The sequence below is a fragment of the Streptomyces sp. NPDC096048 genome, from assembly GCF_044763415.1.
Taxonomy (GTDB): domain Bacteria; phylum Actinomycetota; class Actinomycetes; order Streptomycetales; family Streptomycetaceae; genus Streptomyces.
Map to the genome: position 1 here is coordinate 110,547 of NZ_JBIWGG010000001.1, position 57,032 is coordinate 167,578.

The window sequence follows — 57,032 nt, forward strand, 5'->3', positions numbered from 1 at the left end:
TCGCCCACTCCGAGGGGGAGGTCGTCCAGGAGGGCGACTCGACCTTCGGCGGGACCGAACCCGCGTCGGAGGAGGTGATCCGCCGATGACCGAGCAGCTGGCCGCCGCGGCGACTCTCGCCGCCGGCACCTCCACCGGAGAGGCCGTCCAGTTCTGGATCCTCGGCACGGTCGCGGTGATCGGCGCCCTGTGCACCGTCTTCATGAAGAAGGCCGTGCACAGCGCGCTCTGCCTCGCCGGGACCATGATCATCTTGGCGGTGTTCTACCTCGCCAACGGTGCCTACTTCCTCGGTGTTGTGCAGATCATCGTCTACACCGGCGCGATCATGATGCTCTTCCTCTTCGTGGTGATGCTCGTAGGTGTCACCGCGGCGGACTCCCTGAAGGAGACCATCAAGGGCCAGCGCTGGCTGGCCCTGCTGTCCGGGCTCGGCTTCGGCATCCTGCTGATCGCCGGCATCGGAAACGCCTCCGTCACGGAGTTCACCGGCCTGGCCCAGGCGAACGCGAACGGCAACGTGGAGGGCATCGCGTCCCTCATCTTCACCAAGTACGTCTTCGCCTTCGAGATCACCGGCGCCCTGCTAATCACGGCCGCCGTCGGCGCCATGGTGCTCACCCACCGGGAGCGCACCGAGCGGGCGGCGACCCAGCGCGAACTGGCCGAGCGGCGCGTCCGCGAGGGCAAGCAGCTGCCGCCGCTCCCGGCGCCCGGCGTGTACGCCCGGCACAACGCGGTCGACATCGCGGGCCTGCTCCCCGACGGGACCCCCTCCGAGCTCACCGTCAGCAAGACGCTGCGCGAGCGGGGCCAGATCCGCGACGTGTCGATGGGGGCCCTCAATGATCTGAAGGCGCTGGAGCAGCGGGCCGAGGAGCGTCTCGAACGCAAGGCGGTCGAGCCGGGCAGCTCCCAGCGGTCCGAGGAGGCGTCGAAGTGAACCCCGTCAACTACCTCTACCTCGCGGCCCTGTTGTTCACGATCGGCGCCACCGGCGTGCTGATCAGGCGCAACGCGATCGTGGTCTTCATGTGCATCGAGCTGATGCTCAACGCCTGCAACCTCGCGTTCGTCGCCTTCTCCCGGATGCACGGCAACCTCGACGGCCAGATCATCGCCTTCTTCACGATGGTCGTCGCCGCCGCGGAGGTCGTGGTCGGGCTCGCGATCATCGTGTCCCTGTTCCGTTCCCGCCACTCGGCCTCGGTCGACGACGCCAGCCTGATGAAGCTGTGAGGGGTCGCTGAATCGTGGAGAATCTGATTGCGCTGCTGGTGGCGGCGCCCCTGCTCGGAGCGGCGGTCCTGCTGTGCGGCGGACGCCGGCTGGACGCCGTAGGCCATTGGATCGGCACGCTGCTGGCCGCCGCGTCCTTCGTGATCGGCGTCGTCCTCTTCACCGACATGCTCGGCATGGGCGCCGAGGACCGCACCCTGACGCAGCACCTGTTCAGCTGGATCCCCGTGGAGGGATTCCAGGCCGACGTCGCCTTCCGGCTCGACCAGTTGTCGATGACGTTCGTCCTGCTGATCACCGGCGTCGGCTCGCTCATCCATCTGTACTCGGTCGCGTACATGGAGCACGACGAGCGCCGCCGCCGCTTCTTCGGTTATCTGAACCTGTTCCTCGCGGCGATGCTGCTGCTCGTCCTCGCCGACAACTACCTGCTGCTGTACGTCGGCTGGGAAGGCGTCGGTCTCGCCTCCTACCTGCTGATCGGCTTCTGGCAGCACAAGCCCAGCGCCGCCACCGCCGCGAAGAAGGCCTTCCTGGTCAACCGCGTCGGAGACATGGGCCTGTCCATCGCGATCATGCTGATGTTCCTGTGGTTCGGCACCTTCGCCTTCGGGCCGGTGCTCGGCGGCCACGGGGAGGCCGGACTCGCGGGCTCGGCGGACGAGGGCAAGCTCACCGCGATCGCCCTGATGCTGCTCCTGGCCGCCTGCGGCAAGTCCGCCCAGGTGCCGCTGCAGTCCTGGCTCGGGGACGCGATGGAGGGTCCGACTCCGGTCTCCGCCCTCATCCACGCCGCGACCATGGTGACGGCGGGCGTGTACCTGATCGTCCGCTCCGGCGCTATCTTCAACGGCGCGCCCGACGCGCAGCTGGTGGTCACCATCGTCGGCGCGGTCACGCTGCTGTTCGGTGCGATCGTCGGTTGCGCCAAGGACGACATCAAGAAGGCGCTGGCCGGTTCGACGATGTCGCAGATCGGCTACATGGTGCTGGCGGCCGGCCTCGGCCCGATCGGCTACGTCTTCGCGATCATGCACCTGGTGACGCACGGCTTCTTCAAGGCCGGGCTGTTCCTCGGTGCCGGCTCGGTCATGCACGGCATGAACGACGAGGTCGACATGCGCCGCTACGGCGGACTGCGCAAGTACATGCCGGTCACGTTCATCACCTTCGGCCTCGGGTATCTCGCCATCATCGGCTTCCCGGGTCTGTCCGGCTTCTTCTCCAAGGACAAGATCATCGAGTCGGCGTTCGCCAAGGGCGGCACCGAGGGCTGGATCCTCGGCGCCTGTGCTCTGCTGGGCGCGGCCATCACGGCGTACTACATGACGCGCGTGATGCTGATGACGTTCTTCGGCGAGGAGCGCTGGCGGAACGCCCCGACGCCGTCGCCCGCGAAGCCCGACGTGGAGCCCGCTGCCGAGACGCGCGGCGAGTACACGCCTCCGCACCCGCACGAGTCGCCGAAGGCCATGACGATCCCGATGATCGTGCTGGCCGTCGGCTCGGTGTTCGGCGGCGCGTTCTTCAGCATCGGTGACCGCTTCGTGCACTGGCTGGAGCCCATCACCGGGCACGACCACGGGCACGCGCCGATCAGCGCCCTGACGGTCACGATCTCCACGGTCGCCGTGATGGTGATCGGCGTGGCGGCTGCCTGGGCGCAGTACGGCCGTCGTCCCGTCCCGGCCGTCGCCCCGCGCGGGTCGCTGCTCACCCGGGCCGCCCGGCGCGACCTGCTCCAGGACGACTTCAACCACGTCGTCCTGGTCCGCGGCGGGGAGCACCTCACGCGCTCCCTGGTCTACGTCGACCACACCCTGGTCGACGGGGTCGTCAACGGCACGGCGGCCTCGGTCGGCGGCCTGTCCGGGCGGATGCGCAAGCTGCAGAACGGGTTCGCGCGCAGTTACGCGGTCTCGATGTTCGGCGGTGCGGCGGTCCTCGTCGCCGCGACCCTGCTGATGAGGGCGGTCTGATACCGATGTCCTTTCCCCTGCTGACAGTCACGGCGGTCCTTCCGGCCGCCGGGGCGATCGCCACGGCAGCCGTGCCGGCCGCGAAACGCACCGTGGCCAAGTGGCTGGCGCTGCTGGTCTCGCTGGCCACGCTCGCGCTGGCGATCGCGGTCCTGGTCCGATTCGACCCCGGCGGCGACCGCTACCAGCTCACCGAGTCCCACTCCTGGATCGCGGACTTCGGCGTCCGGTACGAGCTGGGCGTGGACGGCATCGCGGTGGCGCTGATCGCGCTGACCGCCCTGCTGATCCCGTTCATCATCCTGGCGGGCTGGCACGACGCCGACCCGCTGGAGACCGGCAGCACCAGGTGGCGGCCGACGCAGGGCTTCTTCGCCCTGATCCTGCTGGTCGAGGCGATGGTGATCATCTCCTTCGAGGCCACCGACGTCTTCCTCTTCTACATCTTCTTCGAAGCCATGCTCATCCCGATGTACTTCCTCATCGGCGGCTTCGGGGACCGGGCCCACGAGCACGGCGAGAAGACCGCGGCGACACAGCGGTCGTACGCCGCCGTGAAGTTCCTCCTCTACAACCTGGCCGGCGGCCTGATCATGCTGGCCGCGGTGATCGGGCTCTACGTGGCCGCCGGGAACTTCTCGCTCACCGAGATCGCCGAGGCCCGGGCGAGCGGCGAGCTGACCATGTCGACCAGCACGGAGCGCTGGCTGTTCCTCGGCTTCTTCTTCGCCTTCGCGGTGAAGGCGCCGCTGTGGCCGCTGCACACCTGGCTGCCCAACGCCATGCAGGAGTCCACCGCTCCGGTCGCCGTGCTCATCACCGCGGTCGTCGACAAGGTCGGCACCTTCGCGATGCTGCGCTTCTGCCTCCAGCTCTTCCCGGAGGCGAGCAAGTGGGCGACGCCGGTCGTCCTCGTCCTGGCGGTCATCAGCATCATCTACGGGGCGCTGCTCGCGGTCGGCCAGCGCGACATCAAGCGGCTGATCGCCTACGCGTCGATCTCGCACTTCGGCTTCATCATCATGGGCATCTTCGCGATGACCAGCCAGGGCCAGTCCGGCGCGACGCTCTACATGGTCAACCACGGGATCTCGACCGCCGTACTGATGCTGATCGCCGGTTTCCTGATCTCGCGGCGCGGTTCGCGGCTCATCGCCGACTACGGCGGAGTGCAGAAGGTCGCCCCGGTGCTCGCCGGCACCTTCCTGATCGGCGGCCTGGCGACCCTGTCGCTGCCCGGCCTGGCACCGTTCATCAGCGAGTTCCTGGTGCTGGTCGGCACGTTCACGCGCTATCCGGTGATCGGCATCATCGCCACCTTCGGCATCGTTCTCGCCGCGCTCTACACCCTGGTCCTCTACCAGCGGACGATGACGGGCCCGGTGAAGCCGGAGGTGTCCGCGATGCCCGACCTGCGGGTGCGCGAGCTGGTGGTCGTGGCGCCGCTGGTGGCGCTGCTGATCTTCCTGGGCGTCTTCCCGAAGCCCCTCACGGACATCGTCAACCCCGCGGTGGAGCAGACCATGTCCGACGTACACATGAAGGACCCCCAGCCTGAGGTGGAGGCGGCCAAGTGAGCGCAACAGCCGTCCACAGCCTGTGGACAACGGCGGCCACGGCGGCCGACCCCATCGGGAAGATCGACGCGCCGAAGATCGAGTACGGGCAGCTGTCGCCCGTCCTCATCGTCCTCGGCGCGGCGATCATCGGAATCCTGATCGAGGCCTTCGTGCCGCGCAGGTCCCGCTACTACGTACAGACCTTCGTGTCCGCCGTCGCACTCGTCGCCGCCTTCGCCGCGGTCGTCGCGCTCGCGGCGGGCGGGTACGGCACGACGAAGGCGGGCATCGCGGCGATGGGCGCCATCGCCGTCGACGGACCGGCCCTGTTCCTGCAAGGCACGATCCTGCTGGCGAGCCTGGTCGGCCTGTTCACCTTCGCCGAGCGGCGGCTCGACCCGGAGGCGCACGGCAACCGCGTCGACTCCTTCGCCGCGCAGGCCGCGTCCGTACCGGGCAGCGAGAGCGAGCAGAAGGCGGTCAAGGCCGGCTTCACCACCACGGAGGTGTTCCCGCTCCTCCTCTTCGCCGTCGCCGGCATGCTGGTCTTCCCGGCGGCCAACGACCTGCTGACGCTCTTCGTGGCGCTGGAGGTCTTCTCCCTCCCGCTGTACCTGCTGTGCGCGCTGGCCCGCCGCAAGCGGCTGATGTCGCAGGAGGCGGCGGTCAAGTACTTCCTGCTCGGCGCCTTCGCCTCCGCCTTCACCCTGTTCGGCATCGCCCTGCTCTACGGCTACGCGGGCTCGATGTCGTACGGCACGATCGCGCAGGTCGTCGACGGCACCGTCCAGAACGTCACCCCGGCGCTCGCCGACACCATGGGCAACGACGCGCTGCTCCTGGTCGGGGCCGCGCTGATCGTCATGGGTCTGCTGTTCAAGGTGGGCGCGGTGCCGTTCCACATGTGGACGCCGGACGTGTACCAGGGCGCGCCGACGCCGGTGACCGGCTTCATGGCGGCGGCCACCAAGGTCGCGGCCTTCGGTGCCCTGCTCCGCATCCTCTACGTCGTCCTGCCCGGCCTGCGCTGGGACTGGCGGCCGGTGATGTGGGCCGTGGCGATCGTCACCATGCTGGCCGGCGCGATCGTCGCGATCACTCAGACCGACATCAAGCGGTTGCTGGCGTACTCGTCGATCGCGCACGCAGGCTTCATCCTCGCCGGTGTCATCGCGACCACGCCGGACGGCATCTCGTCCGTCCTCTTCTACCTGGCCGCGTACTCCTTCGTCACGATCGGCGCCTTCGCGGTGGTGACGCTGGTGCGCGACGCGGGCGGTGAGGCGACGCACCTGGCGAAGTGGGCCGGGCTCGGGCGCAGGTCGCCACTGGTGGCGGCCGTGTTCGCGGTGTTCCTGCTGGCCTTCGCGGGCATCCCGCTCACCTCCGGCTTCTCGGGGAAGTTCGCCGTGTTCAAGGCGGCGGCGGAGGGCGGCGCGGCCCCACTGGTCGTGATCGGTGTGATCTCGTCGGCGATCGCGGCGTTCTTCTACATCCGCGTGATCGTGCTGATGTTCTTCAGCGAGCCGAGGCCGGAGGGCCCGACCGTCGCGGTGCCGTCACCGCTGACGATGACGGCGATCGGCGTCGGAGTGGCGGTCACGGTGGTGCTCGGTGTGGCGCCGCAGTACTTCCTGGACCTGGCGGGACAGGCGGGGGTGTTCGTGCGCTGACGCGGCGCTCGCGTCTTCGCGGCTGTGGTCCGGCACCTCTTTCGAGGAGGTGCCGGACCACAGCTCCGTGCGCTGGGCTACTCGCCGCCGCGGCGCGGTTTGATGGCCGTCAGGTCCAGGTCCATCGGGAAGGGCGCGCTCACCTTCATGCGCTCGCGGAAGATGCCGACACTGGTGTAGGCGCCTGTGGTGGGTTCCAGTTCGAAGGCGTGGACGACGGCGAGTCCCTTCTCGTTCTCGACCCGCCAGTAATGGGTGATGCCGGCCCGGGAGTACTTCAGGGGCTTGGTCTCGCGGTCGCGGGAGACCGATTCGGGGGAGACGACCTCGACGGCCAGAGTGACGGCCTCGGCGGGGTAGCGGGTTTGCTCCGGGTCGTCCACCACATCGCCTCGCACGACGATCACGTCCGGCTCGGGCCGGTTCTGCCGGTCGATGTCGATGGTGAACTCGCGGATGACCTCGAACTCCGCGGGGGCGAGGGACTGTAGTCGCCATTCGAAGAAGCTCACTGCGCGTGAGTGAAAGAGGGTCTGCGGACTCACGAAGACGAGGCTCCCGTCGATCAGCTCCGTGTGCGGAGGCAGGTTGGGAAGCCGGTCCAGGTCGTCCGCTGTCCAACCGCCTTCCGGCGGGATCGGCCAGTCGGATGTGGACGCCCTCGGTGCGACGCTCATCAGTGCTCCCATGGGACGGAGTCTCGCGGGTGCAATCAGACTATCGGCCGGAAACGGATGGGTCTCCCGCGAACGTGTGAACGACTGTCGTGTCCTTGACGCGGGTGATGGTGGCTACCGTGGGTGCCTGTGGATAACTCCGGGGCTGTCGGCGCGGACCCCTATCGTTGAGGCAGTGGTCGGGACAGGGCGGACCAGACAGACCAGACGGACGAGGCAGGACGTACGGGGGACGGGACGATGGGCGGGACGGGCGTGATCGGCGAGATGGCAGAGACAGCACAGGCGACCGGCGTGGGCGGCGAGGCGCTGGCCACGCTGCACCGGGTCTTCGGATACGAGGCCTTCCGCGGCGAGCAGGAGGCGGTCGTCGACCACGTGGTGGCGGGCGGCGACGCCGTCGTGCTGATGCCGACCGGTGGCGGCAAGTCGCTGTGCTACCAGATCCCGTCCCTGGTCCGGCCCGGCACGGGCATCGTGGTCTCGCCGCTGATCGCGCTGATGCAGGACCAGGTGGACGCGCTGCGGGCGCTCGGTGTGCGGGCCGGGTTCATGAACTCCACGCAGGACTTCGACGAGCGGCGCGTCGTGGAGGCCGAGTTCCTCGCCGGCGAGCTGGACCTGCTGTACCTGGCCCCCGAGCGGCTGCGGCTGGAGGGCACCCTCGACCTGCTCTCCCGGGGCAAGATCTCCCTCTTCGCGATCGACGAGGCGCACTGCGTCTCGCAGTGGGGCCACGACTTCCGGCCCGACTACCTCGCCCTGTCCCTGCTCGGCGAGCGCTGGCCGGACGTACCCCGGCTCGCACTGACGGCGACGGCCACCCACGCGACGCACCGCGAGATCACCGAGCGTTTGAACATGCCGGCGGCGCGGCACTTCGTGGCGAGCTTCGACCGGCCCAACATCCAGTACCGGGTCGTGCCGAAGTCCGACCCGAAGAAGCAGCTGCTGAGCTTCCTGCGCGAGGAGCACCCCGGCGACGCGGGCATCGTGTACTGCCTCTCGCGCAACTCCGTCGACAAGACCGCCGAGTTCCTGTCGAGCAACGGCATCGAGGCCGTGCCGTACCACGCGGGACTGGACGCGGGCACCCGAGCCGCGCACCAGTCCCGGTTCCTGCGGGAGGAGGGCCTGGTCGTGGTGGCGACCATCGCCTTCGGCATGGGCATCGACAAGCCGGACGTGCGCTTCGTCGCCCACCTGGACCTTCCCAAGTCGGTCGAGGGCTACTACCAGGAGACCGGCCGCGCCGGGCGGGACGGCCTGCCGTCGACCGCCTGGATGGCGTACGGCCTCAACGACGTCATACAGCAGCGCAAACTGATCCAGTCCGGCGAGGGCGACGAGGCGTTCCGCCGCCGGGCCCAGTCCCACCTGGACGCGATGCTCGCCCTGTGCGAGACCGCCCAGTGCCGCCGCGGCCAGCTCCTCGCCTACTTCGGGCAGGACCCGGACCCGGCCGGCTGCGGCAACTGCGACACCTGCCTCACACCCCCGGAGACCTGGGACGGCACGGTCCCGGCACAGAAGCTGCTGTCGACGGTGGTGCGCCTGAAGCGGGAGCGCGGGCAGAAGTTCGGCGCGGGGCAGATCATCGACATCCTGCTGGGCAAGCGCACCGCCAAGGTGATCCAGTTCGACCACGACCAGCTCTCCGTGTTCGGCATCGGCGAGGAGCTGACCGAGGGCGAGTGGCGGGGCGTCGCCCGGCAGCTGCTGGCCCAGGGACTGCTCGCGGTCGAGGGCGAGTACGGCACGCTGGTGCTGACCGAGACCAGCGGGTCGGTCCTGCGCCGGGAGCGGGAGGTGCCGCTGCGCAAGGAGCCCAAGAAGCCGGCCACGGCCCGGTCGACAGGCGGCGGACGGGGAGACCGCAAGCCCAAGGCCGCCGCGGCCGAACTGCCCGAGGAACTGCTCCCCGCCTTCGAGGCGCTGCGCGCCTGGCGCGCGGAACAGGCCCGCGAGCAGGGCGTTCCGGCATACGTCATCTTCCACGACGCCACGCTCCGGGAGATCGCCACCGCCTGGCCCACCTCGATCGGGCAGCTCGGAGGCATCAGCGGGGTCGGCGAGAAGAAGCTGGCCACGTACGGGGAGGGTGTGCTCGCGGTGCTGGCGGGGCTGAACGGGCCGGCCGCGGCCACGGCGCCCGTGCCGGGCGGCCCGTCGGCCGGATCGGGCGCGGGTTCCGGTTCCGGCGCGGACGACTGGCCCGAGAGCGAGCCGGAGCCCGAGCCCGACGACTGGATATAGGCGACGGGCGCGCGGCTTCCTACGCCAGCGCCGTCAGGCCCGGAGCGAAGGTGATCAGCAGCGGGAGGAGGGGGACCAGAGCGGCCGTCGCCGTGGTCAGGGCCCTGTGCCGGGGGAGCAGGCGGGGGGAGGGTTCCAGGAGGCGGTCGACCCGTTCGCCGAGGAGTCGGTGGCTGGAGGAGCAGGACAGGACGCCGCGGTGCTGGTTCAGCTCGATCAGGGCCAGGGCCGTGGTCAAGTGGCCGCAGCGGCGGGAGGCGGTGTCGTCGGCGGAGAGTTCGACCAGGCGGTGGGTCTGGTCGCAGAAGTGGGCGAACAGCGGGACCCGCGGAAAGCCGGTGGCCAGGGCGGTGGACAGGTGCAGCAGCCAGTCGTGGTGGGCCCGGGCGTGGCCCCGCTCGTGGGTGAGGACGGCGTCGAGCTGATGGTCGGTGAGGCGCTGCAGAGCACCGGTGGTGACGATCAGCTGGGGCGGGTTGCCGGGCATCCACCAGGCGTCCGGGTACTCGTCCTCCAGGACCAGCAGGGGGCCGCGGGCGGCGGGGAGTCCGGCGGGCAGGTCAGGGGCGCGCTCGCGCAGGGTGGCGCGTGAGCGGGCGCGCCTTCGACGGGCCTCGACGAGTTCGCGGGCGAGCATGGCGGTCGTCCAGGCGGCACCGCCGGCCAGCAGGAGGGTGAGGGCGGCCGCCCAGGGCGGGCCCGCGGAGAGGTTGTAGGCCGCGGTCACCGCCGGCGGCGCCGGCGCGAAGAGCTGGGCGCGCACGGTGCCGAAGACGGCGGCGGCGCCGAGGGCGAGGGCCGTCAGACAGCACAGCAGGACGGTGGCGACCAGGCACTGCCACACCCAGAGCGCGACCACGGGGTCCCGCTCGGGCCACGCGGACCGGGTCAGCGCGCGCGGCACCGGTACCGCGGCGGTCACGGCGACGACGAACAGCAGGAGCAGGCAGAGGGTCATGCCACGGGCTCCGGATCCTGGTCGGAAGGGCGGCTCTGGCTGTGAGGGGCGATGGCGCGAACAGTGGTGCGACTGGGGTGCGGCTGTGGTCGGACCGGCGGGACGGTGCTCGTAGCGCGGGTGCGAGCAGGCCGCGCACACCGCCCGACGCCAGTATGACGGTGACGGGCGGTGTGAGTCAGCTCCAGACGGACAACGGATCCGAGCGCGGGGCAGTCGCGGGAGCCGCGGGAGTCCTGTGGTTACCGTCCGGCCCGCGCCGCGGTCACCCGGCCGGTCACCTCGCCCAGCCCCACCCGGGTGCCGCCCGGCCCCGGGGCCCAGGCCGACAGGGTCACCACGTCCCCGTCCTCCAGGAACGTCCGCTTGCCGTCGGGGAGTTCGAGGGGATCGCGTCCGTTCCAGGTCAGCTCCAGCAGGGACCCGCGCTCCCGTTCGGTCGGTCCGCTCACCGTGCCGGAGCCGTAGAGGTCGCCGGTACGCAGCGAGGCGCCGTTGACGGTCATGTGGGCCAGTTGCTGGGCGGCCGTCCAGTACATGGTGGAGAACGGCGGCTCGGAGACGACGTGGCCGTTGACGGCGACGGAGATCCGCAGGTCGTAGCCTCCGGGTTCGTCGAGATCCCCGTCCGTGTCGTCGAGGTAGGGCAGCAGTTCGTGGGTGCGCTCCGGCGGGGCCACCCGTGCCTCCTCCAGGGCGTCCAGCGGCGTGATCCACGCCGACACCGACGTGGCGAAGGACTTGCCGAGGAACGGGCCGAGGGGGACGTACTCCCAGGCCTGGACGTCCCGCGCGGACCAGTCGTTGAGCAGGCAGAGTCCGAAGACGTGCTCGCGGAAGTCCCCGAGCGCCACCGGGCTGCCCAGCTCGGACGGCACGCCCACCACGAAGCCGACCTCGGCCTCGATGTCGAGGCGGACGGACGGGCCGAAGACGGGAGCGGTGTCGGTGGGGGCCTTGCGCTGCCCAAACGGCCGTACGACGTCCGTGCCCGACACGACGACCGTGCCGGAGCGGCCGTGGTAGCCGATGGGGAGGTGCTTCCAGTTCGGGGTGAGGGAGTCGGCGGCGTCGGGACGGAAGATCTGGCCGACGTTCCGGGCGTGGTTCTCGGAGGCGTAGAAGTCGACGTAGTCCGCGACCTCGAAGGGCAGGTGCAGGGTCACCGACGACAGCGGGTGGAACAGGGGTTCCAGGGCCTCGCGGTGGGAGGGGACCGTCACCCATGCCGTGAGCGCGCGCCGTACGTCGGACCAGGCGGTGCGGCCGGCCGCCAGCAGCGGGTTCAGGGTGGGCCGCGCGAGCAGGGAGGCGTACGGCGATCCGAGTGCGTGGGCCGCCGCGCCGGCGTCGAGGACGTGGTCGCCGAGCCGGACGCCCACCGTCCGCTCCTGCCTGCCGGGGATCGAGAACACGCCGTACGGAAGGTTGTGCGGGCCGAAGGGGTCGCCCTCGGGGACATCGAAGGGGGGCATCGGGTGCTGCCTCGCTTTCGTGCTCGCCATGCGCCGTGCGCGCCGTGTGCGCCACGTGGTTCGTGGCCGGGCCACACGTTACGGGTGACATACCCGTCTTGGGCAGTGCGTCGGGAGGTGGCGGCGCGTGGCGGGGGACGCGCGTTCAGGCGTGCTGACGTGCGGGGAGTGGTCCGGGCGACCGTGGGTGGGGACGGGGGAGTGACCGGTGGGACGGCGTCTTCGGGGCCCGCGTACGCCCGCGCGGACGGCCGGAGATGTGGCTCTCCGCTTCCGCTTGTGCGCGGGAAGTTGTCCACAGGCCGGTACGCAATCTTGACGGAGCGGTGCGAACGGGGCGACTCTGGGCGGGTGCCGGAAGGCCTCGGGGAGGGGGCTTTCGATGGCACATCAGGGGGGCGGATGGCCACAGGGGAGGCCGGTCCGGAGTCGGTGCGGGACGGTTCGCAGCCGAGGAAGCGGCTGGAAGCGACCATGCGCGGCCGACTCGGCCGGGAATGCGTGTACGTACCGTCATGCCGTTTCGGGCTCTACGCGGCACTGCGTCACTGGTGCCCGCCGGGCGGCCGGGTGCTGATGTCGCCGGTCAACGACGACGTCATCTTCTTCGTCGTGCTCGCGGCCGGACTGCGGCCGGTGCAGGCGCCGTTGAATCCGTCGGACGCGTCCATCGACATCGATGCCGTGCCCGAGGCGCTGTGGGGCTCGCTTTCCGCCGTAGTGACGACCAACCTGTACGGCAACCCGGACCCGGCGCCCGGACTGCGGGCCCGCTGCGACGCGTTGGGCATCCCGCTGTTCGAGGACGCGGCGCACGCCATCGGCAGCGAGGTGGGCGGGCGACCGGTCGGCGCCTGGGGCGACGCCTCCGTTTTCAGCCTGTCCAAGCACGTCGGCGCCAAGGCCGGAGGAATCCTCGCGGTCGCCGACCCGAGGCTGCGGGACACTCTGGAGAAAGCCTGCGACGACCTGCTGCTGCCGCGCCGTGCGACGGCGGAACTCGCCTACGCCGTACGGCCGTACGCGGAGGCCGCCGTGCGGGGGCTGCGGCTGCGGCGGGCCGCCTGGGCCGCGATGCGGCTGCTGGGGCTGCTGGAGCGCGAGGAGATCCGGATGCCGCTGCGTCCGGAGGAGCTGGCCCGCGCGGTCGCCGCGGCCCCGGACCTCGGTGCCCAGGACTCCCTCGATGCCCACGACCCCTGGGTCCGTGTCGACATGCACGACTACCGGCTGCGCGCCGGCCGGTTCCGGCTCGGGCGCATCGGACGCGGGCTCGACCGGCTGGACGATGTACTCGCCGGCTGCCGTGCGGGTACGGAGCTGCTGCTGTCGACGCGTTGGGCGACGCCGGCCGGGTGGGAGGGCCCGAGGGGCCGATCACCGGGCGCGGCGCAGCCGTTGTTCCGCGTGCCGTTGCTCGTGGCGGACCGGGACGCGGCGGTGCGGGCGCTGGCCCGGCGCGGCATCGTCGTCGGCTACCTCTACGATCCGCCGCTGGACGACTACGCGGGCGCCGCCTTCACCGACCCGTCGCCCTCTCCGGAGGGGGCGCGCTGGTTCGCGCGGCACGCGCTGCCGGTGGATCCGCTGCGCGCCCGCGCGGCCGTCGCCGCGCTGGAGGAGTCCGGAGCACGACCGGCCGAGGCACCCGAAGGGCTGGTCCCGACCGGTGGCTGAGACGCAGGTGCACGAGACCGCGTCGGCACCCGCGGGCGGCGGCCCGACGCCGTCCGGGAGCGGGCACGGAGGCGACTCGCTCTTCAAGAACGCCTACTTCCTGATGCTCAGCACCGGCGTCTCCGCCGTACTCGGCCTCGGCTTCTGGCTCGTGGCCGCCCGCTACTACTCGGAGGAGGCCGTCGGGCAGGGCTCCGCCGCCATCGCCGCCATGCGGCTGCTCGCCAGCATCACGGCGACCACGATGATCGGCGCCGTGGTCCGTTTCGTACCGCGGGCCGGCCGCGCGACCGGGCCGCTGGTGTGGCGGGCGTACGCGGCCAGTTCGGTGGTCGTCGCCGTGGCCGCCGTCGTCTTCCTGCTCACCCTCGACCTGTGGGGCGCCTCGTACGCCCCACTGGGCACCGCCGAGGCGGGGGCGCTGTTCGTCGCGGCGTGCGTGGCCTGGGCGCTGCTCACCCTCCAGGACGGCGTGCTGACCGGGCTGCGCAAGGCGGAGTGGGTGCCCGCCGGGAACGCGGTGTTCTCGGTCGGGAAGCTGATCCTGCTGGCCCTCTTCGCCGGCACGGTGCCGGTGCTCGGCATCTTCGTGTCCTGGGCCGTGGCCATCGCCTTCTCCACCCTGCCGCTCGGCTGGCTGATCTTCCGCAGACTCATCCCGCGCCAGGCCGCCGCCGACCACGACGTGGAGCCGCCCAAGGCCCGCGAGATGGGGCGGTTCCTGGCCGGGGACTCGCTGGGCGCGCTGTTCAGCCTGGCGATGATCAACCTGCTGCCGGTGATGGTCGCGGTCAACTTCAGCGCCGCGGAGAACGGCTACTTCTACGTGGCGTACACCGTCGGCGGCACGATGGAGTTCATGGCCATCAACATGGCCTCCTCCCTCACCGCGCACGCCTCGCACGACCCGCGCCGCCTCGCCGACGGCGTCCGGGGAGCGCTGCGCCGCATGACGCTGCTGCTGGTGCCGGTGGTGCTCTTCCTGGTCGTCTTCGCGCCGCAGATCCTCGCGCCCTTCGACGAGGACTACGCCGAGCACGGATCCACGGTGCTGCGGCTGCTGGCGATCGGGGCGCTGCCGAGGATCGTGGTCGAGCTGTACATCGGCGTGCTGCGCGTCCAGGGACGTACCGGCGTGCTCGCCGCCGTGCAGGGCACCATGTGCGTCCTCGTGCTGGGCAGCGCGGCGATGCTGTTCAGCCCGGCCGGGATCGCGGGCGCCGGCTGGGCGGTGCTGGGAGGCATGACGGTGGTCGCCGTCGGCTGCGTGCCCGGCCTGCGGGCCACCCTGCGCGGCGGTGACGGAGCCGGTCGTCCCGGCGGGCCCCGGGGCTCGGACGGCTCCGGTGGCATCGAGCTGGGGGACGGGCGGGAGCCGGGTCCCGGCAACTCCTACGGCACCCACTGGGCCCGGCTGAACGCCACCGCCGGGTACGGCACGAACTGGGCGCGCCGGGCGGCGTACGAGCACGGGCAGTCCGACGGGGCACCACGGGACGACACCGTCGCCCTGTTCATAGGGCGCCCGGGGTACGAACGGGAGGCCCTGGAGGCGGATACCCTCGCGGTGATCGTCCGGCGGCCCCGGAACCCGGACGCCGAGGCCGAAGCCCCGTCCGGCCAGGGCCCGGCGCCGACGCCGGACTTGACCGGTGCGTCTGATGCGTCCGCTGTCTCCGCTGCGACTGCTGCGGCTGCTGCGACCGAGGCGCCCACTGCGACCGCCGCGTCCGCCGCGTCCGCCGCGCCCCACGCGCCCGGTGCGCCGGACGCGAACTCCGGCCTCGGCTACGGAGAAGGTGACGACGGCGGGATAGGGGCGATCCCCGAGCGGCGTCTGAGGCCTGCCCTGTGGCTGCTGCTCGGCGTCGCCACCTTCGGCTTCCTGGTGGCGTCGCGCGACTTGCCGTGGCTGGGCGGCGCCTCCGAGGTCGGGGCCGAACTCACCGGGCAGGAACTGTTGCGGGGGCTTCCGCTGTCGGCGCTGGTCGCGGGGGCCCTGCTGCTCGTGGTGTTCGTGGCGTCCGTGACGTTGTGCGCCTCGCCCGACCCGTGGCTGCCCGGCGGCGCACTGGGTGCCGCCGTACTGGCCCTGCACGCGGCGCCCGTGGCACTCGGCCGGGAACCGGAGGCGGTCGGTGGGGCGTTATACACCGAGACAGCCGGATTTATCGCGGAAGCGGCAGGGCTCGACGGGCCCGGCCCACTACTGCGCTGGGCTCCGCTCGTCCTGCATCTGCTGTGTCTCCTACCGCTGTGGCTGCTGCTCGGGAAGACGGGCGGCCGGCTGCCGTGGCAGGGACGCTGGGGGGTTCTGTATCTCGTCGCGGTGGGGGGCTGGGTCTGGCGTCAGGAGGTCGCGCCGATCGCGCCGCCTCTTCTCCTGCTGCTCGTCCTCGTCGTCCTGCTCCTGTCCCTGCGCCGCCCGGCCTTCATGACGGGCACGACGGACACGGCGGACATGACGGACCCCCCGCACCGCGCCAGACCGAACGGCATGTCCAGGGACTGATCGAGCACAGAGCCGAATCGCCAGGGGGGAAACCGTCGTGCGTCCGCCAGCAACTCCACGGGAGAGATCCGCACCAGAGCCCGCGCCCGGGCAGGGAACCCGGGACGCGACGAACGAGGACGCGACGAACCGGGACGCGGCGAGCCGGGACGCGCCGGACGCCGGGGAGCCCCGCGCCTCGCAGGAGCGGTCCCGTACCTCGCCGGAGCCGTCCCCCCGTACCTCGCAGGAGTCGGCCACCACGACCTCGGACGAAGCATCAGCCCGGCCGGGCCGGAGGATCACCGCACGCGCCCACCGTCCCTCTACTCCGGAGTCCTCCGGCTCCTCCGCCGAGCTGCCCGTGACGGATCTGTCCGACCTTGCTCCGGCCGCCTGGCCGGCCCGGGTGGCCGCCGCCTGGCCGGCCGTGCCCCTACTCGTCGCACTCGCCCTGTGGGTCTACGCGATGCGGCACACCGACGTGTCCGCCCTGGACGACTACGGCCTGGTCAGCGCCCTGCACCCCACTTTCTGGGCCGGCCTCGCCGTGCTCACCGCGGGTTTCTGGTCCACGGTCCGCGACCCGCGCCGTCGTAACGGCTGGTCGCTCGCGTACGTCCTGGGCCTGCTGGTGATGGAGCGGGCCACCCAGGCCGTTCTCTACCCGACCCCGCTCTACGCGTGGGCGTGGAAGCACGACGCGGTCATCGACCACCTGCTGACGTCCGGCGGTCTCCAGAGCGCGGACCAGCTCGGCGACATGGCCGTATACGACCAGTGGCCCGGCTTCTTCGCCGCCCAGGCGGCGCTGGTGCGGCTGCTCGGTGTGGACAACGCCGCGATGTACATGGCCTGGTGGCCGTTGGTCTCCAGTGTGCTGCTGCTCCTCCCGCTGCTGCTGATCTACCGGACCTTCACCGAGGACCGGCGGCTGATCTGGACCGGCGTGTGGCTGTTCTGCGTCGGCAACTGGGTGGGTCAGGACTACTTCTCCCCGCAGTCCGTCGCCTTCGTCCTGCACCTGGGCGTCATCGCGGTCGTACTGCGCCGCTACGGCCGCTCCGGCGGGCGGGGCGGCCGGCCGGGGCAGGCCGTGTGGACCGTCCTGCTCAGCGTGCTGGTCACCGCCATCGTCGTCTCGCACCAGCTGACACCCGGCATGCTCGTCGTCACGCTCGTCGCGCTGGCCTTCACACGTCGCTACCGCCACTGGGTCCCCGCGGTCACGACGGTTGTGATCTTCCTGGCCTGGTGCCTCACGGCCGCGCTGCCCTTCCTGTCCGCCGCCATGCCGGACATGATTCGCTCCATCGGCGACGTCGGCGCCAACGTCGAGACCGGGTACGGGGCCACCCCCACCGGCGCCGGAGCGGTGGCGACCTCCTGGGCGGCCCGGCTGCTGTCGGGTTCCGTGCTCCTGCTCGCGCTGGTGGGTGTACTGCGCCAGCGGGTGCTGCGGCACCGGGCGCTGCCGCTGCTGCTGGTCGCCGCGGCGCCGCTGCCGATGTTCGTGGCGAGCAGTTACGGCAGCGAGATGATCTTCCGGGTCCTGATGTTCACGCTGCCCGGCGCGGCCTTCTTCGCCGCCGCCGCGCTGCTGCCCAAGGTCCGCACGCTGGCCGCCGACGCCGCCTCGCGGGAGAAGGGCGGACACTCGCCGGCCACCACCGCCCGGCGCCGCCGCCTCCCACTTCCCTCCCTGCCGCCGTTGCGCTACGGCGCGTGGGGGCCGCCGCTCGTGCTGCTCGCCGGGACCCTCGCCTTCGTACCCAGCTACTCGGGCAAGGACCGCATCAACTACTTCCCGCCCAGGGAAGTGGCCCTCGTCCAGCAGCTCTTCGACCAGGCGCCCGACGACTCCTTGGTCGTAGCCGCCAACCGCAACTACCCGCTCGCCTACGAGCAGTACTGGAGAGTCGACCACTACTGGTTCCTCGACGACGAGCGACGCCACGTCGACGAGATAGTCCGGGACCCGGCCGCCGTCCTGGCCCGCGACATGGCCGCCGTGGAAGAGCCGGCCCGCGCCTACTTCCTGCTCACCCAGGGGCAGACGGCCAACTCGGAGATGAACGGCCAGTTGGACAAGGTGCAGTTGAAGCGCGTTCGGGAGTCCGTGGCGACGTCACCGAGGTTCGAGCTGGTCGCCGAGAACAGCGCCGGCGTGCTCTACGTCCTGAAACCGGCGAGCTGAGAAGGGAGCGAGTCAGACCATGACATCGCAGGACGCCAGGACATCGCAGGACGCCACGACATCGCAGGACGCCAGGACACCGCAGGACCTCGTGATCCGTATGCTGCCCCCGTTCGCCGGCTGGCTGGCGCTCGCCGCGCTCGCCCTGCCCGGCGGCTCACCACTGCGCGGCGCGGCCGTCGCCGCGTTCCTGGCCGTCGGCCCGGGCGCCGCCCTGGTCGGGATCTGCGGCCCCGCGCTGCGGGCCCGCCGTGCCGAAGTCCCCGTCGAGCGCCGGGACGCGGACTTCGAACGCCACTCCGACCTGCTGGAACGGCTGATGCTGGCCGTCCTGCTGAGCGTGAGCGCCGCGGTGCTCGTCGCCACGGTGCTGATAGCCGCGCACGCCTTCAGCGGGGACCGCGTCCTGCTGACGCTCACCCTGCTGACCACGCTCGCCGCGTTCTGCCCGCGCCTGCGTGCCTCCCCGCCGACACCCAGCACGGCGCCGGGGGCGGCGCCGAGGACACGGAAGGGTTCCGCTCTGTGAGGTTCGCCCGTCCCGCTCGCCGTACGGCCGGAGACTCGACGACGACCGGACAGCACCGCCGGCCCAAGACCCCCGGAGACCGCGGGGGACCGGGTCGGCGGCGACTGCTGATCACCTCCATCACGGCCACGTGCGCGGTCCTGGTCGCGGTGCTCGCCCTGCGCGACGCCTCCGGCCCCGCTGATCCGGCCGACGACCCGAGGTGCCGCCCGACCGCGCTCCTCGAACCGCCCTGTGGCGCCTGGTTCGGTGCCTTCGTGCCGCACGACAAGTCCGACCTGGCCGAGAAGGTGCGCGCGTACGAGAAGAACGTCGGGCGCGGGCTCGACATCGTGTACACGTACCACGACATGTCCGCGGTCACGGACACCCGCCTGGAAGGCCAGCTCCTCACCGAGCAGGAGCAGCGCGTCGGCGAGGACCGCATGCTGCTGCTGTCCTGGGAGAGCAAGTGGTGGGGCGGCACGAAGCGGCAGCAGCCCACCTGGAAGCAGATAGCCGCCGGCGACCTGGACGACTCCGTCATCGATGTGCAGGCGCGGCGCGTCAAGGACTACGGGCAGCGCACGGGGAAGAAGGTGTTCCTCTCCTTCGACCTGGAGATGGACACCCGCACCCCGGACAACGGCACTCCGGCCGACTACGTGCGGGCCTACCGGCACATCCACGACCGGTTCCGCGAACTGGGCGTCGACAACGTCGTGTGGACCTGGATCATCACCGGCTACCTGGACCACGCCGACCTGTTCGAGCGGATGTACCCGGGGGACGAGTACGTCGACTGGATCGGCTACAACCAGTACAACTACTACCTCTGCCACAAGACAGACTGGCTCAGCTTCGCGCAGACGCAGCACCCCACCCACGACTGGATCCGCGCCAACCTCTCCGACGACAAGCCCCTGATGCTCTCGGAGTTCGGCAGCGCCTCCGACCCGAAGCGGCCGGACCGGCAGGCGGAGTGGTACGCGCGGGTGCCCGGCGTGCTCAAGGAACTGGAGGGCGTCAAGGCCGCCCTCCAGTGGAACTACCGGGACCCGGGGCCGCACTGCGACCTGGCCGTGGCCAATGACCGGGCGTGGGCCAGCCTGCGCAAGGCGGTCGCCGCCCCGCACCTCAACCAGCCCCTCGAGTGACCGCGGTCAGCCGGCGAACTCGGGCCCCCGGACCATGGCACGCCCCCGCCGGTACCACCGCCACGCGACCGTCTTCGGCCCGTCGCGGTAGGGGGCGACGCGGACGCCCCCGCCCGCCAGCCACGCCTCGACGTCGGCCACCGTGTGGCTCCGCCGCACGATGAGCCGGGCGATGCGGTACCGCTCGTCGCGGTCCGAGCTGAGCGCGTGCCGCACGGCGGTCGCCGTCTCGTACCCGGCGCGGGCCGACAGCGACCGCACCTTCGCGCTGTTGTAGCCGTGCGGGTAGGCGAGGTGGCGGACCGGATGCCCGAGGGCGTCCTCCAGCACGGCCTTGGACGTGCGCAGTTCGTACCCCAGGCCCTTGGCGGACAGGGTGTCGAGCTGGGCGTGGGTGACGGTGTGGCTGCCGATCTCCATGCCGGAACGTTCCAGCTCCACCGCCGCGTCCAGGGCCATCATCGGGGCCGGGGGCAACAGACTGCGGCCGCCCGGGGTGATGGCCCCGGTGGTGAGATAGGCGGTGGCGGGCAGCGCGCGCTCGGCCAGCGCCTCGGCCGTGGGACCGGGCAGGTCGGCGAAGCCGTCGTCGAAGGTGAGCAGCACCGGCCGGGGCGGCAGGGGCGCCCGCCCGGCGAGGTGGTCGGCGAGCACGCTGATCGTGACCGGCGTCATGCCGCTGTCCACGATCGCGTCCAGATGAGCGGCGAACTCCTTCGGGGTGACGGTGAACTCGGCGATCCACGAGGGCGGATCGTCCATCACCGCGTGGTAGAGGAAGACGGGTATGTGCCCGCCCGCCCCGCCCGCCCCGCCCGCTGAGGGCACGCCCTTTCGCGCCCCGGCCGCCTCGCTCATCGCGTCTCCAGCCCGACCGTGCGCAGGGCGCGACGGGCGCGCAGATAGCCGACGGGGCCGTACAGCATGCCCCGGCGCTGCAACCGGGACAGGCGCCGCGGCCAGGGATGCGTTCGGGAGTCGTGCCCGCCCGGTCCCTCCGCCGCCGCCGGGTCCGCGTCGTCGCCGGTCGCGCGTACGGCGGTCAGCCCTCGCGCGTGCGCCAGCCCGCCCGGCACCCGGGCGAGGAAGGCCGGCAGCAGCGCCGGCCGGTTCACCAGGATCGCCGTGAGATACGCGGTGAGGCCCGCCCCGTAGCCGTAGGCCTGGGTCTCCAGGTCCCGCCAGGTCTCCCGGTGGTGGTGCCACACCAGCGCATGCGGGGTGTAGCGCAGCCGCTGCCCCTGGGCGAGGACGCGGACGAAGCCGTAGAGGTCGTCGCCGCCCCGTGCGCGCGTGCCCGCGCCGGTCGCGGGGTCGAAGCCGCCGACCGCCCGCAGCACGGCCGTACGGAAGGCCATGTTGGCGCCGGAGCCGAACCGGCCCGCGGTGAACGGGAACAGCGGCTCGTCGGCGGGCGGGTGCGCGGGGTCGTACGTCCGGGGGGTGAACCCCTTCGCGAAGCCGCCGTGGCTCTCCAGGAGCACCTGGGCGGGGGTGCGCAGCCGCGCGGGCAGGATCAGCCCCGTGGCGCAGCCCAGGCGCGGGTCGGCGGCGAAGGGCGCGGTCAGCTCGCTGAGCCAGCGGGGGTCGGCGACCACGTCGTCGTCGGTGAAGGCGACCACCTCGGCCCGTACGACCGCGAGACCCCGGTTGTGGGCGATGGCGAGGCCGGGCACCGGTTCGCACACGTACCGCACCCGCTCGCCGTACTTGCGCTCGACCAGCTCCCGGGTCTCGCCGGTCACGGGCGCGTTGTCGACGACGACGATCTCGAAGTCCGGGTGGTCCTGCGCGAGCAGCGAGTCCAGCGCGCGGCCGAGCTGGTCCGCGCGTTCCCGGGTGGCGACCACGACGCCGGCGGACGGCGGCCGGGGCGACGGCCCGGGCGGCGCCCCTTGCGGCAGCTTCCGGGCGAGCCCGGACAGCACCTCCGTGGGATCCGCGCCCTCGGGGACCTGTCCGAGCACGGTACCGACGGGACGGCCCGCCCGTCTCACCAGGAGGAACACCGTGCCGGACGTCACCGGCGGGCTGCCCGGCCCGGGTCTCAGCTCCGCCCCCTCGTCGCCGGCGGCCCGTCCGTCTCCCTCGGGGCCGAGATCCAGCTCGGCGACCTGCACCGGCCCGATGCCCAGGAACCCCTCTATCTCCCGCCGTGTCCGTGCCTCCTGCCACGCACGCCGCACACCGGCCATGCGCCCACCCCCTCGTGGTTGCCCTCCGTCACGACCGGCGCAGCCGGGCCGCGCCCCTCAACGTCCGTACCGCCAACGACGCCAGCCGGGGCCGGTCGCGCACGAAGCCGTGCGCGCGGCGGGCCGGCTCGCGGCCGAGCCAGTGCAGCGTGGCGCCCGCCCCCACGCGCGTCGCCGCGCCCTCGTACACGGGCAGTTCCCCGGTCTTCAGCGCGTCCTTGTACTCCGCCGGACCCCGTCCCATGTCGAGCATGCCGATGCCCCCGGCGGCGGCTGCCTCGGCCATCCGCAGGTGCAGTACCAGCCCCGGCGAGTACTTGGCGAAAGCCGGGTCGTACGCCGGGAACCAGCACGCCAGGACCGTCGCCGAGCGCAGCCCGAAGTGGGCGGCGACGGGCCGGCCGCCGGCGTAGAGCACGGACAGCGTGCCGGTGCACTCCGGTGCCCGGGTCCCGGCGAGCCGCGCGACGAGCCGGGTGATCCACTCCTGTGCGAACCGGTCCCGGCGTCCCGTCCTGCGGTACTGCGCCGACTTCCACTCCATGAGTGTGCGCAGCGCGGCCGGATCCCGCTCGTCGAACACGAAGCGCACGTCCCCGACCTGACGGCCGAGCCTGCGTTCCTTGGCGAGGGTGGTCTTCAGGAACTTCGGCGACCCGTCGCGCAGCACGCTCTCGTACGCCTCGTAGCCCTTCTCCACGTCGATGACGTAGGTGGTGTGCTCCTCGGCGGCGTGCGGTACGAACAGCTCCTGCTCCGCCTCCAGGTTGTCGAAGGCGAAGCTCGACAGGGAGCAGGCCCGCAGCAGTTCGCGGGTGTCCGGGGCGAGGCCCGGGCGCAGCACCGCGCCCTGGCAGTCCGACACCCCGAGCCCGATCGCCCGGCCCTGGCCCAGCGGCCCGCGCTCGTGCGGCAGGAACCCGGCCGCCTCACCGCCGTCGTACACCACCGCGATCCGCGCCCGCGGCCGCACCCGGGCCACGACGTCGGTGAACTCCGGTTCCATGAACGGATTGCGTGGTGCCGTCGACTTGGCGCGCAGCTCGCGCCAGTGCTCCCGTTCCCCCTCGCCCAGTTCCTCCGGCCTGAGCACACGCACACGTCCGCTGTTCAACCCGACCCCCCGATCAAGTCCCCCCTGGACAGAAGGAAGGTACCCCCGGGGCCGTCCGGCCGGTAGGTAGCGGACCATGTTGTTGCCAACCGGTGCACAGGCCCTTAACCGGCTTTAGCCGATGATGTGCCAGGTTTCGGACACGAACGTGCGTCCTCGTGCGCAGTCGTGCCGTACTCGTGCGGACTCGTGCTGACCTCGCGCCTCCTCGTTCGGAAGCGATCGCGGGTGAGTCGGACAGGTGCGGTGTCCGTATTCTCTGATCATGGACCGCACCGCGTATTCACTCGTCGCCACCGACCTCGACGGCACGCTGCTCCGCGGCGACGACACCGTGTCCGACCGGTCACTGGCCGCGCTGGCGCGGGTGGCCGAGGCCGGTGCGCGGCATCTGGTGGTGACGGGGCGGCCGGCGCCCCGGGTGCGGCCCCTGCTCGACCGCCTCGGCCGCACGGGGCTCGTCGTGTGCGGCCAGGGCGCCCAGGTGTACGACGCCGGCGCGCACCGGATGCTGTGGTCGGTCACCCTGGACCGGGAGCTGGCCGAGACCGCGCTCGGCAAGATCGAGGCCGAGGTCGGACAGGTGCACGCGGCGGTCGACCAGGACGGTGTCGACGGCCTGACGCTCATCGAGCCGGGTTACCTGATGCCGCACCCGACGCTGCCCGCGGTACGGGTCGAGCGGCGCGACGAGCTGTGGAGCGCGCCGATCAGCAAGGTGCTGCTGCGCCATCCCGAACTGTCCGACGACGAGTTGGCGGCGACGGCGCGCGCGGTGGTCGGTTCCCTCGCCACCGTCACGATGTCGGGTCCGGGGACGGTGGAGCTCCAGCCGTGCGGCATCACCAAGGCCACCGGCCTGGCGCTGGCCGCCGAGCGCCTGGGCGTGGGCCGGCGGCGGACGATCGCCTTCGGGGACATGCCCAACGACATCCCCATGTTCGACTGGGCCGCCCACGGTGTCGCCATGGCGGGCGCCCATCCCGAACTCAAGGCGGTGGCCGACGAGGTCACCACGACGAACGAGGACGACGGCGTGGCCGTCGTCCTCGAACGGATCTTCAGAACCTCTTGATACGGCTCAGAGCCTTGTAGCAGGGCTCGGAACCGCGCGATGCGGCTCGGAACCGCGCGATGCGGGCCCAGACCGCGCGATGCGGCTCGGAATCGCGCGATCCGGCCCAGTACCTCCGGTGCGGCTCAGTACGCGCCGAAGACGTTGTCCATCGAGCCGTACCGGTCGGCCGCGTAGTTGCAGGCGGCGGTGATGTTGGCGACCGGGTCGTACGGGTCCCAGGAGGTGCCGGGCACGTGGTACGCCTCGAAGGTCGGGGCGATCACCTGGAGCAGGCCCTTGGACGGGGTGCCGTTGATGGCGTTGATGTCCCAGTTGTTGATGGCCATCGGGTTGCCGGACGACTCCCGCATGATGTTGCGGTGGATGCCCTCGTACGACCCGGGGATGCCGTGCTGCGCCATGATGTCGAGCGACTCCCGGATCCAGCCGTCGAGGTTGTCCGGGTACGTCGTCGCCGCGGTGGTGGCGGTGGCGGCGGTCGTGGTGGCGGCCGGGGTGGCCGCGGAGGCGCTGGTGGCCCCGATGAGCGGCAGGGCGAGCACGGCGGCGCCGGTGGCTGCCACGGCGAGCTTCCGGGCGAGGCGGGCGGTACGGGCGTGACGGTTCTGACCGTTGGCAGACATGCTTGAGTCCCTCTCCTTACGCCTGCGAGGTGAGCTGTCGGGTTCGGGCGGGGAGGTGCCCGGCCGGGCCCTGACGGGCACGGCTTCACCCCGAGCCGTTCCGGTGGTGACCGGCGCGGCGACTTACCTGGGTCCCCCGCTCCTGCCTGCGAGTTTGTTGGCGGATGACTGTGCGTCCGGGCGGTGGCAGGATTCGGCGTCCGCCCGACAGGCCGGGAACGTATGCGAGAGCAGATGTCCGAAACAAGTGCAGGAATCACCCAACGCGCCTGTTGACCTTGGTCTGGGGTGTTTGAGGTGCTTGATCCTTTGCGGCTGCCAAGGCTCAACTGGCTTGCGGGGCAAAGGGAGGGCACAGTCGGCGGCGAGGCTGCCTACAGGTGGGGCGGAGTGAGCCAACTCACGGGCCTCAACAAGGATGGCAAATCAGGCATTAAGGCCAACTCGGAGTCAATCGGCCGCAGGTGGGGAGGGCTTCGGGTCTCGACCGCCGGCCGGCCGGGCTCGCTGCCGTGCGCGTCTCGCGCCCGACCCCGCTCCGGCCGGTGTTTCCGCACACTGTGCGGGCATGCGTTCGGGGCGGATCGGGGTGGGCCGAGCGGGTGACGTAATCGGCGTGCGGGCCGTTGGGAGGGGTGATGTGATCTTCGATGGCGGGTTCCGGCTCCCGGTGATGGCGATCAATATCTGCTCATATCACCTGATCAAAAACATACCGTGCATGATCCGATACCGACCGGCCTGTAACGGTGGGCGCTAGCGGTGATCGAAAGGTGACCGGATACGCTGACTTGAGTGGTGGCAGCGACCTATCGACAAACCAGGTAATCGCCAGTAGACACCAGCAGACAGGAGACCCCTCGTGACCGTCGTCGGGCCGTTCGGGCTGAGCGTGCGGGACCAGGCTCTGGAAGCCGATGTCCAGGCCGGATTGGTTGCTGTCGAGGAAGGGTTGCTTGAGGCAACCAAAAGCGAGGTTCCGTTCATCACGGAGGCCGCCCAGCATCTGGTGCGGGCCGGCGGTAAGCGTTTCCGGCCACTGCTGGTGATGCTCTCCGCCCAGTTCGGCGACCGCTACGCCCCCGGCATCGTGCCCTCGGCCGTCGTCGTGGAGCTGACCCACCTCGCCACCCTGTACCACGACGACGTGATGGACGAGGCCGCGGTACGGCGCGGCGTGCCCAGCGCCAACACCCGCTGGGACAACTCGGTCGCGGTCCTCACCGGCGACTTCCTGTTCGCCCGCGCCTCGCAGATCCTCGCCGACCTCGGTCCCGAGGCGGTCCGCGTGCAGGCCCTGGCGTTCGAGCGGCTCGTCACCGGCCAGATCCTGGAGACGGCGGGGCCGCAGGACGGCCGGGACCCGGTCGACCACTACCTGGACGTGCTGGGCGGCAAGACGGGTTCGCTGGTGGCGGTCTCCTGCCGGTTCGGCGCGATGATGTCCGGCGCCGACGAGACGGTCGTGGACGTGCTCACCCAGTACGGCGAGCGGCTCGGCGTCGCCTTCCAGCTCGCGGACGACGTCCTGGACATCGCCTCCGACTCCCACGAGTCCGGGAAGACGCCCGGGACCGACCTGCGTGAGGGCATCCCGACCCTCCCGGTGCTGCGGCTGCGCGAGCGGGCGGCCCGACTGGGGCTCGCCGAGGACATCGCCCTGTGCGAGCTGCTGGACTCCGACCTGAGCGACGACGCGCGGCACGCGGACGCGCTGCGGCTGCTGCGCGCCCACCCCGCGCTGGAGCAGGCGCGGCGGGACACCGTCCGGTACGCCAACGACGCCCGGGCGGCGCTGGCCCCGCTCAAGGAGTGCGAGGCCAAGTCCGCGCTGGTGGAGCTGTGCGACGCCGTGGTGCACCGGGCCGGCTGAGCGCCCGGCCGGGTACCCCGTCCCCTACGGGCCGGGGGAGTCGCACTCCCTCCGTGTCATCCCGCAGGAGTAGGCGGAGTTGAGCCCGCGGTCTGACGATTCCGCTTGGCCGATTTGGTCAGATGGACACCACGGAAACACCAATCCTCACCGATTCGGGTGAGAATGGCGGCTCACGGGTGAACGAGCGCGAGGTCGTGAGACAGCCGCCGCCGACGACGGAGGTAGGGCACACATGGCACCGATCGATTCCGACGACAACACGACCGCCGGGGAGGGCGAGGACCTGCGCGCCGGACGGCGCAGGGCCGCGCGGTACGTCGTCCCGGTCGCGGTGATGGGAGTGGCGGCCGTGACGATCGGGCTCGTCCCCGCGCTCGCCGACTCCGGGGACCCCGACCTTCCGAAGGTCACCGCGGAGCAGCTCATAGAGAAGATCGCCAAGTCGGACGTCGAGCAGCTGTCCGGCACGGTCAAGATCAGCACGGACCTGGGTCTGCCGGACCTCGGCGGCCTGGAGAGCGGCCTGATGTCCGGTATGTCCGGCGGTCCGGGCTCGGGCGGGGACGAGGACGGCTCCGCCGCCGACCCGTCGGCCAAGCTCACCGAGCTGGTGTCCGGCACCCACACGCTGCGGGTCGCCGCCGACGGCCCCGACCGGCAGAAGCTGTCGCTGCTGGAGAACGCCGCCGAGTACAGCCTGATCCACAACGGCAAGGACGTCTGGGGCTACGACAGCGAGTCGAACGAGGTCTACCACTCCACCACGTCCGGCAGCGCCGAACAGCCGGAGAAGGAGGTGCCGGCCACCCCGAAGGACTTCGCCGACCAGGCACTCAAGGCGGTCGACGGCACCACGTCCGTGACCGTCGACGGCACCGCGCAGGTGGCCGGCCGGGACGCGTACCGGCTGGTGATCAAGCCCAAGCAGGAGGGTTCCACGGTCGGCGCCGTCAGCGTCGCGGTGGACGCCGAGACCGGTATGCCGCTGAAGTTCACGCTGACCCCGTCGAGCGGCGGCGCCGCCGTCGTGGACGCGGGCTTCACCAAGGTCAGCTTCGCGAAGCCGGACGCGTCGACGTTCGACTTCACCCCGCCCAAGGGTGCGAAGGTCACCGAGGGCGACGAGGTGGCCGAGGCGCCGGCGCACGGGCGGGAGGCCGAGCGTGACCTCGCCAGGGAGATGGACGGCCTGAAGGAGGCGGACGGCCTGAAGGGGAAGGACGGCCTGAAGGTCATCGGCGAGGGCTGGAACTCGATCGCCACCTTCGACACCGGAGGCCAGGGCCTGCCCACGGCCTCCGCGGGCGGCGACCTCGGTGGCTTCCTCGGCTCCTTCGGCGACCAGGTCAAGGGCGACTTCGGGTCCGGCACGGTCTTCAAGACCCGCCTGGTCAACGCCCTGATCACGGACGACGGCAAGGTCTACGCCGGTGCGGTCACCAAGGACGCGCTGGTGAAGGCGGCCGACGCGGCCCAGTAGGCGCCAGGCAGGCGTCATGCGTCAGGCGTCAGGCGTGAGGCACGCGCCAGGCGCCAGGCGCCAGGCACGCGTCACGCGTCGGGCGTCACGCGTCGGGCGTCACGCGTCAGATACAAGCACGGAGCAGCTACGACGAAGCGAGGGAGCCGATGGCCGAAGCGTCCGCCACGGAAGCGGAGAGCCCGGACCAGGAGGACGGCACGGACGACGCCGTCATCGCCACCCGGGCGCTCACCAAGCGCTACCGCGGCGGACAGCTCGCCGTCGACGGTCTGGACCTGACCGTCCCGGCGGGCAGCGTCTTCGGCTTCCTCGGCCCCAACGGCTCCGGCAAGACCACCACCATCCGCATGCTGATGGGCCTGATCGAGCCCACCTCGGGCACGGCCCGGGTCCTGGGCCGGCCCATGCCGCGCGCGGCCCGCACCGTCCTGCCCCAGGTCGGCGCCCTCATCGAGGGCCCCGCCCTGTACGGCTTCCTCTCCGGACGCGACAACCTCCTGCGCTACGACGCCGCCGACCCGGCCGCCGACCCGCGCACCCGGCGTGAGCGCGTCGCGGCGGCGCTCGACCGGGTGGGCCTCGCGGCCGCCGCCGGCAAGAAGGCGAAGGCGTACTCGCTCGGCATGAAGCAGCGCCTCGGGCTCGCCGCGGCGCTGCTCCAGCCGCGCTGCCTGCTCGTCCTGGACGAGCCGACCAACGGGCTCGACCCCCAGGGCATGCGCGAGATCCGCGCGCTCGTGCGTGAACTGGCCTCCGACGGCACCACGGTTTTCCTCTCCTCCCACCTGCTGGACGAGATCGAGCAGGTGTGCACGCACGCCGCCGTGATGGCGCAGGGGCGGCTGATCAGCCAGGGCGCGGTCGCCGACCTGGCGGCCGGGGCGCGCGGCCGGCTGGTGGTGACCACGCCGGACGCGGGGGAGGCGGCCAGGGTGCTGAAGGAACAGGGGGCCGGGGACGTGGTCGTCGCCGAGGACCGGGTGACGGCGGAGCCTCCGGACCGCGACCTGGCCGACCTGAACGCCGCCCTGGTCGCGGCCGGTGTCCGGGTCCGCGGCTTCGGAGTGGAGCGCGCCTCCCTGGAGGACGCCTTCGTGGCGCTTACCGGGGAGGGCTTCGATGTCGCGGGCTGACACGTCTCGGGCGGACACTTCACGGGCTGACACGTCTCGGACGGACACGTCACGGGCTGATACGTCACCGGCCGATTCGTCGCGGGCCGAGGCGCGGGATGAGGCACCGCGGGACGGGGTGCCTCCGGCCGGGGTGCCGCGGGCCGAGGCGGCGAGCGCGGGGCGCGTCCCGAGTCCGCTGTGGTCCTTCGGGCTGCTCCGCAGCGAACTGCTGGTCACCTTCCGGCGCTGGCGCACCCTCGCCCTGCTGGGCGTGCTGGCCGCCGTGCCGGTCCTGGTGGGGATCGCCGTGAAGATCGAGACGAGCGACGGCGCGTCGTTCGGCGGAGGTGGCGGAGGCGGTGGTGGCGAAGGCCCAGCGTTCATCTCGCAGATCAGCAACAACGGCCTGTTCCTGGTCTTCACCGCCCTCGCCGCGACCCTCCCGTTCTTCCTGCCCATGGCCGTCGGTGTCGTCGCGGGCGACGCGATCGCGGGCGAGGCGAACGCGGGTACGCTCCGCTACCTCCTGGTCGCCCCGGCCGGCCGCACCCGGCTGCTGCTCACCAAGTACGCCACGGTGATCGCCTTCTGCCTCGCCGCCACCCTGGTGGTCGCGGTCTCGGCGCTCGCGGTCGGGGCGCTGCTGTTCCCGGTCGGTGAACTGACCACCATCTCCGGCACCAGAATCACCTATGCCGAGGGTCTGGGCCGCGCCCTGCTCATCGCCCTGGTCGTGGCCGCCTCGCTCGTCGGTGTCGCGGCCCTCGGCCTGTTCGTCTCGACCCTGACCGGCAGTGGCGTCGCGGCGATGGCGACCACGGTCGGGCTGCTGATCACCGTCCAGATCCTCGACCAGATCCCGCAGCTCGACGCGCTCCAGCCGTACTTCTTCTCGCACTACTGGCTGTCCTTCGCCGACCTGATGCGCGAACCGGTCTACTGGGACGACCTGGTGAAGAACCTCGGCCTCCAGGCCCTCTACGCGGCGGTGTTCGGCTCGGCGGCCTGGGCGAGGTTCACGGCGAAGGACATCACCTCGTAGACACGGCGTCCGTCTGCTCGTACGGGAAACGGGCGAGCGGCGCCTCCTGTGCGAAGAAGGTCTTGGCCCCCGCCAGCGCCTCGGTGTCCTTCAGGACGTCACCGGGCTTGCTGCCGTTGCCCAGCAGTACCCCGCCGAAGCGCATACCCATGTAGGCCGCCGAGTTGTTCAGGGTGCCGATCAGCGGATCGGCGACCTCCTGCTCCTGGTGCGCCAGCGCGGTGACGCCCCACAGGGTGCGGCCGGCCAGGGTCGCCTTGAAGTCGAGGCCGGGGGTGCGCAGCCAGCCGGACCAGTAGTCGAGGTAGCGCTTGACCGGGGCGGACAGCGAGTACCAGTACAGCGGCGAGGCGATCACGATGTCCGTGGCGGCGAGCGTGGCGTCGAGCAGCAGGCCCGTGTTGCCCTCCGTGGGGCGGACGTGGTCGCTGTCGTGCCGCAGGTCCTCGAAGTCGGGCAGCGGATGCTCGGCCAGGTCGATCCACGTCTGCTCGACGTCCGTGGGCAGTTGTTCGGCGGCACGGCGGGCGAGCAGTTCGGTGTTGCCGTCGGGTCGGCTGCTGCCCAGGACGAAGAGGAAGTGGCGGGTCATGAGGTCCCCCTGGATGGTTGGCGGGCACGGATACCAGCACATGCATTATATGCATACGCAAGTACCTGTCCATCTGTTCCCTGTGCGCGAGTGGCTCAGCGCACCAGCCCGGTGAGGCGGACCAGGGAATCGGTGCCCCGTGGCGGACTTCCGTCCGTCTCGCCGAGGCGCCAGGCCGGAACCCACGGGACGCGATGGACGTCCACGGCCGCTTCGAGCAGCCTCACGCGCTGGGCGAGCGGCCGGGGCAGCCGCCCGGGCGCGTCCGCGACGAGGACGACGGAGTCGAGGTCGAGCCCGGCGGGCGCCTGCCCGTGCCGGAAGGCCGCCACGGCCCGGTGGACCGCCGCCAGCCCGGCCGCGTGCGTACGGGCGACGAGCAGTACGGACGGCGGGTCGCCGGGGCCGGGCCAGCCGCGCCCGCAGTCCCGCCCGCCGTACACGGCGGCGAGCGTCGACACGCCGGCGCCACCGTGCGCGCCGACCCAGGAGAAGCGCCGGGCGTCGGTGGGGGAGGGGGCGGGCGGCTCTGAGTACGGTCGCGCCGGGGCGGGCGCCGGTGGGGCGGGTGGTGCCGGGGTGGGCGGCTCTGGGGTGGGCGGTGTCGCGGGCGGCTCGGGTACGGCCACCGGCCCGCGGATCCATATCTCCGGTCCCTGTCGCATGCCGGTCCGCCTGCCCGGTCTCCTCCCGTGTCACGCCCTCGCGCGCCCGTCCTCGTTCGACCCGCCGATACGGGCGTGACCTCCTGGAACGAGCCTGTGACACCCCGGTGACGTGAGAATCGCGAGCGAGCGGAGAGACTCGACAGTAGGTGTACGACAGGCATGACAGGCTCTGGACGGCAGGCAGTCGAAACCGCCGACGGAAGCCGCCGATGAGTGGGGGGACGATGTCTCGACTCGGCCGCGAGAAGCAGCGGGACCACGAGGGCGCCGAGCGCTCGCCCGCCCCTGCGGCGACGCCGATCGACGTCCGTGTGCCGGTGGCCGATTCCGACGCACGCAGCGCTTCGATCGACGGCTCGCTGGTCGTCGCGGCCCCCGGCGAGGAGATCCAGAACGCCGTTCTGAACCGCCTCCACCGCCTCGCCCTCGCCGCCGGCCATCCCGTCCTCGCCACGATCCACGACGAGCGCATCGGCTGTTCCGTCCCGCTCCGCGTCGACCCGGACGGCTCCAGCCATCTCGCCGCGGAGCCGGTTCCGACGGCTCCCGAGGAACCGGCCGTACGGCGCGACCAGCACACTCACGTCCTGCGGACGGTGGAGCCGGTACGGGACAGCGCCCCGGCCTTCTGCCTCCCGAAGGTGCCCGAGTCGCAGCGGACGCCGGCCGGCGAGTCCGCGCCGACGTTCACGCTGCGCGCCCTGCCGGAACCGGGCGAGGGCCCTGCGCCGGGTACGGTGGCGCCGCCCACGGGGGAGTTCGGTCCGCCGCCCCGGATGGACGGCGCTTCCACGACCGGCGCCCGCGAAGGCGCGGCACCGCAGGCCGCACCTGGGCCGATGAATGGTCCTGGGCCGGGTCATGGCGCTGGGCCGGGTCATGGTGCTGAGCCGATCCGTGGTGCTGAGCCGATCCGCGGTCCCGAGCTGATCCATGGTCCCGAGCCGATCCATGGTGCTGAATCGAAGGGCGGTGCTGAGTCGATCGCCGCCCCCAGGCCGGTCGCCGCTCCGAAGCCGCCCCGCCTCCCCGAGCCGGTCGCCGACCTCGACCTCGACCCCAAGCCCACCCCCGCCCGCGGCTTCGACGCCGTGGCCGAGGCCGTGCTCGGGGACGGACCGCTCACCGCGCCCGGCGACGCCACCGCCCCCGCGCTCCTCGCGGAGCCGACGGCCCGCGTCAACGAGGCCGTCAAGGAGGGCCGGACGGAGGCGGCCGCGCGACTGGCGGAGCAGACCGTGGCCGAAGCCTCGGGGACGCTGGGCCCGGAGCACCCGGAGGTCCTCCGGCTCCGCGAACTCACCGCGTACATCGCCTACTTGTCAGGCGACCCTGACCGCGCCTTCAGCCTCTCCCTCGACCTGGCCCGGATACACCGCCGCGCGGGCGACGCGGAGGCCGCGTACGGCAACGTCCAGAGCGCCGCCACCGCCTGGCGCGCCGTACGCGACCCGGCACGGGGCCTGGAGTTGGGGAGCCAACTGGTCGGTCTGTGGGGTGAACTCGCCGCCGAGGAGGGTCCGGCCGCGGACGACTCCGAGCAACTGGAGTCCGCCCGCGGCCGCATGGGCCGCCTCACCGAGCGTGCCCGCGCCCAGACCGGCTGACCGGGCGGGCTCCGGGGAGGCGGCGCGTCGGCCCTACTGCGACAGTTCCCACATCGCGTACGCGATGGCGTCGCTGTTGCGGTTCAGGGCCGTGTCGTTGATGTTGGCGGTCGTGTCGCAGGACGAGTGGTAGCAGCGGTCGAACGGCTGGCCCGCGGTGCCGCCCCACTTGGCCGCCTGCGCGGACGTCTTCCGGTAGTCGGCGCCGCTGAAGAGGCCGCCGACGGGGACGCCCGCGTTCTTGAAGGGCGCATGGTCGGAGCGGCCGTCGCCCTCGGTCTCGATCTCCGTGGAGATGCCGAGGCCGGCGAAGTAGTCCTTGAAGGTCTGCTCGATGGTGGGATCGTCGTCGTAGACGAAGTAGCCGGGGTTGGGCGAGCCGATCATGTCGAAGTTCAGATAGCCGCTGATCTTCGCGCGGCCCGTGGAGCCGAGGCTGTTGACGTAGTAGCGGGAGCCGACCAGTCCCAGCTCCTCCGCGCCCCACCAGGCGAACCGCAGGTGCTTGGTGGGCTGGTGGCCGGACCGGGCGACGGCGAGCGCGGTCTCCAGGACGGCTGCCGAGCCGGAGGCGTTGTCGTTGATGCCGGGGCCGGAGGAGACGCTGTCCAGGTGTGACCCGGCCATGACAATCTGATTGGCGTCGCCGCCCGGCCAGTCGGCTATCAGGTTGTAGCCGGTGCGGCCGGAGGCGGTGAAGCGCTGGACGGTGGTGGTGAAACCGGCCGCGTCCAGCTTGGCCTTCACGTAGTTGAGCGAGGCCTGGTAGCCGGGGCGGCCGTGGGCGCGGTTGCCGCCGTTCGCCGTGGCGATCGACTGGAGTTGCGTGAGGTGGGCCTTGACGTTGGCTATCGGTATGTCGGGCGCGGCGACGGCCGCGGGTGCGGCGCCGGTCGCGGAGGCGGGGCCGGCCGCGGGTGCGGCGCCGGCCATCGATCCGCCGGTGATCAGTGTGGCGACCGCGACGGCACCGGCCGCCAGCGCACGCCCGGAACGGGGGAGCTTCATGTGGGGGGCTCCGGATTCCTAGGGAGGCCCTGGGGAGGGGACTCCGCAGTGAATGGGGTGCCTGGATGGTGTGGCCGGGGCTGACCGACCGTCAAGCCGCTATTCGGCCACGGTGTCGCGCATATCGGAAACCCCTGGAGAGCGCGCCCCGCTGGGCGTGGAAGGTGCGCCCTAGTGCACGCAGAACTCGTTGCCCTCCGGATCCGCCATCATCACCCACTCCCCGCCCTGCTCCTTCACCTGCCGCAGGACGCTCGCTCCCAGCGCCTCCAGCCGGGTGACCTCCGCCTCGCGGCGGCCCTCGCCCGGGTGCAGGTCGAGATGGAGCCGGTTCTTGCCGGTCTTGGCCTCCGGTACGCGCTGGAACAGCAGCCGCCGCCCCAGCCCGGTGCCGCTCTCCTCCTGGTAGGGGTCGTCGGGATGCCGTACGGCAGCCAGGTCCCGCCAGGCGCGGCGGCCATGGGACTCGACGGTCAGCTCGGCCGGTACGGCCCCGAAACCCAGCAGTTTCTCGATGAGTGCGCTGTTGTCCTCCACCTCGTAGTGGAGGGCGGCGGCCCAGAAGTCCGCCTGTGCGTGCGGGGCGGCGGCGTCGATGACGATCTTGAAGTGCAGGGGAGCCGGTCCGGAGGTCGATGTCATGTAACCCGTTATAGTGGTTACATGAGTGAGCGGGCAACGGAATCGCCGAAACCGCCTCTCGGTGCGTCCGGTGCGTCCGGTGCGTCCAGTCCACCTGCATCCAGTCCACCCGGACTGACGCTGCGGTCGCACGAGGGCAAGCCGTACCGCTTCGACCCCGGCGCGCTCTGCCTCGAATTGCTGACGACGGGCGGGCCGGGCGCCTACGCACGCTGGGAGGTGCTGCACGAGCCCGCCGACCTGGCCGCGTGGGCCGGCCGCAGCCGGCTGCCGGACGGGCTGGACCTGACCGTGGACCGGACTGATGTGGAGCGGGCCCGGACACTGCGCGACGCCCTCTTCCCGCTCACCGCGGACCGCGCGCACGGGCGTCCGCTCCAGCCCGCCCACCTGGACACCGTCAACGCCGCCGCGGCCGAACCCCCGCTCGTCGCGCGCATCGAGGCGGACGGCGCCCGCGGCTGGGCCCCGGGCGCCACGGGCGCCCGCCTGCTGTCGACGGTCGCGCGCGACGCGATCGAGCTGTTCACCGGCCCGTACGCCGACCGCGTCCGGGAGTGCGGCGCCCACGACTGCCGTCTGCTCTTCGTCGACACCTCACGCCCGGGCCGCCGCCGCTGGTGTGCCATGGAGCACTGCGGCAACCGGGAGAAGGCCCGGGCACACCGCGCGCGGCGGGCGCCCGGGAAGGGCTGACGAAGGACAGCGGCAGGGCGCTGACGAAAGGCGGCGGCGGGGTGGTCGGGCGGTTACGGCTTCCCTGTCGCCGTGTCGAGCTGTTCGGACCCGGCGGAATCAGGGGCCGGCACCCCCGAGGCCACGATCTCCGACTGCCGTGCGGTGCTCCCCTTGACCGGCGGCACACCGCCGCCCGCCCGGTCCAGCTGTGCCCTGAGCGTCCGGGCGGTTCGGTGGGCGGTGCGCAGGGCGTCCCAGGTGAGCAGCGCGAGCGCCAGCCACACCAGTCCGAAGCCGGCCCAGCGCTCGGGCGGCATGGCCTCGCCGAAGTACAGGACGCCGAGCACGAACTGGAAGACCGGGGCCAGGTACTGCAACAGCCCCAGGGTGGACAGCGGCACGCGGATCGCCGCCGCGCCGAAGCAGACCAGGGGGATGGCGGTGACCACGCCGGTCGCGGCGAGCAGGGCCGCGTGCCCCGCGCCCTCGGTGGTGAAGGTGGAGTCGCCCTGTGTGCCCAGCCACAGCAGGTAGCCGAGCGCGGGCAGGAACTGGATCGCCGTCTCGGCGGCCAGCGACTCGACGCCGCCGAGGTTGACCTTCTTCTTCACCAGTCCGTAGGTGGCGAAGGTGAAGGCGAGGCAGAGGGAGATCCACGGCGGCTGGCCGTAGCCGATGGTGAGGACGAGCACGGCCGCGAAGCCGGTCCCGACCGCCGCCCACTGCGCGGGCCGCAGCCGCTCCTTCAGCAGCAGCACGCCCATCGCGATGGTGACCAGCGGGTTGATGAAGTACCCGAGGGAGGCCTCGACGACATGGCCGCTGTTCACGGCCCAGATGTAGACGCCCCAGTTGACGGTGATGACCGCGGCGGCCACGGCGACCAGGGCGAGTCTGCGCGGCTGCCGCAGCAGCTCGCCGGCCCAGGCCCAGCGCCGTACGACGAGCAGGGCGACGGCGACGAAGACGAGGGACCACGCCATCCGGTGGGCGAGGATCTCCCCGGCCCCGGCGGGCTTGAGCAACGGCCAGAACAGTGGGACGAGCCCCCACATCCCGTACGCCGCGAAGCCGTTCAGCAGGCCTATTCGCTGCTCACTCCTGGACGACCCGGCCACGGGCACCTCCTTCTCGCACTCGGCATGCCGGGACGGATGCATGCCAGGACGAAGGTAGCGCCGCACCCGGCCGCCTGTCATGCCCGTATCGGCATACGGTCATGACAGGCGGGGTGGGTGTGGTGAAGACGGGCGGTCAGGGGCAGCTCCTGAGTGCGGCGGCGACGGCCTCGGCGAGCGGTGTGGTCGGGCGGCCGATCAGGCGGGACAGGTCGCCGGTGGAGACGACCAGCTCGCCCTTCTCGATGGCGGCGTCCACGCCCGCGAGGACGGCGGCCAGCGGCCCGGGCAGCCCGGCGCCGGTGAGGATGCCGGTGTAGGCCTCGGTGGAGACGGGGTGGTAGGCGATCTCCTTGCCGGTCTGCCGGCTCAGTTCGGCCGCGTACTCGGCGAAGCTCCAGGCCTCGTCGCCACCCAGCTCGTACGCCGTGTTCTCGTGGCCCTCGCCGGTCAGTACGGCGACGGCGGCGGCCGCGTAGTCGGCGCGGGAGGCGGAGGAGATCCGGCCCTCGCCGGCCGCCTGTACGACGGCACCGTGCTCCAGGACCGGGGCGAGCTGCTCGGTGTAGTTCTCGTGGTACCAGCCGTTGCCCAGCAGTACGTACGGCACGCCAGAACCGACCAGCACCTTCTCGGTGGCGCGGTGATCGTCGGCGAGTGCGGCCGTGAGGCTGCTGGGAGCGCTGGTGTAGGCGAGCAGGGCGACGCCGGCCTTCCTGGCCGCGTCGATCACGACCGTGTGCTGCTGGACCCGGCCCTTGTCGAACTCGTTGCCGGAGATCAGCAGCACCCGGTCGCCGGCCGCGAACAGGTTGTCGAAGCTCTCCGGGGTGTTGTAGTCGGCGACCGCGAGCCGTACGCCGCGGGCGGCGAGATCGGCGGCCCTGTCGCGGTCACGGACCACTGCGGTGACCTGGTCGGCCGGCACCTTCTCCAGCAGCTGCCGCACGACGTGGCGGCCGAGGTGTCCGGTGGCTCCGGTGACGACGATGCTCATGGCTTCAGTACTCCTTGTGAGGGGTGCGATGCCACTGACTCTAAAAGCTGCGCTAACTGAAGGAAAGTGCCCACTTTGAAGTTAGTCACTTACCTATGGGTAAGCAGCCGAGAGTCTGAGCCGGAACGGCAGACGAAGAGGCCCGGGCGTTTCCGCCCGGGCCTCCGCGAAGCCGTGAACCGCCGCCGGTGTCAGCCGACGACCGTCCAGGTGTCGTTGCCGGTGAGGAGTGCGGCGAGGTCGCCCTTGCCGTTCTGTTCGATGGCGGTGTCGAGCTGGTCGGACATGAGGGTGTCGTAGACCGGCCGGTCGACGGAGCGCAGGACACCGATGGGGGTGTGGTGCAGGGTGTCCGGGTCGGCGAGGCGGGACAGGGCGAAGGCGGTGGTCGGGGAGGCGGCGTGGGCGTCGTGGACGAGGATGTCCGCTTCGTTGTCCGGGGTGACGGTGACGACGCTCAGGTCGCCGGTCCGCCGGTCGCGTACGACGCCCTTGGAGCCGTCGGTGCCGAAGCGGATCGGCTGCCCGTGCTCCAGGCGGATGACCGCTTCCTCGGCCTGCTGCTTGTCCTTGAGGGCGTCGAAGGCGCCGTCGTTGAAGATGTTGCAGTTCTGGTAGATCTCGATCAGGGCCGTGCCGGGGTGCTCGGCGGCCTGGCGCAGGACCTCGGTGAGGTGCTTGCGGTCCGAGTCCACGGTCCGGGCGACGAAGGACGCCTCCGCGCCGATGGCCAGGGAGACCGGGTTGAAGGGCGCGTCCAGCGACCCCATCGGCGTCGACTTGGTGATCTTCCCGACCTCGGAGGTGGGGGAGTACTGCCCCTTCGTCAGCCCGTAGATCCGGTTGTTGAAGAGCAGGATCTTGAGGTTGACGTTGCGGCGCAGGGCGTGGACGAGGTGGTTGCCGCCGATGGAGAGGGCGTCGCCGTCGCCGGTGACGACCCAGACGGACAGGTCGCGGCGGGAGGCGGCCAGCCCGGTGGCGATGGCGGGGGCGCGGCCGTGGATGGAGTGCATCCCGTAGGTGTTCATGTAGTACGGGAAGCGGGAGGAGCAGCCGATGCCGGAGACGAAGACGATGTTCTCCTTCGCCAGGCCGAGCTGGGGCATGAAGCCCTGGACGGCGGCGAGGACGGCGTAGTCGCCGCAGCCGGGGCACCAGCGCACTTCCTGATCGGACTTGAAGTCCTTCATGGACTGCTTGCCCTCGGCCCTGGGGACCAGCTTCAGTGCCTCAGTCATCGATGGCCTCCTTCAGGACCGTGGCGAGCTGTTCCGCCTTGAACGGCATGCCGTTGACCTGGTTGTACGACTGCGCGTCGACCAGGTACTTCGCCCGGACCAGGGTGGCGAGCTGGCCGAGGTTCATCTCGGGGATCACCACCTTGTCGTAACGCTTCAGCACCGTGCCGAGGTTGGGCGGGAAGGGGTTGAGGTGGCGCAGGTGGGCCTGGGCGATCGCCTGGCCGGCGGTGCGCAGCCGTCGTACGGCCGCCGTGATCGGGCCGTACGTCGATCCCCAGCCGAGGACGAGGGTCTTGGCGCCGTGCGGGTCGTCGACCTCCAGGCCGGGGACCTCGACGCCGTCGACCTTGGCCTGGCGGGTGCGGACCATGAAGTCGTGGTTGGCCGGGTCGTAGGAGATGTTCCCGGTGCCGTCCTGCTTCTCGATGCCGCCGATCCGGTGTTCCAGGCCGGGGGTGCCGGGGACGGCCCAGGGGCGGGCGAGGGTGTGCGGGTCGCGTTTGTAGGGCCAGAACACCTCGGTGCCGTCGTCCAGGGTGTGGTTGGGGCCCTGGGTGAACTGCACCGTGAGGTCGGGCAGCTCGTCCGGTTCCGGGATCCGCCACGGCTCACTGCCGTTGGCCAGGTAGCCGTCGGAGAGGAGAAAGACGGGGGTGCGGTAGGCCAGCGCGATCCGGGCCGCTTCCAGGGCGGCGTCGAAGCAGTCGGCGGGGGTGCGGGGTGCGATGACGGGGACCGGAGCCTCGCCGTTGCGCCCGTACATGGCCTGCAGCAGGTCGGCCTGTTCCGTCTTGGTCGGCAGACCGGTGGAGGGTCCGCCACGCTGGATGTCCACGACCAGCAGCGGCAGTTCCAGGGAGACCGCGAGCCCGATCGTCTCGCTCTTGAGTGCCACGCCCGGGCCACTGGTCGTGGTCACGGCCAGCGAGCCGCCGAAGGCGGCCCCCAGTGCGGCGCCGATGCCGGCGATCTCGTCCTCGGCCTGGAAGGTGCGCACGCCGAAGTTCTTGTGCCGGCTCAGCTCGTGCAGGATGTCGGAGGCCGGGGTGATGGGGTAGGAGCCGAGGAAGAGCGGCAGGTCGGCCTGGCGGGAGGCGGCGATCAGGCCGTAGGACAGGGCCAGGTTCCCGGAGATGTTGCGGTACACGCCCGGCGGGAACGCCGTGGCCGCCGGAGCGACCTCGTAGGAGACCGCGAAGTCCTCGGTCGTCTCGCCGAAGTTCCAGCCCGCCCGGTAGGCGGCGATGTTCGCGGCGGCGATGTCGGGTTTCTTCGCGAACTTGGCCCGCAGGAACTTCTCCGTGCCCTCGGTGGGCCGGTGGTACATCCAGCTCAGCAGTCCGAGCGCGAACATGTTCTTGCTGCGCTCGGCCTCTTTGCGGGTGAGGTCGAACTCTTTGAGGGCCTCGACGGTCAGGGTGGTCAGCGGTACCGGGTGCAGGTGGTAACCGTCGAGGGACCCGTCGTCCAGGGGCGAGGTGTCGTAGCCGACCTTCTGCATGGCCCGCTTGGTGAACTCGTCGGTGTTGACGATGATCTCCGCGCCGCGTGGCACGTCGTCGATGTTGGCCTTCAGCGCGGCCGGGTTCATCGCGACGAGCACGTTGGGTGCGTCGCCGGGGGTGAGGATGTCGTGGTCGGCGAAGTGCAGCTGGAAGGACGAGACACCCGGGAGGGTGCCGGCGGGCGCCCGGATCTCGGCGGGGAAGTTCGGCAGCGTCGACAGGTCGTTGCCGAACGACGCGGTCTCCGAGGTGAAACGGTCACCGGTGAGCTGCATCCCGTCACCCGAGTCCCCCGCGAACCTGATGATCACCCGGTCCAGCCGGCGGACGTCCTTCGCCCCGACCGGTTTGCGCTGCTCTCCTACGACGGTTCCGTCGGCCTGCTCCGCTGGGCTGCTGACCTGACTGGTCACTGAACTGGACCTCCCTCGAGGCGGCTGTCCGGGGATCGGTCTCCCACCGACCGTCCCGGGATCAACCCTACGTCCGCAGGTGTTGACTTCCGGTGGACATTCGCATGATGGACACGACCTCGAAACGACCCGTGGCCCTTGAACTCCACGTTTTCCCGCCCCCCGGCGCTCGTGACGTTCGTGAAGACGCACCCCGCACGTGCGTCGGTTTCTCCTCGTTCGGATGAGCACCCAGGCAGCCGAGCCCGGCGGCCGTTTCCGCCGGGCGGACCGCTGATATCAGGAATTGAGATACGTCAGCACGGCGAGCACCCGCCGGTGATCACCGTCGCTCGGGGACAGCCCCAGCTTCATGAAGATGTTGCTGACGTGCTTCTCGACGGCCCCGTCGCTCACGACGAGCTGGCGGGCGATCGCCGAGTTCGTCCGGCCCTCGGCCATGAGTCCCAGGACCTCCCGCTCCCGCGGGGTGAGTCCCGCCAGCACGTCCTGCTTGCGGCTGCGCCCGAGCAACTGCGCGACGACCTCCGGGTCCAGCGCCGTACCGCCCTCCGCCACCCGCACCACCGCGTCCACGAACTCCCGTACCTCGGCCACCCGGTCCTTGAGCAGGTAACCGACGCCGCGGCTGGAACCGGCCAGCAGCTCCGTGGCGTACCGCTCCTCCACGTACTGGGACAGCACCAGTACGCCGAGGCCCGGGTGCGCCTTGCGCAACTGCACCGAGGCGCGCACGCCCTCGTCGGTGTGTGTCGGCGGCATCCGTACGTCCGCCACCACGACGTCCGGCAGCTCGCCCTGCGCGTCCAGCTCGGTGATGGTCTTGATCAGTGCCTCGCCGTCGCCGACACCGGCCACGACGTCGTGCCCGCGGTCGGTCAGCAACCGGGTCAGCCCTTCTCGGAGCAGCACTGAATCCTCGGCGATGACCACCCGCACCTTGTCCTCCACGATCTTCGGTCCCCCACAGCCCGTCCACCACCCCACGGCCCGCGCGGCCCACGCCGCGTCCACGAACCGTCCGTGCGACAGGTCCAGCATTCCAGCATCGGAGGCCGGATGCGTTCGGGCAACGGGAAGAGAGCGGGAAGAGAGGGGAGGGCGAGAGCGGGACGAGCGGGGCGGCAGTCCGGGGCTCGGCCGCTCGGGGGCCGGCTTTCGGCCGGTTCTCGATCACGCCGCCCGGCGGCTCGCGCGATGGCCCTCCCGGCGCCGCGAGAGACGCCGCGATGGCCGTCGCGGCGTCTCTCGCAGGGCCACCGCGGCAGCTCCCGCGATGGCCTCTCGGCCGTTACCTGGCCACCGGCTCGTTCCGCCACGGCAGCTCCGCCGTCACCCGGGTCGGCCCGCCGGCCGGTGAGTCCACCACGAGGATCCCGTCCACCGCGTCGAGCCGCTCCGCGAGCCCCGCGAGTCCCGACCCGGCCGACGCAGCCGCCCCGCCCACGCCGTTGTCCACGACCTGAAGCATCAGTCGGTTCTCCACCCGCCAGACCTCCACGGCGGCCGACGTGGCCCGCGCGTGCTTGCTGATGTTCTGCAGCAGCTCCGACACCGTGAAGTACGCGATTCCCTCGATCGCCGACGCCGGCCGCTCCGCGAGGTCGACCTCCACCCGCACCGGCACGGTGCAGCGCGAGGCGACCGCCGACAGCGCCGCGTCCAGGCCGCGGTCGGTCAGGACCGCGGGATGGATGCCCCGGGCCAGGTCCCGCAGCTCCTGGAGTGCCGTCTTCACCTCGCCGTGCGCCTCGTCCACCATGACCGCCGCCGCCCGCGGGTCCTCCCGCAGCTTCTCCTTGGCCAGGCCCAGGTCCATGGCCAGGTTGACCAGGCGGGCCTGTGCCCCGTCGTGCAGGTCGCGCTCGATGCGCCGCAGGTCCGCCGCGGCCGTGTCGACCACGACCCCCCGGTCCGACTCCAGCTCCACCACCCGGGTCGCCAGCCTCGACGGTCCGAGCAGCCCGTGCACCATCAGCCGGTCCACCGTCGTCAGCGCCCGGACGATCCACGGCGTCGCCAGCGTGAACAGCAGCCCGACCAGCGCGGTCACGGTGATCTCGAAGGGGTTGTCCAAGTAGATCCGGTGCGTCTCGTCGCCGTACAGCTGGAGCCCGTCCTGGCCGGCGTACATCGGGAACACCCAGAACCACAGCGGGTACGTCAGCATCGCCCAGCCGACCGCCCAGACGTTCAGGGCCACGACGAACGAGAACACCGACCACGGGAACTGCAGCACCGCGTACAGCAGGCTCCGCCAGGAGGTGCCGCTCTTGAGTACGGCGCCTATCCATCCCATCGCGCCCTGCTTCCTCAGCCGCAGCGGGGCCGGATCGGCCACCCGGAGCCCCAGCAGGGCACGGGCCCGCGCCCGTTCCATCGCGCCGAAGCCGCGGCACCCGGCGAGCGCCGCCGCCAGCACCGGGACGCCCAGGAACGTCACCAGCAGGCCCGCTCCCAGCGACGTCATCGTGACGGCGTACGTGAAGAGCAGGATGCCGATCGGCAGGCTGAGCAGCACATAGCCGAACTCGCGCCAGCTGCGTGCCTCGAACGGTGCCCGCAGCCCCGCCGGCAGCCGGTGACGTCGCGCACGGGTGTCTCCGGAGAAGCCGGGCCCGCTCCCCAACTCGTAACCCTGTCCGTATTCCGTGGCCATCGGTGCCGTCCTTCTCCTCGTCCTACGGCTGTGCTGTCGTAACTCCACCCTCCTCGACCGCACACCCACGGGCCATGGAGCTCGTCGGCGTCTCAAGAGGGGGGTTTTCCCCACCCCCTACCTCGGGCCCGAGGCACGGGAGGTGATGTTGGCGTCCTCGCGGTCGCGCCACGGCAGTTCGGCCGTCACCGTCGTCGGGCCGCCCTCCGGCGAGTCGACGACGAAGAGACCGTCGACGGCGGACAGCCGGTCGGCGAGGCCCTTCATCCCCGTACCACCGTCGAGGCGCGCGCCCCCGCGGCCGTCGTCCCCCACCTGTATGAGCAGTCGGTCGGACGACCGCCACACCTCCACGGAGGCGGACCTCGCCGCGCTGTGCTTGCTGACGTTCTGGAGCAGCTCCGAGACGGTGAAGTAGGCGATGCCCTCGATGGCCGCCGCGGGCCGTTCCGTCAGGTCCACGGTCACCTTGACCGGCACGGTGCAGCGGGAGGCGACCGAGGAGAGCGCCGCGTCCAGGCCGCGGTCGGTCAGCACGGCGGGATGGATGCCGCGCGCCAGGTCCCGCAGCTCCTGCAAGGCCAGCTTCACCTCGCCGTGCGCCTCGTCGACCATGGTCGCCGCAGCGTCGGGGTCCTCCAGGAGCTTCTCCTTGGCCAGGCCCAGGCCCATGGCCAGGTTGACCAGGCGGGCCTGTGCCCCGTCGTGCAGGTCGCGCTCGATGCGCCGCAGGTCTGCCGCGGCCGTGTCGACCACGACCCCCCGGTCCGACTCCAGCTCGGCGATCCGCCGCTCCAGTTCGTCGGACGGGGACAGCAGGCCGCGCACCATCGCCCGGTCCGCGTTGGCCAGGCCCCGCGCGATGAAGGGCAGCACCGGCCACAGTACGAACAACGACGTCAGCGTGATGACGAAGGTGAGGATGCCCCAGGGAAGCCGTATGAAGTCGTACAGGACCGTGCGCCAGCCCACCGGGTCCTTCAGCGCCATCCACAACTGGGTGAAGAACCCGTCCTTGCCCCGCAACGGCAGCCGGCTCGGCTCGTCCACCCGCACCCCGAGCAGTGCACGGGCCCGCGCCCGCTCCAGCTTGCCCAACTGCCGCGCGCCCAGCAGGCCGGCCGCCAGCAGTGGGGCCCCGATCACCGTGACCGTCAACCCGGCGCCCACGCCCAGCATCGTCACGACGTAGATGAATCCGAGCAGCGCCGCCGGGAGATTCGCCAGCAGGTGGGCGATCTCCTTCCAGGTGTGCCGGTCGTAGGCGAAACGGGCCGGCGGCAGGCGTTCGCCGGTCGCTGCGCCGCTGGTCCCGGCGGAAGTCGCTGTCGAGAGGCGTTCGGTCATACGAGTCAGCGTGCCGTGCGGCGCGGCGCCGCGCCATGAGGTGGACCGCCGGGATCCACTGAGGAAAACCCCACCCCCGTGTCCCAAGGTGTGACGGGCTGCTTACCGTCTCTTTATCAGGCCCTAGACTCCCGTACGCACAGATCGTCGAACAGCAGCGTCGGGACAGCGGCGCCAGGACAACAGCGTCGGGACAGCGGCGCCAGGACAGCAGCGTCAGGTCAGGGAGAGAGGGACGCACGTGCCGGAACCGACCGTCGGGCTCGCCGCGGACTATTTCCAGTCCTACTCGGTCGTCGGGCTGCTCGCAGTCGTGGGCGTGCTCTTCGTCGCCGTCGCATTCGGGGCCGGGCACCTGCTGCGGCCCGTGGTCCCGACCCCCGAGAAGCTGCTGACGTACGAGTGCGGGGTGGACCCCGTCGGCGACGGCTGGGCGCACACCCAGGTCCGCTACTACGTCTACGCGTTCCTCTACGTCATCTTCGCGGTCGACTCGATCTTCCTCTTCCCCTGGGCGACGGTCTTCGCCGACCCCGGGTACGGCGCGACGACCCTCGTGGAGATGTTCATCTTCCTCGGATTCCTCGCCGTGGGTCTGTTGTACGCATACAAGAAGGGCGTCCTGTCATGGACGTGAACCCCGCCGGACCCGTGCCGCTCCCGGAGCCCAAGCGGCTCGGCGCGCTCGCCCGTCTCGCCCCGGAACCGATGAAGGTCGTCCTGAACTGGGGCCGCCGGTACTCCCTGTGGGTCTTCAACTTCGGTCTCGCGTGCTGCGCGATCGAGTTCATCGCCGCGTCGATGGCGCGCCACGACTTCATCCGGCTCGGCGTCATCCCGTTCGCGCCGGGCCCTCGCCAGGCCGACCTGATGGTGGTCTCGGGCACGGTCACCGACAAGATGGCGCCGGCCGTCAAGCGCCTGTACGAGCAGATGCCCGAGCCGAAGTACGTCATCTCCTTCGGTGCCTGCTCCAACTGCGGTGGCCCCTACTGGGACTCCTACTCGGTGACGAAGGGCGTCGACCAGATCATCCCGGTCGACGTCTATGTCCCCGGTTGCCCGCCGCGCCCCGAGGCGCTGCTCCAGGGGATCCTGAAGCTTCAGGAGAAGATCGCGCGGGAGTCGCTGGGGGAGCGGTACGGCACCTCGCCCCGGGCGTCGGCGACCGCGCTGCAGAGCGGCCTGGTGCGGCCACCGTCCCCTGACGCTGCCCCGGCCCCGGGCTCCGCCGCGGACCGTCCCTCGGGACCGGGGGAGGCCCGATGACCGCGGTCGGCTGGCTGCCCGCCGATGCCGAGGAACTCTTCGGCGCCCAGGCCACGGCCGAGGAGTCGTACGACGTCCTGACCGTGGACGTGCCGCCGGTGTCCTGGATCTCCGCGCTGGAGACGGCGCGTGACCGGCTGGGCTGCACGTACTTCGACTGGCTGAGCGCGGTCGACGAACCGGGCACGGGTTTCCGCGTCGCGGCGCACGTCGTCGCCCTCGGCCCCGTACGCCGGCTGCTGCTGCGTACGACCGTCCCGCACGACACCCCGGTCCTGCCCACCGCCGTCGCGGTGTACGCGGGCGCGGCCTGGCACGAGCGCGAGACGCACGAGATGTTCGGCGTCGCCTTCGAGGACCACCCGGCGCTGGACCACCTGCTCCTTCCGGAGGGCTTCGAGGGACACCCCCTGCGGAAGGACTTCGTCCTCGCCGCCCGCGTCGCCAAGGCCTGGCCCGGGGCCAAGGAGCCGGGCGAGTCCGACCACGGCGGCCCCCGGCGCCGTCAGATGCTGCCGCCGGGCGTCCCCGACCCCAACGAGTGGGGCCCGCTGAAGGGCCAGCTGCCTCCCGCTCCGGCCCGCCCGGCACGCGGGGCGGGGCGGGCGGCGGGGGAGCGCCCGGCCCGCGCGGCAGGTGACCGACCGGCCCGTCGGACCCGCACGGCCGGCGAGGGCTCCGCCAGCCAGACGGCGCCCGGCACCGACACCCCCGCCACCCCGCGCCGCTCCCGTACGGCGGCGGAGGGCTCCGCCAGCCAGACGCCCCCGGCGGCCCAACCCTCGACTACCGAGCCCTCGGCGGCCGAGTCCACGACTACCGAGCCCTCGACTACCGAGTCCTCGGTCGCCCCGCCGGCTCGACGGGCGCGCAGCGCCGGTGAGGGCTCGGCGTCGCAGCGGGCAGGAGCGGGCGGCACCGGGGGACCCCGGCGGGCCCGGAGCGCGTCCGAGGGGTCGGCGAGCATGCGCTCCCCCTCCGACTCCGACACCGGGACCCCGGACGAGACGCCCGCCGACCCCGTCAGCCCCGTCAGCCCCGCCGGCGACGACCCCGCCACGTCTCCACGCACGGAGGAACCGGCTCCGAAGACCGCCCCCTCCACACCGCGCAGCCCGGACGCCCCGTGGCACCACGCCCGCCCTGCCTTCGACGAGGTCGAGCCCGAGTCGCGTCACGGGACGGAGCCGGGGCAGAACAGGGCGGCTCCGGACGGCACGGCGGAAGAGAAGCCCGTGCAGGGGGAGACACGGGAGCCGGAACAGGGACTTGATCAGGCCCCCGGAGCCCACCAGACGTCCGACGAAGCCGACGCCCCCAGCGACACCGGCCTCCCTGACGACGGCACCGACGACTCCGGCACCCCGGACGACTCCGGCACCCCGGATGACATCGGCGCCCCGGACGACACCGAAGCCCCCGACGACTCCGGCACCCCCAAGAACCACAATCGCCCGAACCCCCCAGGAGGCCCGCAGTGAACGACGCGCTCGACGTCACCCTGCGCCTCCTCGTCGTCTTCGTCGTCTTCCTCACCTTCCCCCTGCTCGTCGGCCAGACCGAGCACAAGGTGATGGCCCACATGCAGGGCCGCCTCGGCCCGATGTACGCAGGCGGCTTCCACGGCTGGGCCCAGCTCGTCGCGGACGGCGTGAAGTTCGCGCAGAAGGAGGACGTGGTCCCCGCCGACGCGGACCGCCGTATCTTCCAGCTCGCTCCCGCCGTGGCCCTCCTGCCGTACCTCCTGGTTCTCCTGGTCATCCCCATCGGCCCAGGAGAGGGCGCGGTCGGCCAGGTCGTCGACGCGGGCCTCTTCTTCGTCCTCGCCGTCATGGGCGTGGGCGTCCTCGGTTCGCTCATGGCCGGCTGGGCCTCCGCCAACAAGTACTCCCTCCTCGGCGGCCTGCGGACCGCCGCCCAACTCCTCGCCTACGAACTTCCGATGCTGCTCACCGCGGCCTCGGTCGCGATGGCGGCCGGCACCGTCTCGCTCGTCGGCATCCTCGACGCCTTCGAGTGGTGGTGGCTGCCCTGGCAGATCGTCGGCGCGATCGTCTTCTTCGTCGCCGGGCTGGCCGAACTGCAACGACCCCCCTTCGACATGCCGGTCGCCGACTCGGAGATCATCTTCGGCGCCTACACCGAGTACACCGGCCTGCGCTTCGCCCTGTTCCTCCTCGCCGAGTACGCCGGGATCGTCGTCCTGTGCGGCCTGACCACCGTCCTCTTCCTGGGCGGCTGGCATGGCCCCTGGGGCGCCGACGGCCTCGGCTGGGTGTGGACCCTGCTGAAGACGGCCGTCCTCGCCTTCGTCGTGATCTGGCTGCGCGTGACCTACCCGCGCCTGCGCGAGGACCAGCTCCAGAAACTGTCCTGGACGCTCCTCGTCCCCCTGTCCCTCGCCCAGATCGCCCTCACCGGCATCGTCAAGGTGGTGATTCGGTAACCATGTCCCGCCTGTCGATCCCCGGCAGCGGCCTGGCCAAGGGTCTGGCCGTCACCCTGCGCACGATGACGAAGAAGACCGTCACCGAGCAGTACCCGGAAGTCCAGCCCGAGCTCCCGCCCCGCAGCCGCGGTGTGATCGGCCTGTTCGAGGAGAACTGCACGGTCTGCATGCTGTGCGCCCGCGAGTGCCCGGACTGGTGCATCTACATCGACTCCCACAAGGAGACGGTCCCGGCGGCGACCCCCGGCGGACGCGACCGCAGCCGCAACGTCCTCGACCGCTTCGCCATCGACTTCTCCCTGTGCATGTACTGCGGTATCTGCATCGAGGTCTGTCCTTTCGACGCCCTGTTCTGGTCCCCGGAGTTCGAGTACTCCGAGACCGACATCCGTGATCTCACGCACGAACGCGACAAGCTCCGCGAGTGGATGTGGACGGTTCCGGCCCCGCCCGCCCTCGACCCCGGCGCGGAGGAACCGAAGGAACTCGCCGCCGCCCGTAAGACCGCCGACAAGCTGGCCGCTCAGCGCGAGGCGGCACAGCGGGAGGCGGTCCAGCAGGAGACGGTCCAACAGGAAACGGCCCGGGCGACCGAACCGCACGCCGACGAGCAGGCCCGCGCCGCCGAGCAGCCCACCCGCCCGATGGGCGACTCCAAGCAGCAGACGGACCAGCCGAGGCCGACGTCGGAGCAGCCGGAACCCACTCCGGACCAGCCGGACCAGCCGGACCAGGAGGGCCGGGAATGACCCTCGCAACGACCGTCGGTCACCTCGCCGCGGATTCCACGGCCAAGGCCGCCGAATCCCACGGCTTCCTCTCCCCGACCGGCGTCGAGATCGCCTTCCTTCTCGTCGGCCTCGTCACCCTCGGCGCCGCCGTCGTCACCGTCACCACTCGGCAGCTCGTCCACGCCGCCCTGTGGCTGGTCGTGGCCCTCGGCGGCCTCGCCGTCGAGTACCTCTTGCTCACCGCCGAGTTCATCGCGTGGGTACAGGTCCTCATCTACGTCGGTGCCGTCGTCGTCCTCATTCTGTTCGGCCTGATGCTCACCAGGGCGCCCATCGGCCGGTCCCCGGACGCGGACTCCGGCAACCGCTGGGCCGCCCTCACCGTGGCCGTGGCCGCCGCGGCGGCCCTGGTGTGGGTCGTCGTCGACGCCTTCCGTACCACCTGGATCGACCTGGACGGCCCGGCCGCCGGCTCCACAGCCGTGACCGGAGCGAGCCTCTTCCAGAACTGGGTCCTCCCCTTCGAGGCACTCTCCGTCCTCCTCCTAGCCGCCCTGGTCGGCGCCATCGTCCTGTCCCGCAAGGCCAAGGCGGACCCCACGGCCGGCCGGGGCCGCACAGCCGACACCGGCTCCCCAGCTGCCACCGGCCCCGCAGCGGACACCGGCCCCGCAGCGGACACCGGCCCCGCAGCCGCCACCGGTCCCGCAGCCGCCACGGGCCGCACACCCGACACCGGCCGCACGACCGAGACCGACCCGCCTGCCGACCCGAACGGTGCCGACAAGGGTGGTGACCGCTGATGCACCTCGCCTATCCCGCCGTTCTCTCCGTCCTCCTGTTCTGCACGGGCCTGTACGGCGTCCTCGCCCGCCGCAACGCGATCCTGGTCCTGATGTCGGTCGAGCTGATGCTCAACGCCGTCAACCTCAACCTCGTCGCCTTCGACGTCTGGCTCAGCAAGGCCGCCGAGGAGACCCTGCACTCCGGCCAGGCCCTGACCCTGTTCACGATCGCCATCGCGGCCGCCGAGATCGGCATCGGCCTGGCGATCGTGCTCGCCGTCCACCGCAACCGCGGCACCTCGGACATCGACAAGCTCCGAGACACCGCCGAGGGCCACGAGCCGGACGGCTCCGACACCGATGCCCCCGCGACCGGGACGGCCGCCGAGAAGGCTGAGGCCACCGCGTGACCACGACCACCCTCGCCGTACTCGTCCCCCTCCTCCCCTTCCTGGGGGCAGCCGCCGGCCTTCTGCTGGGCCGCACCGCGCCCGGGTTCGTCCGCCCGCTCGCCGTCCTGCCGACGCTGGCGGGCCTCGTCCTCGCCGTAGTGGTCGCGGCCCGCCAGGGCGGCGGCCGGGCCGTCGACGCCGTCACGGAGCTGACGCCCACCGGTTCCGTCCCCATCGAGCTGGCCCTGCACATCGACGGCTTCGCCGCCCTCGTCGCCGTACTGGTCGGCACCGTCGCCACCTGTGTGCAGATCTACTCGACGGGCTACCTGCGCGACGACCCCCGCTACGCCTCGTACGCCGCTCTCGTCTCCCTGTTCACCTCCGCCATGTTCCTCGTCGTCTACTCCGGCGACCTGATGGTGCTGCTGGTCGGCTGGGAGATCATGGGCATCTGCTCGTACTTCCTGGTCGGCCACTACTGGGAGACCCCGGAGGCCCGTGCCGCCTCCCTCAAGGCCTTCCTGGTGACCAAGCTCGGTGACGTCCCCTTCCTGATCGGCCTGCTGGCGCTGGCCACCGAGGCCGGCTCCTTTCGCATCACCAAGATCCTCGGCGCGGTCGCGAACGGCTCGCTCGACCACCCGACGCTGATCGCCCTGCTGCTCCTGGCCGGTGTGGCGGGCAAGTCGGCGCAGTTCCCGCTGCACACCTGGCTCCCCGACGCGATGGCGGGCCCGACACCCGTCTCCGCGCTGATCCACGCGGCGACGATGGTCGCCGCGGGTGTCTACTTCGTCGCCCGGCTCCTCCCGCTCTTCGAGGCCTCACGGGCCGCGATGATCGTCCTCGCCGTCATGGCCGCGGTCACGATGGTCGGCTCGGCGCTCGCCGCGCTCGCCCAGGACGACATCAAGCGCGTCCTCGCCTACTCGACCATCGGGCAGCTCGGCTACATGACCGGCGCCCTCGCCGCCGGCGACCGCGGTGCCGCCGTCTTCCACCTCATCTCGCACGGCGCCTTCAAGGCGCTGCTGTTCCTCGCCGCCGGCGTGATCATCCACGCCGCCGGCACCAACTCGCTGGCCGCCATGTCCCGCATGCGCGGCCTGCGCGACCGCGTCCCGGACGCCTACTGGACGATGACCGTGGCGCTGCTGGCCCTTGCCGCGATCCCGCCTTTCAGCGGCTTCTTCTCCAAGGAGTCCGTCCTCGTCGCCGCCGAGCACGCCGCCACTGGCCACAACGAGCACGCACCCGGCGCCGCGGGCTGGACCGTCCTCGTCGCCGGCCTGTGCGCGGCCCTGCTCACCGCCGCGTACGCGGCGCGTCTGTGGCTGCTGGCCTTCCGCGGGCGGGGTGCCGAGGCCCCCGACCACGGCAGGCAGCCGATGGTCATGAACGCCGTGCTCTGGGTCCTGGCCATCCCCTCACTCGCCCTCGGCGGACTCGCCTTCCGTCTGCTGCCCGACTGGTTCGACGGACAGGACCTCACCCCCACCCTCACCACCTCCGTGCTCGGCACGGGTGTGGCCCTGGTCGGCGGCATCGTCACCTACGCGGCATGGCGCCACACCACGGTGCTCGCGGACCGGGCCCCGCTGGGCGCCGTCGCGGCCCACCCGGAGGGCGACGCCGCCCTGGTGGAGGCCGAGGCCATCGCCAGCCACAAGCCCGCCTACGGAGACATCGCCTACGCGCCCGACCCGTCGGACCCCGGACGGCTCCTGCTGGGGCCGCTGCACCGGCACGCGGCCGTCGGCTTCCACCTGGACGCGGTGTACACGACCCTCTTCGTGCGTCCGGTCCAGGCCGGCGCGAGTCTCGTCCGGTTCCTCGACCGCGAGGTCGTCGACACCTACGTGCGCGGGGCGGGCACCCTGCCCCGCTGGCTCGGGGCCGCCGTACGGCGTGCCCAGACCGGCAATGTGCAGACCTATGTGAGCGCGCTGCTCGCCGGCACCGTCGTCCTGGCGGTCGCCGCCGTCCTCGTCGCCACGGGAGCGTGAGCAGGCGTGATCGATATCAACGAGTCCGTGATGCAGGTCCTTCTGGCGTTGATCGTCGTCGGCCCGCTCCTCGGCGCCGCCGCCGCTCTCCTGCCGGCCCCGCCCGGACTGAAGGGGAAGTCGCCCGAGCAGGCGGTCCTCCGGCACGGCGTCACCGTCACCGGCGTCGTCCTCGTCGCCGTGATCGTCCTCGTGCTCGGCTTCGACCACGACCATCCGTCGAAGATGCAGGCCAGCACGGACATCAGCTGGATCCCCGCACTCGACGTGCGCATCCACCTCGGCATCGACGGCATCTCCCTCCCCTTGCTGGTCCTGACCGCGCTGCTGACCTTCCTCTGCGCGCTCTACACGTACTTCAAGCAGCGACACGAGCGGCTGACGCCGCGGGCCGCGGCCCCGAGCCCGAAGGCCTTCGTCGCGCTGCTGCTCGTCCTGGAGTCCGGCACCCTCGCGACCTTCGCCGTCCTCGATCTGATCCTGTTCTTCCTCGCCTTCGAGATGGTCCTCATCCCGATGTACTTCCTCATCGCCCGCTGGGGCGGCGAGGGACGGGCCGGGGCCGCCTGGAAGTTCATCCTCTACACGCTCCTCGGCTCCGTCGTCATGCTGCTCGGCCTGCTCCTGATCGGAATCACGGCGGGCACATTCGACATGGTGGCACTCGCCACTGACAACGGCCGGTCGCTGACCACATCCGTGCAGGTCATCGCCGTTCTGGCGATCGGTGTCGGGCTCGCCGTCAAGACCCCGATGTGGCCGCTGCACAGCTGGCTGCCCGACGCCCACACGGCCGCGCCGACCGTCGGTTCGGTCCTGCTGGCCGGTGTCCTGCTGAAGATGGGTACGTACGGGTTCGTCCGGATCCTGCTGCCGGTCGCACCGGACGGTTTCCACACCTTCGCGCCCTACCTCGCCGCGTTCGCCGTCGTCGGCATCATCTACGGCTCCCTGGCCTGCCTGGCCCTCGCCAAACGGGGAGCGAAGGGCGACCTCAAGCGCCTCATCGCCTACTCCTCCGTCGGCCACATGGGCTTCGTCCTGCTCGGCATCTCGACCATGACCCCGACCGGCGTGAACGGCGCCCTGTTCGCCAACATCGCCCACGGCCTCATCACCGGCCTGCTCTTCTTCGTGGTCGGCGCGCTCAAGGACCGCACCGGCACCACCGACCTCGACACCCTCGCCGAGGAGACCGGGGCCGCCCTGTACGGCAAGGCGCCGCGCCTCGGCGGTCTGCTCGCCTTCGCCGCGGTCGCCTCGCTCGGTCTGCCGGGCCTGGCCGGATTCTGGGGCGAGATGCTCGCCCTGTTCGGCGCCTTCGACCCCCACGACGACCTCAGTCGCCCCGCCTATCTCACCTTCATGGCCGTCGCCGCGTTCGGCACCCTGCTGACAGCCGCGTACATGCTGATCGTGGTCCGCCGCGTCTGCATGGGCGCCGTAGCGCGGGAAGCCCCGAAGCTCGCCGACGTACACACGTACGAGTTCGCCGCCTGGACGCCGCTCGTCGCCCTCACCCTCGTCGCCGGACTCTGGCCCAAGGTCCTTCTCGGGCTGACCGACCCGGCCGTGCAGCAGCTCCTCTCAGGAGGCACCCGATGAGCTCCCCGGCCCAGCTCGTGGCGGCGCCACTGGCCCAGAACCTCGTCCAGTCCGTCGACTGGCTCGCCATCGCGCCGCCCACCATCGCGGCCGTCGTCGGGCTCGTCGTCCTCGTCACCGATCTCTTCGTCAAGGACGCCCGCAAGTCGCTGCTCGGCTGGATGTCGGTCGCCGGGCTCGCCGCCGCCGCGCTCATGCTGCTGCCCCTGGTGAACGGCGACCGCTCGACGTTCTGCCTGACCGGCGACGCCGACGTCTGCAGCTACACCGCCGACACCTTCACCCTCGCCATCCAGTTCCTGGTCCTCGGCGGCGCCCTCGTGACCGCCCTGCTCTCGGTCACCGCCGTGAAGGACGCCGACCGCGGACTGCCCGAGGGCGAGTTCTGGTTCCTGCTGCTCTCCTCCGCGGCCGGCGCCGCGCTCCTGCCCGCCTCCCGCGACCTCGCGACCCTCGTCGTCGCCCTGGAGGTCGCCTCGCTGCCCGCCTTCGCCCTCGTGGGCCTGCGCCAGGGCGACCGCCGGTCCTCCGAAGCGGCGCTGAAGTTCTTCCTGTCGTCGGTCACCGCGACCGCGGTCAGCCTCATGGGCATCAGCTTCGTGTACGCCTCCACCGGGACCCTCTACCTCACCCAGGTGGCCGAACGCATCCAGGACGTCGACGGGCAGCTGACCACGCTCGTCCAGACCGGTGTCGTCCTCACCCTCGTCGGCTTCGCCTTCAAGGCGGCCGCAGTGCCCTTCCACTTCTGGGTGCCCGACACCTACGTGGGCGCGCCCCTGCCGATCGCGGCCTACCTGTCCGTGGTCGGCAAGGCGGTCGGCTTCTCCGGTCTGATCCTCGTCACGGTCATCGCCCTCCCGTCCTACGCCGACGTCTGGGGGCCGGCCCTCGCGGCGCTGGCCGCGCTCACCATGACCGTCGGCAACGTCGGAGCCCTCCGCCAGCAGGCCACGCGCGCGCACAGCGCGGTTCGCCTGCTCGCCTGGTCGTCCGTCGGCCAGGCCGGCTACCTGCTCGTCCCGATCGCCGCCGCCGCGTACTCCGACGCTCCCGAACGCTCGATCGGCTCCACCGTCGCCTACGCCCTCATGTACGCCGCGGTGAACCTCGGCGCCTTCGCGGTGGCCGCACTCGTCGGCCGCACCAGGTCCCTGAACCGCGTCGCCGACTACCGCGGCCTGTACACGTCCCACCCGCTCGCGGCCCTGCTCCTGGCGTTCTTCCTGCTCTGCCTCGCCGGACTGCCGCCCGGCATCATCGGTCTCTTCGCCAAGGTCACCGTCTTCTCCGCGGCCGTCGACGCCGGTCTCGGCTGGCTGGCCGTCGTCATGGCCGTCAACGTCGTCATCGCGCTGTTCTACTACCTCCAGTGGACGGCCCTGCTGTTCCGGGCGCCCGAGGGCGCGGCCGTGAAACACCGCGTCCCCGCCCCCCTCACGGCCGCGATCACCGTGACCGCGGTCCTCGCCGTCGCCCTCTCGGGAGCACCGCAGCTGATCCTGCGCTTCGCCGACACCGCACTCTTCTGAGCGGCAGCGGCAGCGGCAGCGGCAGCGGCAGCGGCACGGCAGCCGCAGCCGCAGCCGCGGCCGCGGCCGCTTCGCGCACACGCGCGTGCGCTGCCCGTCCTCCACGGGCGTGTGCCGCCCGCTGCGGCCGTCACCCGTTCGGACCAAGCGCGCTGCCGCGGGCGCCAGGGAACTGGCGGCCCTCGCCTGGCGTTGACCAGTACAGAAGGGTCCACTGGACGTGATGCCACGGCACCGGTGGTATCGGAGGCCAGGAAGCAACCAGAGCGAGCGACACCAGCAAGCAAAGGGTTCCCCTGCTGCACCACTTGGAGGGCGTACCGTGCACCGCCGGCACAACGGGCTCAGGACCGCAGTACTCCTCGGGGGACTGTCCGCGCTCATCATCGTCATCGGCAGCTTCTTCGGCCGAGCGGGGCTCGTCGTCGCCGTCCTCATCGCCCTGGGCACGAACGCGTACGCGTACTGGAACAGCGACAAGCTCGCGCTGCGCGCGATGCGGGCCCGCCCGGTCAGCGAGTTCGAGGCCCCGGCGCTGTACCGCATGGTCCGCGAGCTCTCCACCCAGGCCCGCCAGCCCATGCCCCGCCTGTACATCTCGCCGACGGAGGCACCGAACGCCTTCGCGACCGGCCGCAACCCGCGCAACGCGGCCGTGTGCTGCACCGAGGGCATCATGCGCCTGCTCGACGAGCGGGAACTGCGCGGCGTCATCGGACACGAGCTCAGCCATGTCTACAACCGCGACATCCTGATCTCGTCCGTAGCCGGCGCCCTGGCTTCCGTGATCATGTTCCTGGTCAACTTCGCCTGGCTGATCCCCATCGGACGCTCGAACGACGATGACGGACCCGGCCTGCTGGGCATGCTTCTCATCATGATCCTCGGTCCGCTCGCCGCCACCGTCATCCAACTGGCGATCAGCCGCTCCAGGGAGTACGAGGCCGACGCCTCCGGCGCCCAGCTCACCGGTGACCCCATCGCCCTCGCCGGCGCCCTGCGCAAGCTCGAGATGGGCACGAAGCAGCTCCCGCTGCCCCCGGAACCCCGGATCGAGACCGCCAGTCACATGATGATCGCGAACCCCTTCCGGCCGGGACAGGGGCTCTCGAAGATGTTCTCCACCCACCCGCCGATGGCGGAGCGAATCGCCCGACTCGAAAAGATGGCAGGTCGTCAGCAGTGAAGACCATCCTCAACGTCATTTGGCTCGTGCTCAGCGGCTTCTGGCTGTTCCTCGGCTACCTGGTCGCGGGCGCGCTGCTCTGCATCACGATCATCGGAATCCCGTTCGGCATCGCGGCCTTCCGTATCGGCGTCTACGCTCTGTGGCCCTTCGGGTACACGGCCGTGGAGCGCCGCGACGCGGGGGCGCCCTCCTGCGTCGGCAACGTGCTCTGGCTGATCCTC

Annotated in this window: 49 protein-coding genes and 1 riboswitch (2 of these 50 cut by a window edge); of the genes, 31 read left to right on the forward strand and 18 right to left on the reverse strand. The window is 71.5% G+C overall.

Annotation, left to right across the window (positions count from 1 at the left end):
• The 6 genes in view from nuoI to nuoN are tightly spaced (at most 14 nt apart) and all read left to right on the forward strand, a layout consistent with a single transcriptional unit that may run on beyond the window.
• A protein-coding gene (gene nuoI / locus ACIQ6R_RS00585) for an NADH-quinone oxidoreductase subunit NuoI (protein WP_404217785.1) crosses the window boundary here: on the forward strand, positions 1-89 show its 3' end. Its footprint begins 553 nt before the window's first position; 89 of the gene's 642 nt are visible here — the last part of the coding sequence; its start codon lies off the left edge, out of view; it ends in the stop codon at positions 87-89.
• Positions 86-943, forward strand: a complete 858-nt coding sequence (locus ACIQ6R_RS00590; protein WP_404217787.1) for an NADH-quinone oxidoreductase subunit J — start codon at positions 86-88, stop codon at positions 941-943. Before nuoI ends, ACIQ6R_RS00590 begins: the two co-directional genes overlap by 4 nt.
• Positions 940-1,239 carry an NADH-quinone oxidoreductase subunit NuoK gene (gene nuoK, locus ACIQ6R_RS00595; RefSeq protein ID WP_003974374.1) on the forward strand — a complete coding sequence of 100 codons (300 nt, stop codon included), beginning with the start codon at positions 940-942 and terminating at the stop codon, positions 1,237-1,239. Before ACIQ6R_RS00590 ends, nuoK (ACIQ6R_RS00595) begins: the two co-directional genes overlap by 4 nt.
• 14 nt (positions 1,240-1,253) lie before the next feature.
• Positions 1,254-3,218, forward strand: coding sequence for an NADH-quinone oxidoreductase subunit L (nuoL, locus tag ACIQ6R_RS00600; protein ID WP_404168760.1), 1,965 nt, complete (start codon positions 1,254-1,256; stop codon positions 3,216-3,218).
• 5 nt (positions 3,219-3,223) lie between these two features.
• Positions 3,224-4,795, forward strand: coding sequence for an NADH-quinone oxidoreductase subunit M (locus ACIQ6R_RS00605; RefSeq protein ID WP_404217789.1), 1,572 nt, complete (start codon positions 3,224-3,226; stop codon positions 4,793-4,795).
• Positions 4,792-6,450 (forward strand): NADH-quinone oxidoreductase subunit NuoN, encoded by a 1,659-nt coding sequence (gene nuoN / locus ACIQ6R_RS00610; protein WP_404217791.1) that lies wholly within the window; start codon positions 4,792-4,794, stop codon positions 6,448-6,450. Before ACIQ6R_RS00605 ends, nuoN begins: the two co-directional genes overlap by 4 nt.
• A gap of 77 nt (positions 6,451-6,527) precedes the next feature.
• On the opposite strand, the gene ACIQ6R_RS00615 is transcribed toward nuoN, so the two are convergent.
• The gene (locus tag ACIQ6R_RS00615; RefSeq protein ID WP_404168769.1) at positions 6,528-7,127 is read right to left on the reverse strand and encodes a Uma2 family endonuclease; all 600 of its coding nucleotides are present in this window, start codon (positions 7,125-7,127) and stop codon (positions 6,528-6,530) included.
• A gap of 240 nt (positions 7,128-7,367) precedes the next feature.
• On the opposite strand from ACIQ6R_RS00615, the gene recQ reads away from it, so the two are divergent.
• Positions 7,368-9,383, forward strand: coding sequence for a DNA helicase RecQ (gene recQ / locus ACIQ6R_RS00620; RefSeq protein WP_404217793.1), 2,016 nt, complete (start codon positions 7,368-7,370; stop codon positions 9,381-9,383).
• Between the two features lie 19 nt (positions 9,384-9,402).
• Here the strand turns inward: recQ and ACIQ6R_RS00625 are convergent, their stop codons facing one another.
• Both ACIQ6R_RS00625 and fahA read right to left on the reverse strand, forming a co-directional pair.
• Positions 9,403-10,341, reverse strand: coding sequence for a M56 family metallopeptidase (locus tag ACIQ6R_RS00625; protein ID WP_404217795.1), 939 nt, complete (start codon positions 10,339-10,341; stop codon positions 9,403-9,405).
• A gap of 242 nt (positions 10,342-10,583) precedes the next feature.
• Positions 10,584-11,816 carry a fumarylacetoacetase gene (fahA, locus tag ACIQ6R_RS00630; RefSeq protein ID WP_404217797.1) on the reverse strand — a complete coding sequence of 411 codons (1,233 nt, stop codon included), beginning with the start codon at positions 11,814-11,816 and terminating at the stop codon, positions 10,584-10,586.
• Positions 11,817-12,290: 474 nt separating this feature from the next.
• On the opposite strand from fahA, the gene ACIQ6R_RS00635 reads away from it, so the two are divergent.
• The 5 genes from ACIQ6R_RS00635 (at position 12,291) to ACIQ6R_RS00655 (ending at position 19,846) form a co-directional block, all read left to right on the forward strand.
• Complete coding sequence (locus tag ACIQ6R_RS00635; protein ID WP_404218637.1) at positions 12,291-13,493, forward strand: DegT/DnrJ/EryC1/StrS family aminotransferase; 1,203 nt, start codon at positions 12,291-12,293, stop codon at positions 13,491-13,493.
• Entirely contained in the window at positions 13,486-16,005 is a 2,520-nt protein-coding gene (locus tag ACIQ6R_RS00640; RefSeq protein ID WP_404217799.1) for a lipopolysaccharide biosynthesis protein, read from the forward strand. Before ACIQ6R_RS00635 ends, ACIQ6R_RS00640 begins: the two co-directional genes overlap by 8 nt.
• 343 nt (positions 16,006-16,348) lie before the next feature.
• Positions 16,349-18,181 carry a glycosyltransferase gene (locus tag ACIQ6R_RS00645; RefSeq protein ID WP_404217801.1) on the forward strand — a complete coding sequence of 611 codons (1,833 nt, stop codon included), beginning with the start codon at positions 16,349-16,351 and terminating at the stop codon, positions 18,179-18,181.
• 19 nt (positions 18,182-18,200) lie between these two features.
• On the forward strand, positions 18,201-18,710 hold the full coding sequence (locus tag ACIQ6R_RS00650) for a hypothetical protein (protein WP_404217803.1): 510 nt from the start codon (positions 18,201-18,203) through the stop codon (positions 18,708-18,710).
• Positions 18,707-19,846 carry a glycoside hydrolase family 26 protein gene (locus tag ACIQ6R_RS00655; RefSeq protein WP_404217805.1) on the forward strand — a complete coding sequence of 380 codons (1,140 nt, stop codon included), beginning with the start codon at positions 18,707-18,709 and terminating at the stop codon, positions 19,844-19,846. The genes ACIQ6R_RS00650 and ACIQ6R_RS00655 overlap by 4 nt, the downstream gene beginning before the upstream one ends.
• 6 nt (positions 19,847-19,852) lie before the next feature.
• Here ACIQ6R_RS00655 and ACIQ6R_RS00660 read toward each other — a convergent pair whose 3' ends face one another.
• From ACIQ6R_RS00660 to ACIQ6R_RS00670, 3 genes are all read right to left on the reverse strand, one after another.
• Positions 19,853-20,608 carry a polysaccharide deacetylase family protein gene (locus tag ACIQ6R_RS00660; RefSeq protein WP_404218639.1) on the reverse strand — a complete coding sequence of 252 codons (756 nt, stop codon included), beginning with the start codon at positions 20,606-20,608 and terminating at the stop codon, positions 19,853-19,855.
• A gap of 92 nt (positions 20,609-20,700) precedes the next feature.
• Entirely contained in the window at positions 20,701-22,041 is a 1,341-nt protein-coding gene (locus ACIQ6R_RS00665) for a glycosyltransferase (protein ID WP_404217807.1), read from the reverse strand.
• Positions 22,042-22,069: 28 nt separating this feature from the next.
• Positions 22,070-23,134 carry a GNAT family N-acetyltransferase gene (locus tag ACIQ6R_RS00670; RefSeq protein WP_404218641.1) on the reverse strand — a complete coding sequence of 355 codons (1,065 nt, stop codon included), beginning with the start codon at positions 23,132-23,134 and terminating at the stop codon, positions 22,070-22,072.
• Between the two features lie 286 nt (positions 23,135-23,420).
• Here ACIQ6R_RS00670 and ACIQ6R_RS00675 point away from each other — a divergent pair, with 286 nt between their 5' ends.
• Positions 23,421-24,230 (forward strand): HAD family hydrolase, encoded by an 810-nt coding sequence (locus tag ACIQ6R_RS00675; protein WP_404217809.1) that lies wholly within the window; start codon positions 23,421-23,423, stop codon positions 24,228-24,230.
• 125 nt (positions 24,231-24,355) lie between these two features.
• Here ACIQ6R_RS00675 and ACIQ6R_RS00680 read toward each other — a convergent pair whose 3' ends face one another.
• Entirely contained in the window at positions 24,356-24,856 is a 501-nt protein-coding gene (locus tag ACIQ6R_RS00680) for a transglycosylase SLT domain-containing protein (RefSeq protein ID WP_404217812.1), read from the reverse strand.
• 5 nt (positions 24,857-24,861) lie between these two features.
• A riboswitch (cyclic di-AMP (ydaO/yuaA leader) is annotated at positions 24,862-25,029 on the reverse strand.
• 689 nt (positions 25,030-25,718) lie between these two features.
• On the opposite strand from ACIQ6R_RS00680, the gene ACIQ6R_RS00685 reads away from it, so the two are divergent.
• The 4 genes from ACIQ6R_RS00685 (at position 25,719) to ACIQ6R_RS00700 (ending at position 30,372) form a co-directional block, all read left to right on the forward strand.
• Positions 25,719-26,729, forward strand: coding sequence for a polyprenyl synthetase family protein (locus ACIQ6R_RS00685; protein ID WP_404217814.1), 1,011 nt, complete (start codon positions 25,719-25,721; stop codon positions 26,727-26,729).
• A 235-nt stretch (positions 26,730-26,964) separates the two neighbouring features.
• Positions 26,965-28,212, forward strand: coding sequence for an outer membrane lipoprotein carrier protein LolA (locus ACIQ6R_RS00690; protein WP_404217816.1), 1,248 nt, complete (start codon positions 26,965-26,967; stop codon positions 28,210-28,212).
• A gap of 149 nt (positions 28,213-28,361) precedes the next feature.
• A complete protein-coding gene (locus ACIQ6R_RS00695; protein WP_404217818.1) occupies positions 28,362-29,348 on the forward strand; it encodes an ABC transporter ATP-binding protein in 987 nt (328 codons plus the stop codon).
• Positions 29,349-29,481: 133 nt separating this feature from the next.
• Complete coding sequence (locus tag ACIQ6R_RS00700) at positions 29,482-30,372, forward strand: ABC transporter permease (protein ID WP_404217820.1); 891 nt, start codon at positions 29,482-29,484, stop codon at positions 30,370-30,372.
• Here the strand turns inward: ACIQ6R_RS00700 and ACIQ6R_RS00705 are convergent.
• The gene (locus ACIQ6R_RS00705) at positions 30,362-30,964 is read right to left on the reverse strand and encodes a flavodoxin family protein (protein WP_404217822.1); all 603 of its coding nucleotides are present in this window, start codon (positions 30,962-30,964) and stop codon (positions 30,362-30,364) included. The genes ACIQ6R_RS00700 and ACIQ6R_RS00705 overlap by 11 nt on opposite strands.
• A gap of 95 nt (positions 30,965-31,059) precedes the next feature.
• Complete coding sequence (locus tag ACIQ6R_RS00710) at positions 31,060-31,629, reverse strand: DUF6668 family protein (RefSeq protein WP_404217824.1); 570 nt, start codon at positions 31,627-31,629, stop codon at positions 31,060-31,062.
• 227 nt (positions 31,630-31,856) lie between these two features.
• On the opposite strand from ACIQ6R_RS00710, the gene ACIQ6R_RS00715 reads away from it, so the two are divergent.
• The gene (locus ACIQ6R_RS00715; protein ID WP_404217826.1) at positions 31,857-33,239 is read left to right on the forward strand and encodes a tetratricopeptide repeat protein; all 1,383 of its coding nucleotides are present in this window, start codon (positions 31,857-31,859) and stop codon (positions 33,237-33,239) included.
• Between the two features lie 33 nt (positions 33,240-33,272).
• Here the strand turns inward: ACIQ6R_RS00715 and ACIQ6R_RS00720 are convergent, their stop codons facing one another.
• Both ACIQ6R_RS00720 and ACIQ6R_RS00725 read right to left on the reverse strand, forming a co-directional pair.
• Positions 33,273-34,247, reverse strand: a complete 975-nt coding sequence (locus ACIQ6R_RS00720; protein ID WP_404217828.1) for a M28 family metallopeptidase — start codon at positions 34,245-34,247, stop codon at positions 33,273-33,275.
• Between the two features lie 171 nt (positions 34,248-34,418).
• On the reverse strand, positions 34,419-34,889 hold the full coding sequence (locus ACIQ6R_RS00725; RefSeq protein WP_404168823.1) for a VOC family protein: 471 nt from the start codon (positions 34,887-34,889) through the stop codon (positions 34,419-34,421).
• A gap of 21 nt (positions 34,890-34,910) precedes the next feature.
• On the opposite strand from ACIQ6R_RS00725, the gene ACIQ6R_RS00730 reads away from it, so the two are divergent.
• Complete coding sequence (locus ACIQ6R_RS00730) at positions 34,911-35,585, forward strand: CGNR zinc finger domain-containing protein (RefSeq protein WP_404217831.1); 675 nt, start codon at positions 34,911-34,913, stop codon at positions 35,583-35,585.
• A 53-nt stretch (positions 35,586-35,638) separates the two neighbouring features.
• On the opposite strand, the gene rarD is transcribed toward ACIQ6R_RS00730, so the two are convergent.
• From rarD to ACIQ6R_RS00765, 7 genes are all read right to left on the reverse strand, one after another.
• The gene (gene rarD / locus ACIQ6R_RS00735) at positions 35,639-36,685 is read right to left on the reverse strand and encodes an EamA family transporter RarD (RefSeq protein ID WP_404217834.1); all 1,047 of its coding nucleotides are present in this window, start codon (positions 36,683-36,685) and stop codon (positions 35,639-35,641) included.
• Positions 36,686-36,821: 136 nt separating this feature from the next.
• The gene (locus ACIQ6R_RS00740) at positions 36,822-37,682 is read right to left on the reverse strand and encodes an SDR family oxidoreductase (RefSeq protein WP_404217837.1); all 861 of its coding nucleotides are present in this window, start codon (positions 37,680-37,682) and stop codon (positions 36,822-36,824) included.
• Between the two features lie 191 nt (positions 37,683-37,873).
• Positions 37,874-38,923: a 2-oxoacid:ferredoxin oxidoreductase subunit beta gene (locus ACIQ6R_RS00745; protein WP_404217839.1), complete on the reverse strand. Its 1,050-nt coding sequence runs from the start codon at positions 38,921-38,923 to the stop codon at positions 37,874-37,876.
• Positions 38,916-40,844: a 2-oxoacid:acceptor oxidoreductase subunit alpha gene (locus ACIQ6R_RS00750; RefSeq protein ID WP_404168837.1), complete on the reverse strand. Its 1,929-nt coding sequence runs from the start codon at positions 40,842-40,844 to the stop codon at positions 38,916-38,918. The genes ACIQ6R_RS00745 and ACIQ6R_RS00750 overlap by 8 nt, the downstream gene beginning before the upstream one ends.
• A gap of 279 nt (positions 40,845-41,123) precedes the next feature.
• The gene (locus ACIQ6R_RS00755) at positions 41,124-41,783 is read right to left on the reverse strand and encodes a LuxR C-terminal-related transcriptional regulator (protein ID WP_404170650.1); all 660 of its coding nucleotides are present in this window, start codon (positions 41,781-41,783) and stop codon (positions 41,124-41,126) included.
• 352 nt (positions 41,784-42,135) lie between these two features.
• Positions 42,136-43,503, reverse strand: coding sequence for a sensor histidine kinase (locus tag ACIQ6R_RS00760; protein ID WP_404168840.1), 1,368 nt, complete (start codon positions 43,501-43,503; stop codon positions 42,136-42,138).
• 117 nt (positions 43,504-43,620) lie between these two features.
• Positions 43,621-44,850: a sensor histidine kinase gene (locus tag ACIQ6R_RS00765; RefSeq protein ID WP_404217842.1), complete on the reverse strand. Its 1,230-nt coding sequence runs from the start codon at positions 44,848-44,850 to the stop codon at positions 43,621-43,623.
• A gap of 241 nt (positions 44,851-45,091) precedes the next feature.
• On the opposite strand from ACIQ6R_RS00765, the gene ACIQ6R_RS00770 reads away from it, so the two are divergent.
• The 12 genes from ACIQ6R_RS00770 to ACIQ6R_RS00825 all read left to right on the forward strand — a co-directional run.
• Positions 45,092-45,487, forward strand: a complete 396-nt coding sequence (locus ACIQ6R_RS00770; protein WP_375913287.1) for an NADH-quinone oxidoreductase subunit A — start codon at positions 45,092-45,094, stop codon at positions 45,485-45,487.
• Positions 45,478-46,119: an NADH-quinone oxidoreductase subunit B gene (locus ACIQ6R_RS00775; protein ID WP_404217845.1), complete on the forward strand. Its 642-nt coding sequence runs from the start codon at positions 45,478-45,480 to the stop codon at positions 46,117-46,119. The genes ACIQ6R_RS00770 and ACIQ6R_RS00775 overlap by 10 nt, the downstream gene beginning before the upstream one ends.
• Positions 46,116-47,600, forward strand: coding sequence for an NADH-quinone oxidoreductase subunit C (locus tag ACIQ6R_RS00780; RefSeq protein WP_404217847.1), 1,485 nt, complete (start codon positions 46,116-46,118; stop codon positions 47,598-47,600). The genes ACIQ6R_RS00775 and ACIQ6R_RS00780 overlap by 4 nt, the downstream gene beginning before the upstream one ends.
• A complete protein-coding gene (locus tag ACIQ6R_RS00785; RefSeq protein ID WP_404217850.1) occupies positions 47,597-48,565 on the forward strand; it encodes an NADH-quinone oxidoreductase subunit H in 969 nt (322 codons plus the stop codon). Before ACIQ6R_RS00780 ends, ACIQ6R_RS00785 begins: the two co-directional genes overlap by 4 nt.
• A 2-nt stretch (positions 48,566-48,567) precedes the next feature.
• A complete protein-coding gene (locus ACIQ6R_RS00790) occupies positions 48,568-49,317 on the forward strand; it encodes a 4Fe-4S binding protein (protein WP_404217852.1) in 750 nt (249 codons plus the stop codon).
• On the forward strand, positions 49,314-50,102 hold the full coding sequence (locus tag ACIQ6R_RS00795; protein WP_404217855.1) for an NADH-quinone oxidoreductase subunit J: 789 nt from the start codon (positions 49,314-49,316) through the stop codon (positions 50,100-50,102). Before ACIQ6R_RS00790 ends, ACIQ6R_RS00795 begins: the two co-directional genes overlap by 4 nt.
• Positions 50,102-50,494, forward strand: coding sequence for an NADH-quinone oxidoreductase subunit NuoK (gene nuoK, locus ACIQ6R_RS00800; RefSeq protein ID WP_404168858.1), 393 nt, complete (start codon positions 50,102-50,104; stop codon positions 50,492-50,494). Before ACIQ6R_RS00795 ends, nuoK (ACIQ6R_RS00800) begins: the two co-directional genes overlap by 1 nt.
• The gene (locus tag ACIQ6R_RS00805) at positions 50,491-52,485 is read left to right on the forward strand and encodes an NADH-quinone oxidoreductase subunit L (RefSeq protein ID WP_404168861.1); all 1,995 of its coding nucleotides are present in this window, start codon (positions 50,491-50,493) and stop codon (positions 52,483-52,485) included. The genes nuoK (ACIQ6R_RS00800) and ACIQ6R_RS00805 overlap by 4 nt, the downstream gene beginning before the upstream one ends.
• A gap of 6 nt (positions 52,486-52,491) precedes the next feature.
• On the forward strand, positions 52,492-54,090 hold the full coding sequence (locus ACIQ6R_RS00810; protein WP_404217857.1) for a NuoM family protein: 1,599 nt from the start codon (positions 52,492-52,494) through the stop codon (positions 54,088-54,090).
• Entirely contained in the window at positions 54,087-55,622 is a 1,536-nt protein-coding gene (locus tag ACIQ6R_RS00815) for an NADH-quinone oxidoreductase subunit N (protein WP_404217859.1), read from the forward strand. The genes ACIQ6R_RS00810 and ACIQ6R_RS00815 overlap by 4 nt, the downstream gene beginning before the upstream one ends.
• Positions 55,623-55,944: 322 nt before the next feature.
• A complete protein-coding gene (gene htpX, locus ACIQ6R_RS00820; RefSeq protein WP_210957975.1) occupies positions 55,945-56,808 on the forward strand; it encodes a zinc metalloprotease HtpX in 864 nt (287 codons plus the stop codon).
• On the forward strand, positions 56,805-57,032 hold the 5' portion of the coding sequence (locus tag ACIQ6R_RS00825) for a YccF domain-containing protein (RefSeq protein WP_404168869.1). Its footprint extends 189 nt past the window's final position; only the first 228 of its 417 coding nucleotides appear in the window; it begins with the start codon at positions 56,805-56,807; its stop codon lies beyond the right edge, outside the window. Before htpX ends, ACIQ6R_RS00825 begins: the two co-directional genes overlap by 4 nt.

Bases quoted from the DNA above. Each gene is read 5' to 3' on its own strand.
- ACIQ6R_RS00605 (WP_404217789.1), top strand. From the start codon at position 3,224: ATGTCCTTTCCCCTGCTGACAGTCACGGCGGTCCTTCCGGCCGCCGGG.
- ACIQ6R_RS00650 (WP_404217803.1), top strand. From the start codon at position 18,201: ATGACATCGCAGGACGCCAGGACATCGCAGGACGCCACGACATCGCAG.
- ACIQ6R_RS00635 (WP_404218637.1), top strand. From the start codon at position 12,291: ATGCGCGGCCGACTCGGCCGGGAATGCGTGTACGTACCGTCATGCCGT.
- ACIQ6R_RS00730 (WP_404217831.1), top strand. From the start codon at position 34,911: ATGAGTGAGCGGGCAACGGAATCGCCGAAACCGCCTCTCGGTGCGTCC.
- ACIQ6R_RS00725 (WP_404168823.1), bottom strand. From the start codon at position 34,889: ATGACATCGACCTCCGGACCGGCTCCCCTGCACTTCAAGATCGTCATC.
- ACIQ6R_RS00795 (WP_404217855.1), top strand. From the start codon at position 49,314: ATGACCCTCGCAACGACCGTCGGTCACCTCGCCGCGGATTCCACGGCC.
- ACIQ6R_RS00690 (WP_404217816.1), top strand. From the start codon at position 26,965: ATGGCACCGATCGATTCCGACGACAACACGACCGCCGGGGAGGGCGAG.
- ACIQ6R_RS00775 (WP_404217845.1), top strand. From the start codon at position 45,478: ATGGACGTGAACCCCGCCGGACCCGTGCCGCTCCCGGAGCCCAAGCGG.
- ACIQ6R_RS00625 (WP_404217795.1), bottom strand. From the start codon at position 10,341: ATGACCCTCTGCCTGCTCCTGCTGTTCGTCGTCGCCGTGACCGCCGCG.
- ACIQ6R_RS00660 (WP_404218639.1), bottom strand. From the start codon at position 20,608: ATGGACGATCCGCCCTCGTGGATCGCCGAGTTCACCGTCACCCCGAAG.
- ACIQ6R_RS00680 (WP_404217812.1), bottom strand. From the start codon at position 24,856: ATGTCTGCCAACGGTCAGAACCGTCACGCCCGTACCGCCCGCCTCGCC.
- ACIQ6R_RS00815 (WP_404217859.1), top strand. From the start codon at position 54,087: ATGAGCTCCCCGGCCCAGCTCGTGGCGGCGCCACTGGCCCAGAACCTC.
- ACIQ6R_RS00675 (WP_404217809.1), top strand. From the start codon at position 23,421: ATGGACCGCACCGCGTATTCACTCGTCGCCACCGACCTCGACGGCACG.
- ACIQ6R_RS00765 (WP_404217842.1), bottom strand. From the start codon at position 44,850: ATGACCGAACGCCTCTCGACAGCGACTTCCGCCGGGACCAGCGGCGCA.
- ACIQ6R_RS00615 (WP_404168769.1), bottom strand. From the start codon at position 7,127: ATGAGCGTCGCACCGAGGGCGTCCACATCCGACTGGCCGATCCCGCCG.
- recQ (WP_404217793.1), top strand. From the start codon at position 7,368: ATGGGCGGGACGGGCGTGATCGGCGAGATGGCAGAGACAGCACAGGCG.
- ACIQ6R_RS00710 (WP_404217824.1), bottom strand. From the start codon at position 31,629: ATGCGACAGGGACCGGAGATATGGATCCGCGGGCCGGTGGCCGTACCC.
- ACIQ6R_RS00745 (WP_404217839.1), bottom strand. From the start codon at position 38,923: ATGACTGAGGCACTGAAGCTGGTCCCCAGGGCCGAGGGCAAGCAGTCC.
- ACIQ6R_RS00740 (WP_404217837.1), bottom strand. From the start codon at position 37,682: ATGAGCATCGTCGTCACCGGAGCCACCGGACACCTCGGCCGCCACGTC.
- ACIQ6R_RS00705 (WP_404217822.1), bottom strand. From the start codon at position 30,964: ATGACCCGCCACTTCCTCTTCGTCCTGGGCAGCAGCCGACCCGACGGC.
- ACIQ6R_RS00720 (WP_404217828.1), bottom strand. From the start codon at position 34,247: ATGAAGCTCCCCCGTTCCGGGCGTGCGCTGGCGGCCGGTGCCGTCGCG.
- ACIQ6R_RS00665 (WP_404217807.1), bottom strand. From the start codon at position 22,041: ATGGCCGGTGTGCGGCGTGCGTGGCAGGAGGCACGGACACGGCGGGAG.
- ACIQ6R_RS00695 (WP_404217818.1), top strand. From the start codon at position 28,362: ATGGCCGAAGCGTCCGCCACGGAAGCGGAGAGCCCGGACCAGGAGGAC.
- ACIQ6R_RS00760 (WP_404168840.1), bottom strand. From the start codon at position 43,503: ATGGCCACGGAATACGGACAGGGTTACGAGTTGGGGAGCGGGCCCGGC.
- ACIQ6R_RS00780 (WP_404217847.1), top strand. From the start codon at position 46,116: ATGACCGCGGTCGGCTGGCTGCCCGCCGATGCCGAGGAACTCTTCGGC.
- ACIQ6R_RS00790 (WP_404217852.1), top strand. From the start codon at position 48,568: ATGTCCCGCCTGTCGATCCCCGGCAGCGGCCTGGCCAAGGGTCTGGCC.
- fahA (WP_404217797.1), bottom strand. From the start codon at position 11,816: ATGCCCCCCTTCGATGTCCCCGAGGGCGACCCCTTCGGCCCGCACAAC.
- nuoK (WP_404168858.1), top strand. From the start codon at position 50,102: ATGCACCTCGCCTATCCCGCCGTTCTCTCCGTCCTCCTGTTCTGCACG.
- ACIQ6R_RS00715 (WP_404217826.1), top strand. From the start codon at position 31,857: ATGTCTCGACTCGGCCGCGAGAAGCAGCGGGACCACGAGGGCGCCGAG.
- ACIQ6R_RS00590 (WP_404217787.1), top strand. From the start codon at position 86: ATGACCGAGCAGCTGGCCGCCGCGGCGACTCTCGCCGCCGGCACCTCC.